This window comes from Thermomonospora cellulosilytica, from assembly GCF_014138835.1.
Classification (GTDB): Bacteria; Actinomycetota; Actinomycetes; order Streptosporangiales; family Streptosporangiaceae; genus Thermomonospora; species Thermomonospora amylolytica.
Genome location: NZ_JACJII010000001.1, coordinates 3791475 through 3849145, shown reverse-complemented (window position 1 = coordinate 3849145; position 57671 = coordinate 3791475). Strand labels below are relative to the sequence as shown.

General features: G+C 75.3%; 45 protein-coding genes (2 of these 45 cut by a window edge). 28 read left to right on the top strand and 17 right to left on the bottom strand.

Annotated features, from left to right (window positions below; translation table 11 throughout):
- Positions 1-87, top strand: the end of a protein-coding gene (locus HNR21_RS18100; RefSeq protein ID WP_182706112.1) for a GAP1-N2 domain-containing protein. 2256 nt of this gene lie to the left of the window's left edge; the window shows 87 of its 2343 coding nt (coding positions 2257-2343); its start codon lies off the left edge, out of view; its stop codon occupies positions 85-87.
- 4 nt (positions 88-91) lie between these two features.
- Positions 92-1843, top strand: a complete 1752-nt coding sequence (locus HNR21_RS18095; RefSeq protein WP_182706111.1) for a TRAFAC clade GTPase domain-containing protein — start codon at positions 92-94, stop codon at positions 1841-1843.
- A 10-nt stretch (positions 1844-1853) separates the two neighbouring features.
- Here the strand turns inward: HNR21_RS18095 and HNR21_RS18090 are convergent, their stop codons facing one another.
- Positions 1854-2444 (bottom strand): TetR/AcrR family transcriptional regulator, encoded by a 591-nt coding sequence (locus HNR21_RS18090; protein WP_119731064.1) that lies wholly within the window; start codon positions 2442-2444, stop codon positions 1854-1856.
- A 94-nt stretch (positions 2445-2538) separates the two neighbouring features.
- On the opposite strand from HNR21_RS18090, the gene HNR21_RS18085 reads away from it, so the two are divergent.
- Entirely contained in the window at positions 2539-3519 is a 981-nt protein-coding gene (locus HNR21_RS18085; RefSeq protein ID WP_182706110.1) for a phosphotriesterase family protein, read from the top strand.
- On the opposite strand, the gene HNR21_RS18080 is transcribed toward HNR21_RS18085, so the two are convergent.
- Positions 3509-4594, bottom strand: a complete 1086-nt coding sequence (locus HNR21_RS18080) for a DNA glycosylase AlkZ-like family protein (RefSeq protein ID WP_182706109.1) — start codon at positions 4592-4594, stop codon at positions 3509-3511. The genes HNR21_RS18085 and HNR21_RS18080 overlap by 11 nt on opposite strands.
- Positions 4595-4659: 65 nt before the next feature.
- A complete protein-coding gene (locus HNR21_RS18075; protein WP_182706108.1) occupies positions 4660-5139 on the bottom strand; it encodes an Lrp/AsnC family transcriptional regulator in 480 nt (159 codons plus the stop codon).
- Positions 5140-5260: 121 nt separating this feature from the next.
- On the opposite strand from HNR21_RS18075, the gene HNR21_RS18070 reads away from it, so the two are divergent.
- The 3 genes from HNR21_RS18070 to HNR21_RS18060 all read left to right on the top strand — a co-directional run bounded on the left by HNR21_RS18070 (position 5261) and on the right by HNR21_RS18060 (position 8747).
- Complete coding sequence (locus HNR21_RS18070; protein ID WP_119731067.1) at positions 5261-5734, top strand: DUF2000 domain-containing protein; 474 nt, start codon at positions 5261-5263, stop codon at positions 5732-5734.
- Between the two features lie 94 nt (positions 5735-5828).
- Positions 5829-8096, top strand: a complete 2268-nt coding sequence (locus HNR21_RS18065; RefSeq protein WP_182706107.1) for an FdhF/YdeP family oxidoreductase — start codon at positions 5829-5831, stop codon at positions 8094-8096.
- Positions 8097-8114: 18 nt separating this feature from the next.
- Positions 8115-8747, top strand: coding sequence for a DUF1707 SHOCT-like domain-containing protein (locus HNR21_RS18060; protein ID WP_182706106.1), 633 nt, complete (start codon positions 8115-8117; stop codon positions 8745-8747).
- 4 nt (positions 8748-8751) lie between these two features.
- Here HNR21_RS18060 and HNR21_RS18055 read toward each other — a convergent pair whose 3' ends face one another.
- The 6 genes from HNR21_RS18055 to HNR21_RS18030 form a co-directional block, all read right to left on the bottom strand.
- Positions 8752-9576, bottom strand: coding sequence for a DivIVA domain-containing protein (locus tag HNR21_RS18055; RefSeq protein ID WP_182706105.1), 825 nt, complete (start codon positions 9574-9576; stop codon positions 8752-8754).
- A 57-nt stretch (positions 9577-9633) separates the two neighbouring features.
- Complete coding sequence (locus HNR21_RS18050) at positions 9634-14172, bottom strand: cation-translocating P-type ATPase (RefSeq protein ID WP_182706104.1); 4539 nt, start codon at positions 14170-14172, stop codon at positions 9634-9636.
- An 82-nt stretch (positions 14173-14254) separates the two neighbouring features.
- Positions 14255-16060 carry a carboxyl transferase domain-containing protein gene (locus tag HNR21_RS18045; protein WP_182706103.1) on the bottom strand — a complete coding sequence of 602 codons (1806 nt, stop codon included), beginning with the start codon at positions 16058-16060 and terminating at the stop codon, positions 14255-14257.
- Between the two features lie 120 nt (positions 16061-16180).
- Entirely contained in the window at positions 16181-17389 is a 1209-nt protein-coding gene (locus tag HNR21_RS18040; protein WP_182706102.1) for an acetyl-CoA C-acetyltransferase, read from the bottom strand.
- Between the two features lie 117 nt (positions 17390-17506).
- A complete protein-coding gene (locus tag HNR21_RS18035) occupies positions 17507-18667 on the bottom strand; it encodes a CaiB/BaiF CoA transferase family protein (protein ID WP_182706101.1) in 1161 nt (386 codons plus the stop codon).
- Between the two features lie 149 nt (positions 18668-18816).
- Positions 18817-20427: a hypothetical protein gene (locus HNR21_RS18030; protein ID WP_119731076.1), complete on the bottom strand. Its 1611-nt coding sequence runs from the start codon at positions 20425-20427 to the stop codon at positions 18817-18819.
- Between the two features lie 276 nt (positions 20428-20703).
- On the opposite strand from HNR21_RS18030, the gene HNR21_RS18025 reads away from it, so the two are divergent.
- The 6 genes from HNR21_RS18025 to HNR21_RS18000 all read left to right on the top strand — a co-directional run bounded on the left by HNR21_RS18025 (position 20704) and on the right by HNR21_RS18000 (position 29698).
- Entirely contained in the window at positions 20704-21456 is a 753-nt protein-coding gene (locus HNR21_RS18025) for a M50 family metallopeptidase (protein WP_312881085.1), read from the top strand.
- 259 nt (positions 21457-21715) lie between these two features.
- Positions 21716-22867 carry an SWIM zinc finger family protein gene (locus HNR21_RS18020; RefSeq protein WP_312881084.1) on the top strand — a complete coding sequence of 384 codons (1152 nt, stop codon included), beginning with the start codon at positions 21716-21718 and terminating at the stop codon, positions 22865-22867.
- 55 nt (positions 22868-22922) lie between these two features.
- On the top strand, positions 22923-24518 hold the full coding sequence (locus HNR21_RS18015) for a DUF5691 domain-containing protein (RefSeq protein WP_182706098.1): 1596 nt from the start codon (positions 22923-22925) through the stop codon (positions 24516-24518).
- Positions 24519-24583: 65 nt separating this feature from the next.
- Positions 24584-25723 carry an ATP-binding protein gene (locus tag HNR21_RS18010; protein ID WP_182706097.1) on the top strand — a complete coding sequence of 380 codons (1140 nt, stop codon included), beginning with the start codon at positions 24584-24586 and terminating at the stop codon, positions 25721-25723.
- Positions 25723-28419: a DUF5682 family protein gene (locus HNR21_RS18005; RefSeq protein ID WP_182706096.1), complete on the top strand. Its 2697-nt coding sequence runs from the start codon at positions 25723-25725 to the stop codon at positions 28417-28419. Before HNR21_RS18010 ends, HNR21_RS18005 begins: the two co-directional genes overlap by 1 nt.
- Before the next feature lie 109 nt (positions 28420-28528).
- Positions 28529-29698 carry a VWA domain-containing protein gene (locus tag HNR21_RS18000; RefSeq protein ID WP_182706095.1) on the top strand — a complete coding sequence of 390 codons (1170 nt, stop codon included), beginning with the start codon at positions 28529-28531 and terminating at the stop codon, positions 29696-29698.
- 263 nt (positions 29699-29961) lie between these two features.
- Here the strand turns inward: HNR21_RS18000 and HNR21_RS17995 are convergent, their stop codons facing one another.
- Complete coding sequence (locus HNR21_RS17995) at positions 29962-30801, bottom strand: alpha/beta fold hydrolase (protein ID WP_182706094.1); 840 nt, start codon at positions 30799-30801, stop codon at positions 29962-29964.
- Between the two features lie 60 nt (positions 30802-30861).
- Between HNR21_RS17995 and HNR21_RS17990 the strand changes: the two genes are divergently transcribed.
- Positions 30862-31551, top strand: coding sequence for a TetR/AcrR family transcriptional regulator (locus HNR21_RS17990; protein WP_312881083.1), 690 nt, complete (start codon positions 30862-30864; stop codon positions 31549-31551).
- Positions 31552-31568: 17 nt separating this feature from the next.
- Here the strand turns inward: HNR21_RS17990 and HNR21_RS34735 are convergent, their stop codons facing one another.
- On the bottom strand, positions 31569-33599 hold the full coding sequence (locus HNR21_RS34735; RefSeq protein ID WP_312881082.1) for a serine/threonine protein kinase: 2031 nt from the start codon (positions 33597-33599) through the stop codon (positions 31569-31571).
- A 119-nt stretch (positions 33600-33718) separates the two neighbouring features.
- Between HNR21_RS34735 and HNR21_RS17980 the strand changes: the two genes are divergently transcribed.
- From HNR21_RS17980 to HNR21_RS17970, 3 genes are all read left to right on the top strand, one after another.
- A complete protein-coding gene (locus tag HNR21_RS17980) occupies positions 33719-34807 on the top strand; it encodes a DUF6777 domain-containing protein (protein WP_182706093.1) in 1089 nt (362 codons plus the stop codon).
- 182 nt (positions 34808-34989) lie between these two features.
- Entirely contained in the window at positions 34990-35412 is a 423-nt protein-coding gene (locus HNR21_RS17975; protein ID WP_246442224.1) for an ArsR/SmtB family transcription factor, read from the top strand.
- Positions 35413-35537: 125 nt separating this feature from the next.
- Complete coding sequence (locus HNR21_RS17970) at positions 35538-36542, top strand: cation diffusion facilitator family transporter (protein WP_182706092.1); 1005 nt, start codon at positions 35538-35540, stop codon at positions 36540-36542.
- 15 nt (positions 36543-36557) lie between these two features.
- Here HNR21_RS17970 and HNR21_RS17965 read toward each other — a convergent pair whose 3' ends face one another.
- Positions 36558-37574, bottom strand: a complete 1017-nt coding sequence (locus tag HNR21_RS17965; protein ID WP_182706091.1) for an alpha/beta hydrolase — start codon at positions 37572-37574, stop codon at positions 36558-36560.
- A 178-nt stretch (positions 37575-37752) separates the two neighbouring features.
- On the opposite strand from HNR21_RS17965, the gene HNR21_RS17960 reads away from it, so the two are divergent.
- The 5 genes from HNR21_RS17960 to HNR21_RS17940 all read left to right on the top strand — a co-directional run bounded on the left by HNR21_RS17960 (position 37753) and on the right by HNR21_RS17940 (position 41741).
- Positions 37753-38688: a diacylglycerol/lipid kinase family protein gene (locus tag HNR21_RS17960; protein WP_119731087.1), complete on the top strand. Its 936-nt coding sequence runs from the start codon at positions 37753-37755 to the stop codon at positions 38686-38688.
- 60 nt (positions 38689-38748) lie between these two features.
- Positions 38749-38916 carry a hypothetical protein gene (locus HNR21_RS17955; RefSeq protein ID WP_157996079.1) on the top strand — a complete coding sequence of 56 codons (168 nt, stop codon included), beginning with the start codon at positions 38749-38751 and terminating at the stop codon, positions 38914-38916.
- Positions 38917-39037: 121 nt separating this feature from the next.
- Complete coding sequence (locus tag HNR21_RS17950; RefSeq protein ID WP_182706090.1) at positions 39038-40501, top strand: flavin-containing monooxygenase; 1464 nt, start codon at positions 39038-39040, stop codon at positions 40499-40501.
- Between the two features lie 10 nt (positions 40502-40511).
- On the top strand, positions 40512-41270 hold the full coding sequence (locus HNR21_RS17945) for an SDR family NAD(P)-dependent oxidoreductase (protein WP_182706089.1): 759 nt from the start codon (positions 40512-40514) through the stop codon (positions 41268-41270).
- A gap of 150 nt (positions 41271-41420) precedes the next feature.
- The gene (locus tag HNR21_RS17940) at positions 41421-41741 is read left to right on the top strand and encodes a GroES family chaperonin (protein WP_119731090.1); all 321 of its coding nucleotides are present in this window, start codon (positions 41421-41423) and stop codon (positions 41739-41741) included.
- 21 nt (positions 41742-41762) lie between these two features.
- On the opposite strand, the gene HNR21_RS17935 is transcribed toward HNR21_RS17940, so the two are convergent.
- Positions 41763-42977 carry an endonuclease/exonuclease/phosphatase family protein gene (locus tag HNR21_RS17935; RefSeq protein ID WP_182706088.1) on the bottom strand — a complete coding sequence of 405 codons (1215 nt, stop codon included), beginning with the start codon at positions 42975-42977 and terminating at the stop codon, positions 41763-41765.
- Positions 42978-43257: 280 nt separating this feature from the next.
- Here HNR21_RS17935 and HNR21_RS17930 point away from each other — a divergent pair, with 280 nt between their 5' ends.
- Positions 43258-44562, top strand: coding sequence for an ABC transporter substrate-binding protein (locus HNR21_RS17930; RefSeq protein WP_182706087.1), 1305 nt, complete (start codon positions 43258-43260; stop codon positions 44560-44562).
- 4 nt (positions 44563-44566) lie between these two features.
- Here HNR21_RS17930 and HNR21_RS17925 read toward each other — a convergent pair whose 3' ends face one another.
- Together HNR21_RS17925 and HNR21_RS17920 are read right to left on the bottom strand one after the other, a co-directional pair.
- Positions 44567-47587, bottom strand: coding sequence for an AAA family ATPase (locus HNR21_RS17925; RefSeq protein ID WP_182706086.1), 3021 nt, complete (start codon positions 47585-47587; stop codon positions 44567-44569).
- Positions 47584-48708, bottom strand: coding sequence for an exonuclease SbcCD subunit D (locus HNR21_RS17920; RefSeq protein WP_182706085.1), 1125 nt, complete (start codon positions 48706-48708; stop codon positions 47584-47586). The genes HNR21_RS17925 and HNR21_RS17920 overlap by 4 nt, the downstream gene beginning before the upstream one ends.
- A 115-nt stretch (positions 48709-48823) precedes the next feature.
- Here HNR21_RS17920 and HNR21_RS17915 point away from each other — a divergent pair, with 115 nt between their 5' ends.
- The 3 genes from HNR21_RS17915 (at position 48824) to HNR21_RS17900 (ending at position 51773) form a co-directional block, all read left to right on the top strand.
- Positions 48824-49507, top strand: coding sequence for a RibD family protein (locus tag HNR21_RS17915; RefSeq protein WP_182706084.1), 684 nt, complete (start codon positions 48824-48826; stop codon positions 49505-49507).
- 18 nt (positions 49508-49525) lie between these two features.
- Positions 49526-50224: a cytidine/deoxycytidylate deaminase family protein gene (locus HNR21_RS36645; RefSeq protein WP_376766593.1), complete on the top strand. Its 699-nt coding sequence runs from the start codon at positions 49526-49528 to the stop codon at positions 50222-50224.
- Positions 50225-50339: 115 nt separating this feature from the next.
- Complete coding sequence (locus HNR21_RS17900) at positions 50340-51773, top strand: aldehyde dehydrogenase (protein ID WP_119731095.1); 1434 nt, start codon at positions 50340-50342, stop codon at positions 51771-51773.
- Between the two features lie 9 nt (positions 51774-51782).
- Here HNR21_RS17900 and HNR21_RS17895 read toward each other — a convergent pair whose 3' ends face one another.
- Together HNR21_RS17895 and HNR21_RS17890 are read right to left on the bottom strand one after the other, a co-directional pair.
- A complete protein-coding gene (locus tag HNR21_RS17895) occupies positions 51783-52733 on the bottom strand; it encodes an AMP-binding protein (protein ID WP_119731096.1) in 951 nt (316 codons plus the stop codon).
- Positions 52734-53174: 441 nt separating this feature from the next.
- Complete coding sequence (locus tag HNR21_RS17890) at positions 53175-55670, bottom strand: ATP-binding protein (protein WP_182706083.1); 2496 nt, start codon at positions 55668-55670, stop codon at positions 53175-53177.
- A 179-nt stretch (positions 55671-55849) separates the two neighbouring features.
- On the opposite strand from HNR21_RS17890, the gene HNR21_RS17885 reads away from it, so the two are divergent.
- The 3 genes in view from HNR21_RS17885 to HNR21_RS17875 are tightly spaced (each overlapping or abutting the next) and all read left to right on the top strand, a layout consistent with a single transcriptional unit that may run on beyond the window.
- Positions 55850-57067, top strand: a complete 1218-nt coding sequence (locus HNR21_RS17885; protein WP_182706082.1) for a hypothetical protein — start codon at positions 55850-55852, stop codon at positions 57065-57067.
- Complete coding sequence (locus tag HNR21_RS17880; RefSeq protein WP_312881081.1) at positions 57064-57648, top strand: hypothetical protein; 585 nt, start codon at positions 57064-57066, stop codon at positions 57646-57648. Before HNR21_RS17885 ends, HNR21_RS17880 begins: the two co-directional genes overlap by 4 nt.
- Positions 57645-57671, top strand: partial view of a hypothetical protein gene (locus HNR21_RS17875; RefSeq protein WP_119731100.1) — the beginning only. It continues 624 nt past the right edge of the window; only the first 27 of its 651 coding nucleotides appear in the window; it begins with the start codon at positions 57645-57647; the stop codon falls past the right edge of the window. The genes HNR21_RS17880 and HNR21_RS17875 overlap by 4 nt, the downstream gene beginning before the upstream one ends.

The following is a 57671-nucleotide window of genomic DNA, read 5'->3' as shown; positions in this document are numbered from 1 at the left end:
CGGCTGGACGGATACCTGGCCGACCCGGCGCTGCGGACCGAGCTGCGCCGGCTGATCGGCGACGACCCGGCCGGGCGGGAGGGCTGAGCCGATGCCCGCGATCTGGGTGCTGCTGCTCCTCGTGGCCTGGGCGGCGCTCGCGATCGTCTTCCCGGTGGTGTTCGCGGTGACGCTGACGGCGGCCACCGGTGCGGCGCTGGGGTTCGCGTACCTGCAGGCGTGGCGGACCCTGACCCCGACGACCGCGAAGGGCCCCTCGCCGGTCCCGGTGCCCCCGGTCGCCTACCGGCACTACCTGCTGGAGCAGGTGTGGCGGGACTGGTGGGCGGTGGCCCAGACGGCGGTCCCGTGGGCGTGGCGGACGGGCCGCACGGCGATGACGCGGGTGACGCGGACGCTGCTGGGCGGGCTGTGGGGGTTCTTCCTGCTGCCGCTGTGGCTGGCGCTGTACCTGGGCGTGGCGGTGGCGGTGCTGCCCGCCACGGTCATCGGGATGCTGCTGACGGCCTGCTACGGGCTGGTGGTGGCGCTGGGGCTGGCCGGGTGGCTGGTCTGCGTCGGGGTGCTGTGGCTGGTCGAGCGGGCGTTCATGGCCTACGGGCGGATCCTGCAGACCTGCCCGCACCCGTTCTGCTACGAGAAGATCGCGCTGCCGGTGTACGAGTGCCCCGGCTGCGGCACCCGGCACCGGCGGCTGACGCCGGGCACGGCGGGGGCGTTCCGGCACGTGTGCCGGTGCGGGGCGCGGCTGCCGACCACGATCCCGCTGGGCCGCTACCGGCTGACCGCGTACTGCCCGCACTGCCACGGGCGGCTGCCGGAGCGGATCGGGCGGGTGCGGGTGGAGCCGCTGCCGTTCGTGGGCGGCCCGGCGGCGGGCAAGACCACGTTCATGTTCCTGGCGATCCGGGCGCTGCACGCGCGGGCGCTGGCGGCGCACGGCAGGCTGGCGTTCGTGGACCGGCTGCACGCGCAGGCGTACGCGAGCGCGGTGCGGGAGTTCGAGCGCGGGGGGCGGCTGGCCAAGACGGGGCCGGAGCTGCCGCTGGCGACGATGGTGGACGTGGAGCTGCCGGGCCGCAGGCACCGCATCCTGTACCTGTTCGACCCGGCCGGGGAGCACTTCACCGGGGCCACCGAGGTCGAGTCGCTGCGCTACCTGGACCACGGGGAGGCGCTGCTGTTCGTGGTGGACCCGTTCGCGCTCCCGGCGGTGCGGCGGGCGCTCACCGAGGAGGAGCTGGCCGCGGCGGAACGGGCGGCGCCGTCCTCGGAGGAGGACCCGGCCGACACGCTGCAGCGGGTGCTGAACGAGCTGCGCACCCGGCCGGACCGGGGCCGCCAGCGGCGGGTCGCGGTGGTGGTGACCAAGACCGACCTGCTGCGCGGCACGATGGTCGGCCGGTCGATCGGCCGGTCGCCGGCCGCCGGGGACGCCCCCGAGGAGGCCCCCGGCGCGGCGGTGCGCCGCTGGCTGGAGGAGGTGGGCCTGGGCAACGTGATCCGGGCCCTGGACCAGCTCGCGGGCGAGGTGCGCTACTTCGGCTCGGGCCTGGACACCGCCCCGTCCGAGGTGGCGGATCTGCTCGGCTGGGTGACCGGGCTGCCGGTGGACGGGCGGCGGCCCGAGCCCGCCGGGCCCGTCCCCGCCGGGGAGCTGCCCGGCGCCGCGCCGCTGCGGGACCCCTGGCCGGTCCGGGGCCGCGAGAACGCCCGGATCCCCGCCGCCTACCAGGCGGGCCGGTGGTCGGCGCTGGCCGGGCTGGCGGTGCTCGGGGCGGCCGGGCTCACCGCGCTGGCCATCGGCGCCGTGCAGGGCGTCCGGGCACTGCCCTGGACGTGACCCGCGGGCCTCAGGAGGGCCGCAGGCCGGCCAGGATCAGGTCGGCGACCTCCTCGGCGAACGCGGCGGCGGGCTTGCGGCCGTCCGCGCGGTACCACCGGGGCATCTCGTTGACCATCCCGAAGACCACCAGGGTCACCGTCTCGGCCGGGGCGACCTTCGCGAACACCCCCTCGCGCTGGCCGCGTTCGACGACCTCGCGGAAGGCGACGTGGTAGCGGCGGCGGTCGGCGCGGACGGCGGCCAGCCGGTCGGGGTCCAGCCGGTGCATCTCGCGGGCGAACACCTGGGCCTCGTCGATGTGCTCGGCGGTGGAGGTCACCAGCTCCCGGATCACCGCCCGCACGGTGGCGGCCGGGTCCAGTCCCGCGGCCAGGATCCGTTCCAGGTCGGCCAGCTGCCGCCCGATCAGCGAGCGGTAGATCTCGTGCAGCAGGTCCTGCTTGGAGTCGAAGTAGTGGTACAGGCCGCCCTTGGTGACCTGGGCGGCCTCGACGATCTGCTGCACCGAGACGCCGTCGAAGCCGTGCTCGGCGAACAGCCGCACCGCGGCGGCCAGCAGCCGGCGTTCCACCGGGGAGGTACGCGCCCCACCGGTCATCGCGCCTCTTTCCGCCTCGGTGTTCCCGTTCCGCCCCGACTCCCCTAAGTTTGCCAGATACCGACCGGTCGGTATCCGAGGAGGGGAGAACGCCGTGGCCGTCGTGGAGACCGTGCGGGGCGCCGTCGACGTGGCCGAGCTGGGCCGCACCTACATGCACGAGCACGTGTTCGTGCTGTCCACCGAGCACGTCCAGAACCACGGGCACGGGGCCTGGTGGGACGAGGAGGAGCGGATCGCCGACGCGGTGGCCAAGCTGCGGGGGCTGGTCGAGGACGGCGTCACCACGATCGCCGACCCCACGGTGTGGGGGCTGGGCCGCTACATCCCCCGGATCCGGCGGATCGCCGAGCAGGTGCCGGAGCTGAACATCATCGTGGCGACCGGCCTGTACACCTATGACAAGCTGCCGTTCCAGCTCGACTTCCTCGGGCCGGGCACGCTGTTCGGCGGGCCGGACCCGATGGTGGAGATGTTCGTCCGGGACATCACCGAGGGCATCGCCGACACCGGGGTCAAGGCCGCGTTCCTGAAGTGCTGCGTGGAGGAGCCGGGGCTCACCCCGGGCGTCTCGCGGGTGCTGCACGCGGTGGCCGCCGCGCACCGCGAGACCGGCGCCCCGATCACGGTGCACACCTCGGCGTCCGCGCAGACCGGGCGGATCGCGGTCGAGGTGCTCGGCAAGGAGGGCGTGGACCTGTCCAAGGTGGTCATCGGGCACGCCGGGGACAGCAACGACCTGGACTACCTGATGGAGCTGGCCGACACCGGCGCGATCCTGGGGATGGACCGGTTCGGGCTGGACGCCTACAACCCGACCGCCCGGCGGGTGGCGACGGTGGCGGCGCTGTGCGAGCGCGGGTACGCCGACCGGATGGTGCTCAGCCACGACGCGAACTGCTTCACGGACTGGTTCGGTCCCGACCCCGAGCAGTTGCGCGGCGTCGCCGCCCCGAACTGGCACTACCGGCACATCGGCGCCGACGTGCTGCCCGCGCTGCGCGAGGCGGGCGTCACCGACGCCCACCTCGACCAGATGCTGGTGACCAACCCGCGCCGCTACTTCACCCGTTAGCCCACATCACGCGGACGTCGGCCGCCCCGCGCGCCTCGGCGAGCCGGGCGGCCTCGGCGTCGGCGTCGCCGCGGATCCGTTCCCCGGGTTCGGTGTACGGAGTGATCGTCACCTCCAGGCGGCGTCCGGCCGTCCGGGCGCGCCAGGTCCCGGCGATCTCCCCGTCGGCGAGCAGGACCCCGGGGCGGCCCAGCGTGCGCCACACCTCCTTCTGCCGGGCCTTGTCGGGCACCAGCAGGTCCCGGTCGCCGGTCTGCAGGTACGGGTCGTAGGCGGACAGCAGCCGGACGCCGCGCGGCGGAGCGGCGGCCGTCAGCGCGTCCACCCGGTCGGCGGGCAGCAGCCGCGTCCGGCCCTCGACCCGTACCTCGGCGAGGCCGTCCGGCCAGGCCGGGCCGAGCGCCGTGGCCGTCGTGCCGAAGAACCTGGCGACGTCGGCCTTGGTCGCCGGTCCCAGCAGCCGCAGGTAGGCGCGGATCAGGCCGTCGGTGCCGTGCGCCTTGTCCGGGACGGCGGGGACCTCCTCGACCGGCCCGAGCATCGTGGTCCGCCCGCCCGGCAGCAGCCGCACCCCGGCGAAGATCCCCACCTGCTGGAACAACTGCCCCGACACGTGCTCGGCCGCGCAGGTCGGGCAGTAGTAGCTGAACTCCGGCGGCAGCGCGTCGCTGACCGCCCGGCTGATCTGCCCCTTGGTCATCGGCCCGGTCACGACGTCCCGCATCGCCTGAGCCGCCATCGCGAACGCCTCGATCCCCCGCGGCGCGACCTCCTTGAGCTGGGCGCTGCGCATGCGGGCGGTGGCGTCGGCGTCGCTCAGCGGCCACAGCGCCCCCGCCAGCGCGGCCAGATCCGACCGGCGGTGCAGGTGCGGCGCGCCCCGCACGCTCCAGATCACCGCCGTGGAGTCCGCGGGCGGCGACCAGCGCCGCGCGACCGTCCCGACCACCGCGGTCCCCGGCGGCGTGTCCTGGAACCCCAGGTCGAGGGCGTTGCGCCCGTCCGCCGTCTCGTCGGTCAGCCCGTGTTCGGCCAGCCGGTACGCCAGGACCCGGCTCCGGTCCACCTCGATCATGGTCACCTCCGTTCCCGATCCTGGCCGGTGTACCTGTCATCCGCTGTCAGTCATCGCCGGGTCAGTCATCGCCGGCCGCGCCCGGCGGGCGGCGCCAGCGCCTCGACGGCGTTCTTGCGCAGGTGCTCGTACACGATCGAGGTCCGCACGTCGGCGATGTTGGGGAAGCGGGAGACGTGGTCGACGACGAAGTCCCGCAGATGCCCGGTGTCGCGCACGGCGACCTGGACGATGAAGTCGTCGCCGCCGGAGACCACGAACACCGCGACCGTCTCCGGCAGCCGGCCGATGTAGGTGCGGAAGCCCTCCACCGCCTCCCGGGTCTTGGGCTGCAGCCGCACGTTGACCAGCGCCTGCAGCGGGCGGCCCAGCTCGGCCAGGTCGACGGCGGCGTGGAAGCCGGTGATCACCCCGCGGTTGCGCAGCGAGCGGACCCGTTCCAGGCAGGTGGAGGGGGCGATGCCCAGCCGCTCGGCCAGTTCCCGGTTGGTCTGCCTGCCGTCGGCCTGCAACGCCTGCACGATCGCCGCATCAAGTTCGTCCACGAGCCCCTCCGGTCATGCCGCACCGAATTATCTTCGGAATCAGCCTATTCGAGTTGAGTTTAGTGCGCGGTTTGGTCGACTCTCATGTCGTTGATTCGGACTTCGCCTTCGGGAGGTTCCTGTGACCGTCTCCGCGCCCGCCTGGCTGGGCACCCTCGAACGCCGTCCCGACCTGCCGACCGGGCGGCTGCCCGTCAAGTGGGTGATCGTGGCCGACCGCGAGCTGCCCCGCGGGCTGCAGGCCAACGCCGCCGCCTGCCTGGCCGCCGCGATGGGCCGGGCCGCCCCGGAGCTGGTCGGCGACGGCGGCCCGGACGCCTCCGGCGGCGTCCACACCGGGCTGCCGTGGACCGGCTGCACCGTGCTGGCCGCGACCGCGCCGATCCTGCGGGTGGTGCGGGCCGCCGCGCTGGAGGAGCCCGACCTGCTGGTCGCCGACATGTGCTCGATCGCCCAGCGGGCCCGGGTGTACTCCGACTACCTGGCCGAGCTGGCCCGCACCGCGGACGAGGACCTGACCTACTACGCGATCAGCGTCGCCGGCCCCCGCGCCCTCGTCGACCGGCTCACCGGACGGTTCCCACTGCTGCGCTGAACCGTGCCGGCTCTCGTTGAACGGAACCGATCTTGGCCGCCGGGCGGGCCGGGAGCACAATGAGGGCGGACCACGGAACGCGGGGATGTGAGCGATGAGCCGGCGTGCGCCGATCGACGACCCGGGCGATGCCGCGCCGAAGGTGTCGCCGCCCAAGGAGTACGCGGCGGGGATGCCCGGCGTGACCACCGCGCTGCGCCACTCGTGGGAGCAGATGGGGGCGCGCCGGACCGCGCTGACGCTGCTGCGGGTCAACCAGAAGCAGGGGTTCGACTGCCCCGGCTGCGCCTGGCCGGAGGGCGACCACCGGCATGCGGCCGAGTTCTGCGAGAACGGGGCCAAGGCGGTGGCCGAGGAGGCCACCGTCCGCCGGGTCACCCGGGAGTTCTTCGCCCGCCATCCGATCAGCGAGCTGGCCGGGCGTTCGGACCACTGGCTCGGGCAGCAGGGCCGGCTCACCGAGCCGATGCTCAAGCGGGAGGGCGCCGACCACTACGAGCCGGTGGGCTGGGACGAGGCGCTGGCGATCCTGGCCGAGGAGCTGACCGCGCTGGACTCCCCGGACGAGGCCGCGTTCTACACCTCGGGGCGGACCAGCAACGAGGCGGCGTTCGTCTACCAGCTCCTGGCCCGCGCGTTCGGCACCAACAACCTGCCGGACTGCTCCAACATGTGCCACGAGTCGTCCGGCTCGGCGCTCAGCGAGACCCTCGGCGTCGGCAAGGGGTCGGTGCTGCTGGAGGACCTGCACAAGGCCGACCTGATCTTCGTCGTCGGGCAGAACCCCGGCACCAACCACCCCCGGATGCTGTCGGCGCTGGAGCGGGCCAAGAAGGGCGGCGCCCGGATCGTCGCGGTCAACCCGCTGCCGGAGGCGGGCCTGCTGCGGTTCAGGAACCCGCAGCGCCCCTCGGGGCTGGCCGGGCGCGGCACCCCGCTGGCCGACCGGTTCCTGCAGATCAGGCTGAACGGCGACCTGGCGCTGTTCCAGGCGCTCAACCGGCTGCTGCTGGACCGCGGCGCGATCGACCGGCGGTTCCTCGACGCGCACACCGTGGGCCTGGAGGAGCTGGTCAAGCATCTGGAACGGCTCGACTGGGACGCCGTGCTGGAGGCCACCGGGCTGACCCGCGAGCAGATCGAGGCCACCGCCGACGACGTGACGCGGGCCGAGCGGATCATCGTGTGCTGGGCGATGGGCCTGACCCAGCACCGCAACTCGGTCCCCACCATCCGCGAGGTCGTCAACTTCCTGCTGCTGCGCGGCAACATCGGCAGGCCGGGCGCGGGCGTGTGCCCGGTCCGCGGCCACTCCAACGTGCAGGGCGACCGGACGATGGGGATCGTGGAGCGGCCCTCGGCCGCGTTCCTGGACGCGCTGGCCGCCGAGTTCGGCTTCGAGCCGCCGCGCGAGCACGGCCTGGACACCGTCCGCGCCATCGAGGCGATGCGGGACGGAAAGGTCAAGGTGTTCCTCGGGATGGGCGGCAACTTCGTGCGCGCCACCCCCGACTCGGCGGTCACCGAGGCGGCGATGCGGTCGTGCCGGCTGACCGCGCACGTGTCCACCAAGCTCAACCGCTCGCACACGGTCACCGGGCGGCGCGCGCTGATCCTGCCGACGCTCGGCCGCACCGAACGGGACGTGCAGGAGTCCGGGCCGCAGTTCGTGTCGGTCGAGGACTCGATGGGCATGGTGCACGCCTCGCGCGGCCGGCTCGCCCCGGCGTCGGAGCACCTGCTGTCGGAGGTCGCGATCGTGTGCCGGCTGGGCCGGGCGCTCGGGCTGACCGGCTTCGACTGGGCGGGCATGGAACGCGACTACGACGTGATCCGCAACCACATCTCCCGGGTCGTCCCCGGCTTCGAGGACTTCAACCGGCGGATCCGCGAGCCCGGCGGGTTCGTCCTGCCGCACGCGCCGCGCGACCGCCGCGAGTTCCCCACCCTGGTCGGCAGGGCCCGCCTGACGGTGAACGAACTGGAGGTGCTGCGGGTCCCGCCGGGGCGGCTGCTGCTGCAGACGGTCCGCAGCCACGACCAGTTCAACACCACCGTCTACGGGCTGGACGACCGGTACCGGGGGGTGCGCGGCGGACGGCGGGTGGTGTTCGTGCACCCCGACGACCTGGCCGCGCTGGGGATCGCCGACGGGACCGTGGTCGACCTGGTGGGCGAGTGGCGCGACGGGGTGGAACGGCGCGCCCCGGGCTTCCGCACCGTGGCCTATCCGACGGCGCGCGGCTGCGCGGCGGCGTACTTCCCGGAGACGAACGTCCTGGTGCCGCTGGACAGCACCGCGGAGATCAGCAACACGCCGACGTCCAAGTCGATCGTGATACGGCTCGAACCGGCGGGCTGACGGCTTTACGGTGGTTCCATGACCAACCTCCCGGACCGCCGGACCACTCCGGATCCGCGCGATCTGCGGGCCTCCGACGCCGACCGCGAGCGGGTGGCCCAGACGCTGCGCGAGGCGGCCGGCGACGGCCGGATCAACCTCGAGGAACTCGAGGAACGGCTGACCGCCGCCTACTCCGCGCGCACCTACGGGGAACTGGAGCCGCTGACCCGCGACCTGCCGCTGTCCGGCACGGACGCCGCGCCTCCCGGCACCGCCCCCGACCTGCGCATCACCGGCGGCGAGCCCACCTCGACGGTGGGCGTCGCGGTGATGAGCGAGTTCAAGCGGCGCGGGCCGTGGACCGCTCCGCGCCGGTTCACCGCGTTCGCCTACTGGGGCGGCGGGACGATCGACCTGACCGAGGCCCGGTTCAGCGGGCCCGAGCTGCGGATCAGGGCGTTCGCGATCATGGGCGGGATCGACGTCGTCGTGCCCGAGGACCTGGACGTCACCGTGACCGGCGTGGGGATCATGGGGGCTTTCGACGACAAGGCCACCGGACCCGGCACGCCGGGCGCGCCGAAGGTCGTGGTGAGCGGGTTCTCGTTCTGGGGCGGGGTGACGGTCAAGCGCCGCAGGCGCAAGAACCGCGGCAGGGAGCTCGACTAGCGGCTCATCGCCCGAGCCGCTGCCGGTAGCCGGCGATGGCCTCGTCCACCTGCCGCCGGTCGTAGCCGCGCAGCACCACGTCGAAGTACGGCGGGAACTCGTGGTCGGCGACCGGCGGGAGCTGCACGTCGTGGCCGCGCAGCGCCGGGTGCCCGGTCCTGGCCCACAGCCGGACCAGGAACTCCTCGACCTGGTGCCGGTCGTAGCCGCGCCACCGCACCGTCAGGCCGTGCTCGCGGGCGGCCTGCGCCAGCAGCGGGGCCGGCGCCCGCCCCTTCCCGCCGAGCACGAAGTCCAGCCCGCCGTCGGGCTCGTCGTCGTCCAGCTCGATGCCCTCAAGCCTGGCCAGCTCCCGGCGGTAGCGGCGCATCGCCCCCTCCACCTCGAACCGGTCGTAGCCGCGCAGCACCACGTCGAACGACGTCCAGCCCAGGTGCCCGGCCGAGATCGGCGCGCCGTTGAGCGAAGCACCGGCCAGCGTGGCCTCGATCCGCGCCACCATCTCGTCCACCTGGTGCCGGTCGTAGCCGCGCAGCACCACCGTGAACTCCCGGCCGGACGAGGCGAGCCCGTCCGGCGGCGGCGCCGTCCCGGCGGGCGCGCCGCCTTCCAGGGCGGACAGCTCCTGCTGGTAGCGGCTCAGCACCATGTCCACCTGCCGGCGGTCATAGCCGCGCAGCACCACATCGAAAACCGTGTTCTGCAGCTCGGCGACACCGACCCGCGCCCCGCGCAGCGGGGCGCGGCCGAGAGTCCCCTCCAGCCGCGCGATCAGCTCATCCACCTGGCGGCGGTCGTAGCCGCGCAGGACGACCGGGAACTCCGGCATCACGGTCACCTCCGCCAGGGAGGGTATTGGAGGCCGGGGTCCCGGGACCAGAGCCGATCAGGAAGCGGGGGCGGGCAGCTCGCGGACCAGGCCGAGGGAGCGCAGCAGACGCGGGCCCGCCAGCGAGGCGGCGAACGCGGCCGCCGCCGCGCCGAACACCATCGTCCAGGCGGCCGGGCCGAGCGGGGTGCAGCCGAAGAACTGGCTGAGCACCGGGATCTCGATCACCGCCAGCATCACCAGCAGCGACGCCGCGCAGGTGGCCAGCACCGCCGGGCTGCGCCGCCCGGCCTGCAGGGTCTGCACGAGCTGGGTGAGCACCAGCGCGGCCAGCGCCATCGTCGAGGCCCGCCGCCCCCGGCCGGTCAGCCGCCCGGCGTGCCAGGCCAGGATCGAGCCGAACGCGGTGACCGCGCCGCGCAGCGCGATCGCCTCGTGCAGCGGGTCGGCCAGCGGCCCGCCGCGCGCCGGCGGGGCGGTGGCCTCGGCGTCCTCCTCCCCGTTCACCGCGGGCGGCGCCAGCGCCACCGCCAGCGCGGGCATCATGTCGGTCAGCGTGTTGACCAGCAGCAGCTGACGGGTCGACAGCGGGGCCCGGCCGCCCAGCGCGGTCCCGTACAGGGTGAAGGCGACCTCGCCGGCGTTCCCGCCGACCAGGATGGACACCGCGTTGCGGACGCTCTCCCACAGCGCGCGGCCCTCCAGCAGGGCCTCCACGATGGCGGGCAGGTCCCCGCCGCGCAGGATCAGGTCGGCGGCCGACTGGGCGGCCCGCGAGTCGCCCTGGGACAGGCCGATGCCGACGTCGGCGAGCCGGATCGCGGCGGCGTCGTTGGCGCCGTCCCCGGTCATCGCCACCGTCCGCCCGGCCCGCTGCAGCGCCTGCACGATCCGCACCTTGTGCTCGGGGCTGACCCGGGCGAACACCGAGGTGCGGGCGATCCGGGCGACGCGCTCCTTCTCCCCCAGCCGGTCCAGCTCGGCGCCGGTGAGCACCCGGTCGGCGCCGGGGATGCCCAGCCCGGCGGCGATGGCCTGGGCGGTGGCCGGATGGTCGCCGGTGATCATGACGACCTTGATGCCGGCCCGGGTGAGCCGCCGCACCGCGTCGGGGGCGTCCGGGCGGGGCGCGTCGGCGATGCCGACGAACCCGAGCAGGGCCAGCTCGGCGCTCTCGGCGAGCGTGTCGGCCCGCTCCAGGTCCTGTTCGGAGGGGCGGGCCTCGGCGACCGCCAGGACCCGCAGCCCGTCCTCGGCCAGCCGGGCGACGGCCCGGCGGGCCTGCTCGCGGCGCTCGTCGGTCATCGGGCGGGTCGTCGTTCCGGCCACCACCCGGGCGCAGCGCGGCAGCACCACCTCGGGCGCGCCCTTGACGGCGACGAGCGGGGTCTTCCGCCCGCCCCTGGCGGCCACGCCGGTGGCGGCCGAGTAGCCGCGGCTGGGCTCGAACGGGGTCTCGTACAGCAGCCGCCAGCCGGAGTCGTCGCCGAGGCGGTCGCGGGCGGCCTCCAGCACCGCCCGGTCGGTGGCGTGCTTGACCTCCGCGGGGTCCTCGACGGGCGGGCAGGCGCGGGCCCCGGCGGTCAGCAGCCGGCGGCCGAGCGCCGAGCCGGGGTCCACGTCGTCCCCGAGCCCGGCCAGCCGCACCACCCGCAGCCGCCCCTCGGTGAGGGTGCCGGTCTTGTCGAAGCACAGCGTGTCGACCCGGCCCATGGTGCCGAGCGTGCGGGAGGTGCGGGCCAGCACGTTGCGGCGCGACAGCCGGCGGGCGGCGGCCAGCTGGGCGACCGTCGCCACCAGCGGCAGGCCCTCGGGCACGGCGGCGACCGCCACCGACACCCCGGAGGAGACCGCCTGCCGGATCGACACGCCGCGGGCGAACGCCAGCAGCCCCACCAGCGCCCCGCTCAGCCCGGTGATCGGCAGCGCCAGCCGGGTCAGCTCGTTCAGCTGGGCCTGCACGCCGGCCGGAGCGGGGGCCCGGCCCGCCAGCGCGGCGGCCCGCCCGGCCTGGGTGGCCGAGCCGGTGGCGACCACGACCGCGTGCGCCCGGCCGGTCAGCACCGTGGTGCCCTCGTAGAGCATGCAGGACCGTTCGGCCAGGTCCGCGCCCGGGGCCGGGTCGACCGACTTGGGCACCGGCATCGACTCGCCGGTCAGGCTGGCCTCGTCGACCTCCAGGTCCTCGGCGGCCAGCAGCCGCGCGTCGGCGGGCACCACGTCGGACGGGCCGATGGCGACGATGTCGCCGACGTACAGGTCCTCGGCGGGGATGCGCTCCCAGCCGTTCTCCTCGGCGAACTCGCCGAGCGGCGGCGGCTCCTCGCCGGGGTGCAGCCGGCGGGCGGGGGGCCGCTGGCCGAGCAGCAGCTCGCCGAGGGCGTGTTCGGCGCGCATCCGCTGCACGCCGCTGATCACCGCGTTCCCGGCCATCACCCCGCCGACCAGGGCGGCGTCGACGCCCGATCCGACGACCGCGGAGGCCGCCGCGCCCAGCACCAGCACCGGGGTGAGCGGGTCGCGCAGCTCGTGGCCGATGGCGGTGGCCAGGTCCGCCAGCACCCGCAGCGGGCCGTGCTCGGGGAGCCTGCGGTGCCCGTTCCGCGCGGCGCGCAGGGCGACGTGCTGCTCGCGCAGCGCCTTCGCCCGTTCCAGCGCGGTGTCGGCGTCGAGGGCGTGCCAGGGCAGCCGGGGCAGCGGGCTCGGGACGCGGCGCAGGGCGAGCCTGCGGGCCGCCACCGCGCCGCCGACCAGCGCGCCCAGCGCCGCGGTGTGCACGGGGGCCAGCGAGAACGCCGAGGTGCGGCGCTGCCCGGTGACGACCAGCAGGGTGCCCAGCGAGGTGCCGCCCAGCGCCAGCCGGACCGCCCGCTCGCTGGCCTCCCGGGCCGTGCCGATCGCGGTGAACAGCCGCCACAGCTGCTCCAGGCCGGGCCCGCAGATCAGGTCGGCGCCCCAGCACTGGTCGCGGCCCTCGGCGGACGCGCCGAGCACCGCCACCCCCACGTCGGCGGCCAGCGCGGCCTCGGCGTCCCCGGCGGTGGCGACCAGCACCCCGTCGCCGGTGGACTGCAGCACCCGGACGTGCTCGGCCAGCGAGGTGCCCGCCGCCAGCGCGTCGTCGGCCAGCGGCAGCAGCTCGGCGGCGGAGGCGTGCTCGGTCAGCAGCACCCGCACGCCGCTGTCGCGGGCGGCGGCCAGCACGGCGTCGGCCAGCGGGTCGAGCCGGCTGCCCACCCGGACCCGGCCGAGCACGCCGTCGGCGTCGTCCACCACCTCCATCGCCAGGCCCTGCGGGTCGGTGGGCGAGCCGGGGTCCAGGCGGCGCAGCCTGCGCCCCTGGGCGTCGGGCCGTTCGCGCAGCTCGGGGTCGGCGGCCAGCAGCCGGGCGGCGACCCGCCAGACGTCCGGGTCGTCGGCGTCCAGGATCTGCAGGCCGTCCCCGCACAGCACCTTGGAGTCCACGACGACCGTCGAGACGCGGTCGAGCTTGCGGTAGGCCGAGCCCTGCAGCGGGATGACGCCGTGCCGGGCCAGTTCGCGGCCGAGCATGGCGGCGAACCCCTCACGGCCGAGCCGGGCGGCGCGCGGCACCGCCGCCAGGATCAGGTCTCCGGCCATCCCGGGAGAGCGGGCCAGGCCCAGCACTCCCCCGGCGGCGCCCAGCGCGGCCAGCGCCGACCGGTCGGCGTAGCGCTCGACGGGTCCGGGGGCCAGCGGAACGGGCCGGGGGGTGCGCGGCACGCCCTTGGTGGGCAGGCCGCCCTCGCACAGCTCCTCCTCGCGGCGGCACCACACGGCGCGGCGTTCGGCCAGCTCGGCGAGCAGCAGCCCGCGGTACAGCGCGTCCACGCCCAGCGAGGCGGGCTCCTGGGTGAGGCCGTGCACGACGGCGCTGGTGAAGGCCAGCGTCAGGTCGGTGCCGTGGCGGCCGAGCCGGGACTCCAGCAGCCGCCGGACCCGGGGCTGGGCGTCCACCAGCGCGACGGCGGCGCGGAACCCGCGCGGCAGCCGGGGCCAGCGCACGAACCGCCCGGTGACGGCCAGACCGAACGCGGTGCAGTCGGCGGCCAGCGCGATCGCCTCGGCGGTGACGGGGGCCTTCTCGGCGGGGTGGCCGCGGCCGGGGAAGTCCTCGTCGGTGCCCCCGGCGATCTGCTGGGCCTCCTCCACGGCCTCGACGGCGTCGACGATGGTGTCCAGCGAGACCTTGCCCTCGTCGAACGACGCGAGCACCTCGCCGGTGATCGCGTTGACCTCGGCCCAGCTCACGCCGTCGAGGGCGCGCACCGCCCGCCGCACCGCGTCCTGGACCCGACGGTCGGCGCGGGCCCGCAGCCCGCGGACCTCGACGTAGGCGCGGCCGTCGCGGCTCCACACCCGGCGCTGCGTGCGGCGCCCGATCAGGTTGCCCAGCTCGGTGCGTTCGGGCAGGCGGGACAGGTCCAGCGACGGCGGCCGGGGCAGCGGCGGTCTCGGCAACGGCGGCCGGGGCACGGGCGGGGCGGGCAGCGCCCGCGCGGCGCGCACCGGCAGGGCCGCCGCGGTGACGGCGGCCCTGGGGACCAGCTCGGCGGCCGATCGCAGCAGACCCATCAAGGCATCTCCGTGGTGTCCTGGAGCGAGTGCAGAGGGCCACTACCCCGCACAACGCCGCTGACACCCGCGGTGACCGGGCTCACCAGGTGTCGACGAAACCCCGGCGGTGTTCGGGGATCGGCACGTCGCGCAGCGCGGTGGTGATCCAGCGGCGGGTGTCGGCCGGATCGATCACGTCGTCGACCTCGAAGACGGTCGCCGCGCTGAGGGCCTTGCCGCGTTCGTAGGCGGCGGCGACGAGCTGCTCGAACGCGGCCTCCCGTTCGGCGGGGTCGGCGATGGCCTCCAGCTCGCGCCGGAAGCCGAGCCGGACCGCGCCCTCCAGGCCCATCCCGCCCAGCTCCCCGGTCGGCCAGGCCACCGTGGCGACCGGGACCCGCAGGCTGCCGCCGCCCATGGCCTGCGCGCCCAGCCCGTACGCCTTGCGCAGGATCACCATGCAGATCGGCACGCGCAGGTGCGCGCCGGTGACGAACAGGCGGCTGAAGTGCCGTACGGTCGCGGTCTCCTCGGCGTCGGGGCCGACCATGAACCCCGGGGTGTCGCACAGGGACACCACCGGCAGCCCGTGCGCGTCGCACAGTTGCAGGAAGCGGGCGGCCTTGTCGGCGGCGTCGCGGTCGATGGCACCGCCGAGGTGGGCGGGGTTGTTGGCGATCAGCCCGTAGGGGCGGCCCTCGATGCGGACCAGCGCGGTGATGATCCCGGCGCCGAAGCCGCGCCGCAGCTCCAGCACCGAATCGGTGTCGGCCAGCCCGTCGATGACGGCGCGGACGTCGTAGACGCGGCGGCGGTCCTCGGGGATGAGGGAGCGCAGCCGCCGCTGGTCGGGCGCGGTCCACTCCCGCGCCGGCCCCTGGAAGTACGACAGGTAGCGGCGGGCGGTGGCGACGGCCTCGGCCTCGTCGGCGACCGGGAGGTCCACGACCCCGTTGCGGGTCTGCACGTCGATCGGGCCGATCTGCTCGGGGGTGAAGGTGCCGAGCCCGCCGCCCTCGATCATCGCCGGGCCGCCCATGCCGATGTTGGCGTCCCGCGTGGCGATCACCACGTCGCAGCAGCCCAGCAGCGCGGCGTTGCCGGCGAAGCAGCGCCCGGCGGCGATCCCCACCAGCGGCACCCGCCCGCTGAGCCGGGCGAACAGGTGGAACGCCATGGTGTCCAGCCCGGAGACGGTGGGGGTGTCGGTGTCGCCGGGCCGCCCGCCGCCGCCCTCGGCGAACAGCACCACCGGCAGGCGCCGCCGTTCGGCCAGCTCGAACATGCGGTCCTTCTTGATGTGGTTCATCGCGCCCTGGGTGCCGGCCAGCACCATGTAGTCGTAGGACAGCACCATGGTGGGCCTGCCGCCCACGTCGCCGACCCCGGCCACCAGCCCGTCGGCGGGGGTGCGCTCGATCAGCTCCTGGAGCGGGCGGCGGGCGCGCTGCGCGGCGATGACCAGCGGGCCGTACTCGGTGAACGTGCCGGGGTCGCACAGGTCGGCGATGTTCTCCCGGGCGGTGCGCCGTCCGGTGGCGTGCCGCCGGGCCACCGCCTCGGGCCGGGCGGCGTCCTGCCCGATCTCGTGCCGGCGGAGCACCTCGGCCAGGTCCGCGCGGACCGCGTCGGCGTCCTCGGCCGTGCCGGGGCGTTCGGCGGCGGGCGCGGCGCCCTCGACGACGGTGGGCTCGAGGTAGGCGAGGGGATCGCCCTCGGCGACCGTGTCCCCGGCGGTCACGGTCAGCCGCCGCACGACGCCGGGCGCGGGGGCCTCCACGACGTGCTGCATCTTCATCGCCTCGAGCACCACCAGCGGGTCCCCGGCCGCCACCTGCTGCCCGTCGCCGACCTCGACGCTCTCGACCGTGCCGTGCATCGGCGCGGTGACCTGGACTTCCGTCACGCTCGCATCCCTTCGCCGTCACCTGGACGGGCATAGCGTGACATCCCGCCCGTTCCGCCGCTCACGCGGCCCGCACGGAACGGCCGGCCCCGCAGGAGCGCGGGGCCTACCGGCAGAGCGTCAGGCCGGGACGCGCTCGAAGACGGCGGCGAGGCCCTGGCCGCCGCCGATGCACATCGTCTCCAGGCCGTAGCGGGCCTGGCGGCGCTCCATCTCGTACATCAGGGTGGCCAGGATCCGGCAGCCGGTCGCGCCGACCGGGTGGCCCAGCGAGATCCCCGAGCCGTTGACGTTCATCCGCTCGAAGTCGCCGGAGCCGAAGCCCCACTCCCGGGTCACCCCGAGGACCTGGGCGGCGAACGCCTCGTTCAGCTCGATGAGGTCCATGTCGGACAGCTTCAGCCCGGCCCGCTCCAGCGCCCGCGCCGTGGCCGGGACGGGACCCAGCCCCATCAGCTCCGGCGGTACCCCGGCCACCGCCCACGACACCAGCCGGGCCCGCACGGTCAGGCCGAGCCGGTCGGCCTCCTCGCGGGTGGTCACCAGGCAGACCGCGGCGCCGTCGTTCTGGCCACTGGCGTTGCCGGCGGTGACGGTGGACTCGGGGTCGATCTTGGCGCGCACCGGCCGCAGCGACGCCAGCTTCTCCAGGGTGGTGTCGGCGCGGGGGTGCTCGTCGCGGTCCACCACGACGGTCTCCTTGCGGCCGACCACCTCGACCGGCACCAGCTCGTCGGCGAACCGCCCCTCCCGCTGGGCGGCCACCGCCCGCTGGTGCGAGCGCAGCGCCAGCTCGTCCTGCTCCTCGCGGGGGATGCCGTACTTGGCGCGGACGTTCTCGGCGGTCTCCAGCATCCCGCCGGGGACCGGGTGGTTCTCGCCGCCGGGGGTGACGCGGGCCCGGTCGAGCCGGTCCATCAGCTTGATCTCGGCGCCGGGACGGCTCCAGCGCAGCCCGGTCGCGTAGTACTCGACCTGGCTCATGCTCTCCACCCCGCCGGCGATCACGGTGTCGGCGGCGCCGTCGCGCACCATCGCCACCGCGTTGATCACCGCCTGCAGACCCGAGCCGCAGCGGCGGTCGATCTGGCTGCCGGGGGTCTCCACCGGCAGCCCGGCGTCCAGCGCGGCGACCCGGCCGATCGCGGGGGCCTCCCCGTTGGGGTTGCACTGGCCGAGGATCACCTCGTCGATGCGCTCGGCGCCGGTCCGCCGCAGCAGCTCGGTGATGACGGTCGCGGCCAGCCGCTGCGGCGTGACGTCCTTGAGCGCGCCGCCGTACCGGCCGACGGGCGTGCGGACGGGCGAACAGACGACGACCTCGCGCATGCGGTGACCTCCTGACGAGCGGCGATTCATCCCGAGTCTGCCGCATTCGCCGGGACGTTCCCGAACCGGGTCGCGCGGTTGTCCGCCCGCCCAACGCCGGGGCGCCGCGCCTGGGAGTCAGCCCTGGGCGACCACCCCGTCGGCCAGCAGACCGTCCACGTCGTCGACGCCGAACTCCGTCAGCACCTCGCGGGTGTGCCTGCCGGGCAGGGCGGGCGGCGAGGCGATCTCCCCGGGAGTACGGGAGAAGCGCGGCGCGGGCGCGGGCTGCAGGTGCCCCTCGTACTCGACGAACACGTCGCGTTCGGTGTTGTAGGGGTGTTCGGGGGCCTCGGTCAGCGACAGCACCGGCGCCACGCAGGCGTCACTGGGCAGGAAGATCTCCGCCCACTCGTCGCGGGTCCTGGTCTTGAACGCCTCGGCGAACCGCTCGCGCAGCCTCGGCCAGCCCGCCCGGTCGTGCTGGCCGGGCAGGTCGTCGGCGTCCTTGAGGCCCAGCCGGCGCAGGAACTCGGCGTAGAACTGCGGCTCGATCGCGCCGACCGCCACGTGCTTGCCGTCGGCGGTCTCGTACACGTCGTACCAGGGGGCGCCGGTGTCCAGCATGTTCACGCCGCGCTCGTCCCGCCACAGGCCCCCGGCCAGGAAGCCGTGGATGAACGTGGTCAGGTGCGCGGTGCCGTCGACGATCGCGGCGTCCACCACCTGGCCCCGTCCGCTCTTGTGCGCCTCCAGCAGGGCGGCGAGCATCCCGACGATCAGGTACATGCTGCCGCCGGCGAAGTCGCCGAGCAGGTTGAGCGGCACCTGCGGCGGGCCTCCCGCCCGGCCGATGGCGTGCAGCGCGCCGGTGGTGGCGATGTAGCCGATGTCGTGCCCGGCGCTCTGCGACAGCATCCCCTGCTGGCCCCAGCCGGTCATCCGGCCGTACACCAGCCTCGGGTTGACCGCCATGCAGTCGTCGGGGCCGAGGCCGAGCCGTTCGGTCACGCCCGGCCGGAAGCCCTCGATCAGCGCGTCGGCCCTCTCGACCAGCCTCAGCACCACCTGCCTGCCCCGGTCGGACTTCAGGTCGACCGCGATGGACCGCTTGCCCCGGTTGGTGAAGTCGGTGGCCACCGCCTCCGGCACGTCCGGGACCACCGCCGAGGGCCGGTCCACCCGGATCACCTCGGCGCCCAGGTCGGCCAGCAGCATGGCGGCGAACGGGCCGGGCCCGATCCCGGCCAGCTCGATCACCCTGACGCCCGACAGCGGTCCGCGCTTCGACCCGCTCATCCACGACCCCTTTCACATCCTGTTCCCAGGCACCGATGGGACACCGGGCGCGTGTCGTGCGCCCGGCCGTCCCAGTGTGCCGCATCACAGTAAGCGATCCCTGACCCGCCCCCTCGCGCGGATCCGGGGCCGCTCCGGACGCACCGGGGTCAGGCGCGCCGCGCGGTCACGGTGACCTGGCCGTCCGGCCGCTGGGTGAGGCGGGGGCCGGTGGCGACCAGCAGCCGCCCGGACAGCCCGGCGACCCTGACGGGACCCTTCACCCGGGGAACGGCCCCGGGCGCGGCGGCGGCCAGGTAGTACCAGGACTTGCGCGGCGACCGCCACCACAGGCCGCTCACCGGCCGCTGCCCGTCGCAGGCGCCGGCCCGGTGGTGCCGCCCGTTCGGCTCGATCAGGGTGGCCTGCGTGGAGGTCTCGCCGCCGGGGTGGGTGTAGCGGGTGCACACCCAGCGGGCGGGCCTGGCCTGCTCGGGCAGCCTGCCGGACCAGAACTCCCAGGCGACGGCCTCGTTGACCGGCCGGTCCGGGGCGGGCAGGGCGCATCCCAGCCGTTCCCACAGCCTGAGCCCCGCCGAGTCCGGGGCGACCGCCTTGGGGTCCGCCCCGGCGGAGGCCCGGTGGCGGACGGCGGCGGGCGCCGGGCCGCCCAGCTCGGCGAGCATCACCGAGCCCTCCGGATCCGTGAGCCGCAGCACGGGGCCGCGCCGGCAGGTGGTGTCGGCGGCCACCGGTCCCGCCACGCCCTCCCGGAGGGTCATGTCCTTGCCGTCGGGAGTCTCCACCTTGGTCGCCCACGGCGCCACCAGGTAGTGCCCTCCGCCCAGGGGCAGCACCTCCGCCCCCTTGCGGGACGGGACCTCCTCCAGGGTCCGGCCGGGCTCGGTATAGCGGGCGACGCGATCACCATGCCGCAGCAACGCCGTCGAGGTCGCGCCGATCCTTCCGGCGTACAGCAGTTGCGGGGCGGCGTCCCGCCCCGCCTTGCGCACCCAGGCGGCGTGCGCGCGTGCGGTGAACTCGTCGTCGGTGACCAGCGTGCCGCGGGCAGGCCACACGTCGAGGGTGCGGGGGGCGCCGGCCCAGTCCCGGGGCGGGGCCTTGACCAGCTTGCCCTGGAGGGCCTCGGCGGGGTTGGAGGAGGGGCTGGTCTCCAGGACGAACACCGTCCCGACCAGCGCCACGGTGAGGGCGGTGGCCACCGCGATGGGCAGCCGGGTGCGCCGTCGCAGGGCGCGCCGGTGCGCCTGCCGCACCGACAGGTCCGACAGCACCCCGGCGGACCGGCCGCCCAGGTCGGGGACCCCGCTGACCGCCTCGACCGCCTCCAGCACGGCCGCCGGCTCCGGCACCCCCAGCTCGACGAGCTGGTCGCGGACGGCGTACCGGGGCATCTTCTCCACCTCGCGCAGCACGTAGGCCACCCGGACCGCCGGGTCCAGCTCGGCCAGCGCCAGGGTCAGCGCGGGGTCGGGCAGCCGCGGCGGCAGCCCGCGCAGCCAGGGGCCCAGCCCGACGCGCAGCCACCAGGCCGGCCGCATCGCCCGCCGCAGCACCCGGGTGCGCATCCGGGCGTAGCCGAACCGGCCCGGCCGGGCCGCCCGGCCCCCCAGCAACGGGAACTCCCCGTCGACGATCCGCTGCGCGACCGCCAGCCGGTGGATGCGCTTGCCCTTGCCGGGCAGGACGAGATACGCCAGCCGTACCAGGTCGCGATAGCGCCGCTCGAGCACGGCGCCGGGCGGGGCTTTCTGCGGCATGAAAGGGCTCCTTCGAGAAGCGGCTGAGAAAGGTGCACCGGTGCGCCGGTGCGCAGATGCACCGGGACACCGCAGGTTAGGGAGCACCGCAGAACGCCGTCCGGGAATTGAACCAAGAATTAAAGTGGCGGGTGCATATATCGCCTTTTGTCCCCCGCTCTCCGGCCCCGGTGTGACCGTCCTCACCGGCCGCCGCCCGGCCCGGCCGTCCCGTTCCGAACGCGCGGGCCGCCCGCAACGTCCTAATCTGGGGCGACGGCGACGAGATCACCCGAGGTGGACGTGGACGCAGCAGGCATCGGGGAACTGTGGCACAACCTGACCAGCGCGCAGCCCGATCCGCCGTGGTGGCTGGTCGTCCTGGCCGGGATCGTCGCGCTCGGCGCGGTCGTGCACGGCCCCACCTGGCGGGTGGCCCGCAACGTGGTCACCATCGCGCACGAGGGCGGCCACGCGCTGGCGGCGCTGCTGACCGGCCGCCGGCTGGACGGGATCAAGCTGCACTCCGACACCTCCGGGGTGACGGTGTCGCGGGGCAGGCCGGACGGCCCCGGGATGGTGTTCACCGCGCTGGCCGGCTACCTCGCTCCCCCGCTGCTGGGGCTGGCGTTCGCGGCGCTGCTGAGCTGGGGGCGGATCACGCTGATGCTGTGGGCGTCGCTGGCGCTGCTGGCCGGGATGCTGGTGATGATCCGCAACGCCTACGGGGTGCTGTCGGTGGCGGCCACCGGCCTGCTGATCTTCCTGGTGTCCTGGCTGGGCACCGCGCAGGTGCAGGCCGCGTTCGCCTACCTGGCGGCGCTGTTCCTGCTGCTGGCCGGGACACGGCCGGTGGTCGAGCTGCAGCGGATGCGGTCCCGGCAGATGGCCCCGTCCTCCGACGCCGACCAGCTCGCCCACCTGACCGGGGTGCCGGGCCTGGTGTGGGTGGGGCTGTTCGCGTTCGTGTCGCTGGCGGCGCTGCTGGCCGGGGGCAAGCTGCTGGCCCCCGACAGCGCGGCGGTCCTGTCCGGGTTCCTGAACGACTGAGGCGTGCTCCGTCCGGGGGGACGCGCCCTCAGGCCGCCGGGCGGCGGACCGGCCGGAAATGTCAGAGGGGCCCGATAGCGTCGGGAACGTGAGCGATCGTTGGGGCCGCGAACAGGTTCTCGGGCTGGCGCCGGACGCGGCGGGGGCCAAGGCGGCGGGAAGTGTCACCAAACCCGCCAAATGGCGCGGCGCGGGCTGCGACGACGGCAGTGTGTGGGGCGAATGCCAGGGCAGCGGCAAAAGCCTTTATCAGACGTGTGTGGATCTGTCGGAACCGGCGTTCCGCTGTTCGTGCCCGAGCCGCAAGTTCCCGTGCAAGCACGCGCTGGCCCTGCTGTTGCTGTGGAGCGACGGCGCGGTGCGGCCCGGCGACCGGCCGCAGTGGGCGGCCGAGTGGCTGGACCAGCGGCGCGAGCGGGCCGCCCGGGCGCGGCGCAAGGAGCCGGCCGCCCGCGCCCCCGACCCCAGGACCGCCCAGCGCCGCGAGCAGCGCGTCGACGACGGGGTGGCCGAGCTGTCGGTGTGGCTGCGCGACCGGATCGGGCAGGGCCTGGCCCGGCACGACGACGCCGACCACGGGGCGTGGGCCGACGTGGCCCGCCGGATGGTCGACCAGCAGGCCCCCGGGCTGGCGAACACGGTCAGGGGCCTGTACTCGCTGCGGTACGGCGACGACTGGCCCGGCCGGATGCTGGCGGAGCTGGGGCTGCTGGCCCTGCTGCTGCGGGCGTACCGCCGCCGCGCCGAGCTGCCCGAGCCGCTGCGCGCCACGGTCCGCTCCCGGGTCGGCTTCACCGTCCCGCAGGAGGAGGTGCTGCGCGGCGAACGGGTCCGCGACGAGTGGTACGTGACCGGCTCCCGCGACGCCGAGCAGGACCAGATCACCACCCGCCGGGTCTGGCTGCGCGGGCGGCGCACCGGGCGGTCCGCCCTGGTGCTGTCGTTCGCCGCGCCCGGCCGTCCGCTGGACGCCTCGCTGGTCGTGGGCACGGCGTTCGACGGTGAGCTGGCGTTCTACCCGGGCGCCCAGCCGCTGCGCGCGATCGTGGCCGAACGCCACGGCCCGGTCCCCGCCGTCCCGCAGGGCACCACCGTCGGCGGTCTCCTCCAGGAGTACGCCGACGCGCTGACCCGCGACCCGTGGCTGGAGTCCTGGCCCGCCCTCCTGCGGGACGTCCGCCTGGCCACCCCCAGGGACGTCCCCGTCCGCCCCGACACCCTCCACGTCATGGACCCCCACGGCGACACCCTGCCGCTGCACTTCCCGTCCGTCGAGGAGTCCCGCCGCGACCCCTGGCGTCTCCTGGCCGTCTCCGGCGGCGCCCCGTTCACCCTGGCCGGCGAGTGGTCCCCCGGCGGTCTGCGTCCGCTGTCCGCCTGGCACTCCCAGGAGGGGCTGGTGGTCCTGTGAACGGCCGGTGGACGGAGAGCCGGGATCCCGGTGCGGCCGAACGGGAGGCGGCGCGGTGAGCACGTGGGACGAGCATGTCAGCACGGCCCTGCTGGGGACCCGGCGGCGTTCGGTTCCGGCGCCGCCCGCCGACGTGCCGGGCGGTGCCGTCGCCGGCGAGGGCGAGGACGCGGCATGGCGGCTGCTGGAGCAGGCCGCGGTGCTGGCGGTGGCGCGCCGGGCCGGGTGGCGGCCGGGGACGGCGGAGGAGTTCTCGCCGGTGGCGGCCTGCCCGGCGGAGAGCGCCCCGGTGGTGCCCCCGGCGGCGGCGCGGCGGCTGGAGCGGATCCTGACCGAGGGCGACCTGGGACTGCTGCCGGAGTGGCTGGAGACGGCGGCCGCGCGCGGCTACCGGGTGCCCGCCGGGCTGCTGCCCCGGCTGCTGGAGCTGGGACGGGGCTCGACGGCGCTGCGGCCGGCGATCGCCGGGGCGGCCGGACGGCGCGGGGTGTGGCTGGCCCTGCGCAACACCGACTGGGCCTACCTGGTCGGGATGAGCGCCGACGCCGTGGGCGACGACCCGCAGGTGTGGCAGACCGGCACCCGCAACGAGCGCGTCGCCTACCTGACGCGGCTGCGGCGGCGGGACCCGGCGGCGGCGGTGCGGACGCTGCGGGAGACGTGGACGCGGGAGCCCGCACCGGACCGCGCCGCGTTCCTGGCCACCTTCGAGCACGGGCTGTCGGACGCCGACGAGGAGTTCCTGGAGGCGGCCCTGGACGACCGGGGCAAGGACGTGCGGCGGCTGGCCGCCGACCTGCTGGCCCGGCTGCCGGGCTCGGCGTACGGGCGGCGGATGGCCGGGCGCGCCCGCGCCTGCGTGCGCCCCGAGGTCCGCACGGTCCGCAGGCGGCGGCAGACCTGGCTCGTCGTGGAGCCGCCCCAGGGGCACGACGAGGACATGGCCCGGGACGGGATCCCGTTCCATCCGCCGGGCTCGTTCATGGCCGACTCCCTGGCCGACCGCCCGGTCGGGGCGCGGGCCGGGTGGCTGCGCGAGATCCTGGCGCGCACCCCGCTGTCCACCTGGACGGACCTGCTGGACCGGCCGCCGATGCAGGTGGTGTGCCTGCCGGTCGCCGACGCCCGCGAGGGCGCCCGCCAGGACAAGGACGGCGACGAGCGCAGCACCCGCGACCTGCACACCGGCTGGGTGCGCGCCACCGTGTGGCAGCGCGACGTCGAGTGGGCGCGGGCCCTGCTGAAGAGCGGGGTGCTGTTCGCCGACGAGTCCCAGGCGATGGCCGACCTGCTGGGCGTGCTCCCCGAGGGGGAGCGCGCCGCGGTGGCCGGCGACCTGCTGCGCTGGATCGAGCGGCCGGACCAGGCGGTCACCCTGCTGGAGTGCATCCCCGGCCCGTGGACCGGTGAGCTGGCCGAGGCCGTGCTGGTGCTGCTGACCTCCCTGGCGACCGAGGAGGCCGAGGCCCGTTCCGCCCGCCGCCGGCACCGCGGCCTGGCGTCGCTCTGCGAGCTGGCCGCCCACCGGCTGTCCCCGGACGCCGCCCCGCGCGTCCAGCGCCTGGCCCGCGCCTGGCCCGACCACCGGCCGCTGGACGAGCTGGCGCACACCCTCGGCTTCCGCGACGAGATGTTGCGGGAACTGGCATGACATGCCTCCCCGGCCCGCCGGGGAGCCCATCGATCGACCCGACGCACCTGGAAGGACCGCCTCGCATGGCCGAAGCCGCAGGCCCGCCCGCCCACGACCGCACCGGCAGCGCCGACCGGCAGACCGAGCGCACGGTGCTGCGGCCGCACGCCGAGCAGCAGTTCGCCGACGAGCTGGCGCTGCTGGCCGCCCGCGACGACCGTCCCCGGCCGCCCGGCTGGCGGCTGTCCCCGTGGGCGGTCGTCACGTACCTGCTCGGCGGCGAGCTGCCCGGCGGCGGCGTGGTCACCCCCAAGTACGTGGGGCCGCGCCGGCTGATGGAGGTCGCGGTCGCCACGCTGGCCACCGACCGGGCGCTGCTGCTGCTCGGGGTCCCCGGCACCGCCAAGACCTGGGTGTCGGAGCACCTGGCGGCGGCGGTGTGCGGCGACTCGACGCTGCTGGTCCAGGGCACCGCCGGGACCTCCGAGGAGGCCGTCCGCTACGGCTGGAACTACGCCCGGCTGCTCGCCGAGGGCCCCTCCGAGCGGGCGCTGGTGCCCAGCCCGCTGATGCGGGCGATGCGGGAGGGCATGGTCGCCCGCATCGAGGAGCTGACCCGGATGCCCAGCGACGTGCAGGACACCCTGATCACCATCCTGTCGGAGAAGACGCTGCCCGTTCCGGAGCTGAACACCGAGGTGCAGGCGCGCCGCGGGTTCACCGTGATCGCCACCGCCAACGACCGGGACCGCGGGGTGAACGAGCTGTCGTCGGCGCTGCGCCGCCGGTTCAACACCGTCGTGCTGCCGCTGCCCGCCAGCACCGACGAGGAGGTCGACATCGTCTCCCGCCGGGTGGAGCAGATCGGCCGGTCGCTGGAGCTGCCGGAGGTCCCGGCCGGGCTGGCGGAGATCCGCCGGGTGGTCACCGTGTTCCGGGAGCTGCGGTCGGGGATGACCGCCGACGGCCGGACCAGGCTGAAGTCCCCGTCCGGCACGCTGAGCACCGCGGAGGCCATCTCGGTGATCACCAACGGGCTGGCGCTGGCCGCCCACTTCGGCGACGGCGTGCTGCGCGCCGCGGACGTGGCCGGCGGCATCGTCGGCGCGGTCGTCCAGGACCCGGTGTCCGACCGCGTGGTCTGGCAGGAGTACCTGGAGACCGTCGTCCGCGAACGCGACGAGTGGCGCGACTTCTACCGGGCCTGCCGAGAGGTCTCCTAGTGCCCCGTACCGAGTTCTACGGAATCCGCCACCACGGCCCGGGCTCGGCCCGTTCCCTGCGCCGCGCGCTGGAGGAGTTCAAGCCCGACATCGTCCTGATCGAGGGCCCGCCCGAGGCCGACGCGATCGTCCGCCTGGCCGCCGACCCCGGCATGGTCCCCCCGGTGGCCCTGCTCGCCTACACCACCGACCCCAAACCCCCGGCCGAGGACGCCGCCGCCCCCTCCGACCAGGGCCGCCGCGCCGCCTTCTGGCCGTTCGCCGAGTTCAGCCCCGAGTGGCAGGCCATCCGTTACGCCCTCGAGGCGGGCATCGAGATCCGCTTCTGCGACCTGCCCGCCGCCCACCAGCTCGCCTTCCCCTCCCCCGCCGACCCGGCCGACCGCCCGGCCGACGACACCGCCGAGACGGCGCAGGCCGTCATCAGCGGCCGGGGACAGGCCGGTGCGGTCGGTCCGGACCGTCGGCCGTCCGACGGCACGAGGCCGCAGACCGCCGACAGCGGTGCAGACGCCGTGTCGGCAGGCCGTCCGGCCGGTATCACGCAGGTGGCCGCCGACCGCCAAAGGTCCGGCGGCACAGGCGCCCCGGGCGATCACCCGGCCGACGACGCGGCCGCGACGCCGGATGCGGCCGGCAGCGGCCGAGGGCCCGGTGACGCCGCCGCTGTGAGCGGGTGGGCGTTCGGTGGGGCCGGGGCCGTTCCCGGGGTCTCGGTCGACGAGCGCGGGCAGGACGAGAGCGAGGGCGGGCCGGGGGACGTCGCCTCGGAGGAGGAACGGATCCGGCTGGATCCGCTGGGGTGGCTGGCCCGGGTGGCGGGCTATGACGACGCCGAACGGTGGTGGGAGGACGTCGTCGAGCATCGCGGCGAGGGGCCGTCGCCGTTCCCGGCGATCGCGGAGGCCATGGCGGCGCTGCGGGAGGACCTGGAGGAGCGGCCGCCGAGCGGGGAGCATGCGATCCCCGAGGCGTACGCCCGGCGGGAGCGGCAGCGCGAGGCCCACATGCGGCGGACGCTGCGGCGCGCCCTCAAGGAGGGATACGCGCGGGTCGCGGTGGTGTGCGGAGCCTGGCACGTGCCGGCGTTGCAGGCGCAGGTGCCCGCGAGCGAGGACGACCGGACGCTGCGCGGGCTGCCCAAGCGGAAGGTGGCGCTGACCTGGGTGCCGTGGACGCACGGCCGGCTGGCGCAGTGGTCGGGCTACGGGGCGGGGGTGCGGTCCCCCGGCTGGTATCGGCATCTGTTCGTCTCACCTGACCGGCCCATCGAACGCTGGCTGACCGAGGCCGCCCGGCTGCTGCGCGAGGAGGACCTGCATGTCTCGTCCGCCCATGTCATCGAGGCGGTGCGGCTGGCCGAGACGCTGGCCGCGCTGCGCGGCCGGCCGCTGGCGGGACTGGACGAGGTCACCGAGGCCGCCCGCGCGGTGCTGTGCGAGGGCGCCGAGGCGCCGCTGGCGCTGATCCGGGACCGGATGGTGGTGGGCGAGCGGCTGGGCGCGGTGCCCGGCAGCACGCCCATGGTGCCGCTGCAGCGCGACCTGGAGGCCGAACGCCGCCGCCTCAAGCTCAAGCCGTCCGCCCTGGTCAAGGAGCAGGACCTGGACCTGCGCAGGCCGCTGGACCTGGAGCGCAGCCGGCTGCTGCACCGGCTGCGGCTGCTGGACGTGCCGTGGGGCGAGCCCGCCGCCCCGCTCGTCCGGGGCAAGGGCACGTTCCGGGAGACCTGGACGCTGCGGTGGCAGCCGGAGTTCGACGTCGCGCTGATCGAGGCCGGGGTGTGGGGCACCACGGTGCGCGGCGCGGCGAGCGCGCGGGCGCAGGCGCTGGCCGCCGAGGCGGAGACGCTCGCCGACCTGACCGCGGTGGCCGAGCGCTGCCTGCTCGCCGACCTGGGCGACGCGCTGCCGTCCGTGGTGCGCGCGCTGTCCGACCTGGCCGCCACCGACGTGGACGTCGGCCATCTGATGGCGGCGCTGCCCGCGCTGGTGCGGACGCTGCGGTACGGCGACGTCCGCGGCACCTCCGTCGGCGGGCTGCAGACGGTGGTGGACGGCATGGTGGTGCGGATCTGCGTGGGCCTGCCGCCCGCCGCCCACGGCCTCGACGACGACGCCGCCCGGCAGTTGCTCGGCGACATCAACGCGGTGCACGAGTCCATCACCCTGCTGGACTCCGGATCCGGCGACGGGCCCGGGCACACGGCGCGCTGGCGGGCCACCCTCGCCGGCCTGCTCGACCGGCCCGGCCTGCACGGGCTGGTGGAGGGGCGGCTGACCCGGCTGCTGCACGACGCCGGGGCGCTGGACGACGTGCCCGACCGGATGGCCCGCGCCGTGTCGGTCGGCGAGGAGCCGGCCCGCGCCGCCGCGTGGATCGAGGGGTTCCTGTCCGGCGACGGGCTCGTGCTGGTCCACGACGAGACGCTGCTGCGCCTGGTGGACGGCTGGATCGCCGGGCTGGCGGCGGACTCGTTCACCGACGTGCTGCCGCTGCTGCGCCGCACGTTCGGCCGGTTCGACGCCCCGGAACGGCGCGCCATCGGCGAACGCGCCCGCGCCCTGACCGCCCCCGCCGCCGCGTCGGCCGCGCGCGTCCCCGACGACGTCGACCCGGCACGCGCGCTCCCGGCGGCCCGGGCGGTCGCGCGGATCCTCGGCTGGTCCTCCCCCGGCAGGGAGGAGAAGCCATGACCCCACGGCTGGGGCCGAGGGGCCGCGGCTCCTCATCGCCCACCGGTCATGAGGGCGCAGTCCGCGTCCGCCCGCATGACGACGGCCCGGCCCGGCGAAGGGAAGACTGATGCAGACCGACGAACGGCTCAGGCGCTGGCGGATGGTCCTCGGCGGCGAGGACGCCGACGGCACCGGGGTGGGCCTGAGCGGCGACGACGCCAGGATGGACGCCGCCCTCGAGGCGCTGTACGGGCAGCGCGGCCGGTCCCGTTCCGGCGGCCGGGGCGGCAGGCGCGGCGGCGGGCTGGGCGAGTCGGCGCCGAACGTGGCGCGCTGGCTCGGCGACATCCGCACGTACTTCCCGTCCTCGGTCGTCCAGGTGATGCAGAAGGACGCCATCGAACGCCTCGACCTGACCCGCCTCCTGCTGGAGCCGGAGATGCTCGACGCCGTCGAACCCGACGTCCACCTGGTCGGCACCCTGCTGTCGCTCAACCGCGTCATGCCCGACAGGGCCAGGGAGTCCGCCCGCGCCGTGGTCCGCAAGGTGGTCGCCGAACTGGAGGCCCGCCTGGCCCAACGCACCCGTTCGGCGGTGACGGGGGCGCTGGACCGGTCGGCGCGCACGCACCGCCCGCGCCGCCCCGCCGACATCGACTGGCACCGCACCATCCGCGCCAACCTGCGCCACTACATCCCCGAACGCGGCACCGTGATCCCCGAACGGCTCGTCGGCTTCGGCCACAGGCGGCAGGCGGTCGAACGCGATGTGGTGCTGTGCGTCGACCAGAGCGGCTCGATGGCGTCCTCGGTGGTCTACGCCGGCGTCTTCGGCGCCGTGCTGGCCTCGATGCGCACCCTGCGCACCTCCCTGGTCGTCTTCGACACCGCCGTCGTCGACCTCACCGACCAGTTGCACGACCCCGTCGAGGTCCTGTTCGGCACCCGGCTCGGCGGCGGCACCGACATCAACCGCGCCATCGCCTACTGCCAGGGCCTGATCACCCGCCCCGCCGACACCGTCTTCATCCTGATCAGCGACCTGTACGAGGGCGGGGTCCGCGAGGAGATGCTCAAACGCGTCGCCGCCATGACCACCGCCGGCGTGCAGGTGATCGCCCTCCTGGCCCTCTCCGACGAGGGCGCCCCCGCCTACGACCACACCAACGCCGCCGCCCTGGCCGAGCTGGGCGTCCCCGCCTTCGCCTGCACCCCCGACGCCTTCCCCGACCTGATGGCCGCCGCCATAGAACGCCGCAACCTCACCGAATGGGCCGAACGCCACCTGTCCTCCTGACCTCCGAACACGCCCGGCCTCCGGCCCCGAAACCGTTGGATGGCGGCTCCTCCGCCCATGCCTGAGCACGCGGATCCCCCCCACAGCTGGAGGGAGGGTCTCCATGACGGAACACCGCGAGCAGGCGCGGGCAGAGCCGTCAGGGTCCGTTCGGCGGGCCTTGTGAGGCGGGCCTTGTGAGGCGGGCCTTGTGATGACGGTGGGCCGCGTCGGATGCCCTGCCGGCCAGGCGTTCCCGACGGGCCTCGCCCTGGTGTGCTCGTCTACTCGGTGGCCGGCCTGGCCTCCTCGACCCCCGCGCCCGCGAAGAACGCGGCGAGCGGCTCGACGAGTCTCCGGCGCGCCCTGTTGACGGCGTCGTGGCCGCTGCGGGGGATCTGCAGGGTCCGGGCTCTCGGCAGGACGCGGGCCAGCGCCTCGTTGATGCCGGCGTAGTAGGGCGGGCCGTCGACGCCGCAGGCCAGCAGCACCTCGGCGGTGATCCCCGCCCACTGCTCGGCGGGGCCGTCGTACGCCCGCGCCTGGTCGGCCTCCTCCAGGGTCGTCGGCAGCAGGTCGCCCATGGTCCGCCCGATCCGGGTGCGCAGGAACGCCCGGCAGATCGCGGTCTGGACGGCCGGTGGCAGCCTCGAGGCCGGCATCTGCGGGTTGATGCCGGCGCCGGTGATCGCGAGGGCGCGGGCGGTGTCACCGGCCCGCAGCGCCTCCCGCGCGGCGTCGAGCCAGGCGGTGGGGAAACCGCCGTCGATGCAGATCGCCGCGTCGTAGAGCGCGAGGCGGTCCATCGGCAGCCGGAGCGCGGCCCGCAGCGCGACGAAGCCGCCGTAGCTGTGCCCGATGACGTTCCGGGCGCCGGTGTGCTCCAGGACGGCGGCGAGGTCGTCGACGTCCTGATCGACCGTGTAGGGCCGTGACCTGGGCGGGGCGTCCGCCCGTCCCCGCCGGTTGTAGAGGTGCACCGTGAACCGGCCGGCCAGCGCCGCGGCCAGCCGGCGGTAGACGTCGATCGTGACCCCGCCCCCGTGCACCACCACGATGCCGGGCCCGGTCCCCGTGGAGTGCAGCGCGATGCGCGCGCCGTCCCGTGCCGTGATCCGCTCCATGCCCGACCCGCCCTTCCTCCAGAAAAACTGCGAACGACGTTCGCAGTTTACAGTGGGCCGGTGAGCGACGCACCCACGGATTCCGGCTCCGGCCGGCGGTCGATCTGGAACAGGCCCGAACGCCGCGGCCGCGGCCCCGCCCCCGCGCACAGCCGGGACGCCATCGTCACGGCCGCCATCGCCCTGGCGGACGCCGAAGGACTCGCCGCGGTGTCGATGCGCGCGGTCGCCGCCGCGCTGGGCACCGGCGCCGGATCGCTCTACCGGTACCTGTCGTCCCGCGACGACCTGCTGGATCTGATGACCGACCGGGTCGTGGGCGAGCTGCGCCCGTACCCCGAGGCGGGCGGCGACTGGCTGGACACGATGCTGCTGATGGCCCGCCGGCAACTGGCCCTGTACCGGCGCCACCCGTGGCTGCTCGACGTGATCCACCGGCCGTCCGGCATCGGCCCGGAGAGCCTGGCCTGGTTCGACGGCTGCCTGCGGGTCCTGGAGCCCGTCCGGTGCCCCGTCACCGCCAAGTTCGAGGCGATCGCGATGATGACCGGCGTGGTCGGCCTCTTCGCCCGCAGCGAGACCACGGCCGGAGCGTTCGCCTTCCCCGACGTCGACCTGACGGCGTATCCGCATCTGGCCGCGGCGTTCAGCGGGCCGCCCGAGCCCGCCCCCCGCCGGGACCTCTTCGAGAGGACCCTGCGGAGCGTCCTGACCGGCCTGCTCGTCACCGAGCCCCTGGACCCGGCCTGAAAAGGGACGGAGGGCGTTCAGGGGCCGGCGGGGTGGCGGAGGGCGCGGAGCAGGAGGGCGGCCACCGCGACGGTGCAGGCGATGTGGAAGACGTAGGACTGGAGCTGGACGTCCCGGGTCAGTTCGGACTGGAGCTGGACGGCGGCCCAGACGGCCCACAGGGCCTCGCGGGAGACGCGGACGATGATCACGGCGAGGGTGGCGGTGCGGCTGCCGCGCCAGGCGACGGCGGCGGCCACGATCGTGATCATGGACAGCAGGGTGAAGACCCCGGCGGCGGCGACGAACTCGGCGCGGCCTCCGCTGAGCGCGGGGCTGGCCACCAGCAGGCCGAGCGCGGCGATGTCCAGGGCGGCCAGCAGCACCGCCAGGGTCAGCCCGGTGACCAGCGAGGGGGTGCGCCGCAACAGCACCCGCCTGCGGTGCCCGCCCGTGTGCGCGGAGCGGGATCGCCGGTGGCCGCCCGAAGACCGGACCGCGCCGGAAGAACGCACGCCGACCGCCGGCGTGGCCTCCGATCGGGCTCCGGACGAGCGTTCGTCCACCGGACCGCCGGCATCGGCCTCGGGCGGGCGACCAAGGGGGGATGTCAGGCGCCGGGTTCCGGAAGGCCCCTCGCCGCGCGGCACCGGTGGCCGTCGCCCGAGCGCGGACGAACGGTCGGTGACCGGTGCCGGGGCATCCTGCCGGGACCCGGGAGGGCGCTCGGCGGAGGCCGGGGCCTCCCGGAAGCGGGCGGGGGCGCCGGAGTCTTCACCCAGGCCGGCGTTCCGGAGATCGGGCGAACGGCCGCGGTCGGGCGCCGGGGCCTCCTCCCGGAGACGCGCGGAAGTGTCGGAGTCTTCGCCCAGGCCGGCGTCCCGGAGTCCCGGCGAACGGTCGGCGGCGGACGCCGGGGGCTCCTGCCGGAGACGGGCGGAGGCGTCGGAGTCCCCGGCCGGGAGTCCGGGTGAACGGTCGGCGGGGGACGCCGGAGGGCGGGCGGGGGTGTCGGCGTTCGGTGCGCGGTCGGCGGGGACCGTCTTCCAGGAGCCGGTGTCCGGTTCGCGCGGCATCGTCGGCTCGCGGTGGGCTCCGGGGAATGCGGGGAGATCGCCTTCGACTCGGTCCATGGGCGGCTCGGCGGGTGATGCGGGATAGGGCCCCTCGGGCGTTTCGAGACGGGTCGAGGAGTCGGGGGACGCCCGGCGGAGCTCCGGTTCCGGGGCGGCGTCGGGGCGGGTGCTGACCGGGGACGGGGGCGGGGCGGTGCCCAGCAGGGTGAGCAGGATCTGCTCGGCGGTGGGACGGGCGCCGGGGTCCTTGTTCAGGCAGGCGGCGACCAGCCGGCGGAGACGCGGCGGGAGGCCGGACAGGTCGGGGTCCTCGTGCAGGACGCGGTACATCACGGCGGGCATCGGGCCGCCGGCGAACACCTCGCGGCCGGTGGCGGCGAAGACCATGGTGGCGCCCCAGGCGAACAGGTCCAGGGCCGGTCCCAGCTCCTCGCCGGCGAACTGCTCGGGGGCCATGTAGGCGGGGGTGCCGATGATCTGGCTGGTCAGCGTGGCCGAGGTGTCCAGCGCGCGGGCCACGCCGAAGTCGATCACCCGGGGCCCGTCCGGGCCGATGAGCACGTTGTGCGGCTTGAAGTCGCGGTGCACCACGCCCGCGCGGTGGATGGCGGCCAGCGCGGTGACCGTGCCGATGGCCAGCCGGTCCAGGTCGGCGCCGGTGCGCGGGCCCTGCCGGGTGACCAGTTCCTGCAGGGACGGGCCGGGTACGTACTCGCTGACGATGTAGGGCTGGTCGCCGGCCACGTCGGCGCCCAGCATCTGCGCCGTGCAGAACCCGGCCACCCGCTGCAGCACCGCCAGTTCCCGGACGAACCGCGCCCGGGCGTGCTCGTCGGCCAGCAGCCGGGCGTGCAGCAGCTTGATCGCCACCTGCGGGCCGGAGCCGCGGCGGCCCAGGTACACCACGCCCTGCCCGCCCGCGCCGAGCCGGCCCACGAGTTCGTAACCGCCCAGGGCGGGCGGGTCCCCGGGTTCGAGGGGAAGGGGGATCACCAGCGGTCCTCCACCGACTGAAAACCGACGGGAAAGTCGGCGTCCGTTCTGCAGCACAAATCACTGTGCCCAGGCATCAAAGACTATAGGAAGGGCGCTATCCAGGTTGGAGGAGGCCGATGTCGAAGATCAATTCCGGACCATCCGGGAGCGGTCGGAACAATTTCCGCGATCCGTCGCCCGGGCGGCGGGCGGCGGTCGTCTGGACGGCGCTGGCGATGGCCGCCGGCGGCCTGGCCGGCTGCACCGCCGACCCCGGCCAGGTGATCACCCGGCTGGCCGTCGGATCCCCCGGAGAGGGCGCGTACACGCTGGTCGCGGGCACCGACCGGCGGGACACGGTGCCACGCCCGCAGGCCGGCGGGCAGACCGAGGGCGACACTCCGGGGCTGTACGGCGGGACCCGCCGCCGGGCGTCCTGCGACCCGGCCGCCCTGCTGCGCTTCCTGCAGCGCGATCCGGCCAGGGGAAAGGCGTGGGCCGCGGTCCATCGGCTCGATTTCTCCCGCTTGGCCGAATATTTCCAAAAACTCACCCCGGTGATCCTGCGGGTGGACACGCTGGTCACCAACCACGGGTACAAAAGCGGTAAACCGATCGCCTTCACGGCCGTTCTGCAGGCCGGGGTCGGGGTGCTGGTGGACGAATACGGCAGACCGGTGGTCAAGTGCAATTGCGGCAATCCGCTGACCGCTCCGCCGGCCGGGCTCGACCCGCGGGACGCCCGGTACGAGGGGACCTCGTGGAAGCGGTTCGACGAGCGCACGGTGACGGTGATCAGGCCGCGCGACCGGGACGAGGGCCCGATGAAGACGATCACGCTGGTGACCCCGGGCGCGACCATGTCGTTCAACCGCCCGGCGGGCACCACCGGCGAGAAGGACGGTCCGCCCGTGCCGCTGCCGCCCGGTGAGAGCGCCGGCCCCACGGACGGGCCGAGCGGGGAGCCCTCGCCCACTCGGTCCCCGACCGAGCCCGCCCCGACCGCGCCGCCGGGACCGGGGACCCCGCCCGGCGCTCCCCCGCCGCCCGCCCCCTCCGAACCCGGCGGCGGGCCGGACGACGGACCGGGCGACGCCCCCGGCGGGCCGGACGAGCCGGGACCGGGCGACGCCCCGCCGCAGCCGCCGGTGGACCCGACCCCGAACGGGTCCACGTTCGAGCCCGCCCCCGCGGATCCGGGCGGGGCCGGAGGCGCCACTCCCTGACCGCTCCCGATCGACCGTCCGCTCGGGGCGCCCGCCCGCCTCGTGGTTCGGCCTGCGGAAACGCTTCGAAGGGTGCGTCCTCCCGGGGGCGCCCGGCCCGCCTCCGGTCCGGCGGGGTGGCGCACCGTCCCCGCCACCGCGCCCTTCCGCGAGACCCGGCTTCGGGACTACAGTGTGAACGTATGAGCGTTTCTTCAGATGAGCAGATGCCGCCCGTTCCGGCGACCCGCCCGGACGCGCCCCTGGGCTGTGCCGTCCGGGTGATCGACCGGGAGAAGGTGGCCGTCGTCACCGCGGCGCTGCCGGACGAGGACTCCATCGCCGAACTGGCCCAGATGTTCGGCCTGCTGGCGGACCCGGGCCGGCTGAAGGTCATCACCGCGCTGCTGGAGGGCGGGGAGATGTGCGTGTGCGACATCGCGGCCGCCTGCGGCAGCAGCGAGTCGGCCGTCTCCCACGCCCTGCGCCTGCTGCGCGCCCACCGCGTCGTCCGCGTCCGCCGCGGCGGCCGGATGGCCTACTACCGCCTCGACGACTCGCACGTCCGCATGCTGCTCGACCTGGCCCTGGCCCATGTGGGCCATCCCGCGCAGACCCCGGCGTGAGGCATGCCCCGGCACCTCGCCCACGCGCGGTGTCCGGTGAGGGGGACCGCAACGGCCGGGTGATCGGGTCGTCGCGGGCGGGAACGAGGCGGTGCGGGAACGGTGCGGACGAGGGGAAGGGACGGATGAGCGCAGGGCACGGGCATGGGCACGGACACGGGCACCACGTGTCGGTGTCCGCGGACCGGCGGTACCTGACGGGAGCGCTGGCGCTGATCGTGGCGTACATGACGGTCGAGGTGGCCGTCGGGTTGATCGCCCGGTCGCTGGCGCTGCTGTCGGACGCCGCGCACATGCTCACGGACGCGTTCGCCATCGTGTTCGCGCTCATCGCGATGCGGATCGCGGCGCACCCGCCGCGCGGCGGGTTCACCTACGGGCTGCGGCGGGCGGAGATCCTGTCGGCGCAGCTGAACGGGCTGACGCTGATCCTGCTGGCGGGCTACTTCTGTTACGAGAGCGTGCACCGGCTGCTGGATCCGCCGGCGGTGGACGGGGCGCTGGTGCTGTGGACCTCGCTCAGCGGGATCGCCGTCAACGTCGTCGCGACCTGGCTGCTGAGCAGGGCCGACCGCAGCAGCCTGAACGTCGAGGGGGCGTTCCAGCACATCCTCAACGACCTGTACGCGTTCATCGCCACGGCGGTGAGCGGGCTGGTGGTGTGGACGACCGGGTTCGCCCGGGCGGACGTGCTGGCCTCGCTGCTGGTGGCCGGGCTGATGGTCAAGGCCGGGTACGGGCTGCTGCGCGACGCCGGCCGGGTGCTGATGGAGGCCGCCCCCGCGGGCATCGACCCCGCCGAGGTCGGCTCCCGGATGGCCGGGCGCACCTGCGTCAAGGAGGTCCACGACCTGCACGTGTGGGAGGTGACGTCGGGGTATCCGGCGCTGTCGGCGCACGTGCTGGTGGAGGCCGGCGGGGACTGCCACGCCGTGCGGCGCGACCTGCAGCGGATGCTGGCCGACGCGTACGGCATCACGCACACCACGCTGGAGGTCGACCACGTCGGCGAGGACGGGACGCCGTGGGACGAGGCCGGCCACTGCGCGGACGCGCACGGCCCCCGGCACGTGCCCCGGGACGAGCACCCGCCCCACGCCCATCCCGACGACGCCGCCTGCGGGCACTGAGCCCCCGGACGGCCCTCAGGACCCGACCAGGAGGGGCAGCGCGGCGCGCAGCTCGCGTTCCCAGGTCTCCCAGCGGCCCCCGCCGGAGTGCAGGTGCAGGGTGACGGGGATGCCCAGCTTCCGCAGCTTGCCGGCGAGCGCGCTCGTGCCCGCCCGGGCCACGGCCTCGACCGGCGAGCCGTCGCCCGCGCTGAGGTAGAGCCGTACGCCCGCCAGCCGTCCCGCCAGGTCGTACGGGTTGTGCTGCCGCCACACCAGCCGCTGCTCGACCGGGTCGCCCCAGATCCGCGTCCAGTCCGCTCCCGGCCAGGCGATCTCGGCGGCCAGCCGCACCAGGTCCGGCCCGTCCAGGCGGCCGGGGTCGGTGTGCAGCAGGTGCAGCGGCCCGCTGAACGACGCGGCGGCGCGGAACAGCCCCGGATGCCGCGCCGCGTAGGCCAGTGCCGCCCGCCCGCCGGTCGACACCCCGGCGACCGCCCCCTCCGGGCCGGCGCGGTATCCCCGCTCGAGGATCTGCCGCAGCTCGGCCAGATGGAACGTCTCCCACCGCGGGGGCCCGCCGAGACCGTGGTTCCACCAGTCGGTGTGGTCGCCGCACCGCCCGCCGTCCGGCATCACCACCAGGACGTCCAGGTCGGCGGTGAGGCGTTCCACGGCCGTGTGCGAGGTCCAGGCCGCGTGACCGGACGGGCCGCCGGCATGCGGCGGGCCGCCGTGCAGCAGCCACAGCGTCGGCCAGGTCCGGGCCGCCGACGGGGACCAGCCGGGCGGCAGCAGCAGCCGCACGCGGCCGACCTCGTTCAGCACCGGGGAGCGGATCGCCAGGTCCAGGGTGCGGGCGCCGCGGAACCACTCCCCCACCACCACGGCCCCGTCGTCGGCACGGGCCGGGGGCTGCGGCTCGCTGGCCGGTCCGGGCGCCGCCGGGGCGATCGACCCGGCGGTGGCACGGCTCCAGGCGACGGCCGCCAGCATCCCGGTGAGGGCCGTCCCCAGCACCACGGCCGCCACGCCGCCCCGGTCCCGCCGCATACCGTCCCACCTTCGTGCACGCTCACCTGGGATGTCCCCGGCGCCGGGAGTCCGGCAACGGCCGGTTCGCCACTTATAAAATGCAAATGCCTGATCGCGGCCGGAGCCGCGCCGCCGCCATGTCCGGGCGCCCGCCCTGGGACGGCCGGGCACCACCGAAGACGGGAGCGGATCCGGGATGCGCAGCAAAGAGGACCTCGAGGCCGCGATCCGCGGCGAGGGCTGCCGGGCGGTGCTGGTGGTGAACACCCGCTCGCGCCGCGGCCGGCGGCTGTTCGCCAAGTCCCGCAGGCTGCTGGTGGAGGCGGGGCTGTCGTTCGGCGAGGTGCATCCGGTGAGCGATCCGGCGCGGCTGCCGGACGTGCTCCGCGACGTGCTGAGCCGCGACCCCGACCTGGTCGTGGTGGGCGGCGGGGACGGCACGATCGCCGAGGCGGTCAGCCATCTGGCGCAGCGGGACGTGGTGCTGGGCGTGCTGCCGCTGGGCACCACCAACAACTTCGCCCGCAGCCTGGAGCTGCCGGTGGCGCTGCCCGGGGCGGTGCAGGTGCTGCGCGAGGGCAAGGTCGCCGACGTGGACGTCGGGTTCGTGGCGGGCCGGGTGTTCGCCAACATGGTCAGCGTGGGCCTGTCGGTGGACATCGCCGAACGGGTTCCGCACGGGCTCAAGCGCGTGGTCGGCCGCGCCGCCTACGGGCTGACCGGGGTGTACCAGATGCTGCGGCACCGGCCGTTCCGGGTGACCGTGGAGGTGGACGGCAAGACCTACGAGACGGTCACCCACCAGCTCAACGTCGCCAACGGCAGCCACCACAGCGGCCGGCGGTTCGCCGGGGACGCCAGCCCCGACGACCGGCTGCTGAACGTCTACCGGCTCGGCGACCGGTCGCGGCTGCGGCTGGCGGCCGACATGCTGGCGCACATGCTGGCCGGGCCGCGGCGGAGGCTGGCCGACGACATGTTCCTCAACACCAGCCGCGAGGTGCGGGTGACCACCGACCCGCCGCTGAAGATCGACGTGGACGGCGAGATCGACGGCCCCACCCCGGTCACGATCGGCCTGCTGCCCAACGCGCTGCGGGTGATGGTCCCGCAGTCCTTCACCGACCATTGACGCAACATTCACCGAACCCGGTTCGCCCGGGTATCGCCGCACGTCGCTAGGCTGCCGGTCATGGATCGGCAGACGGACAAGGCGATCGTGGACGCGGTGCTGCAGATCCGCGATCGCTTCGGGGTGTACGGGCTGCGTGACATGATCGCGTTGGCCGAGCGGGAACTGGCCGCGGCGGAGGCCGCGCTGCGGGAGTTCGGGTCGCCGGAGCAGGCCCCGCCGGGCTGAGCCGCGCCGCCCTCCCGACGGGACCGGCCGTTGACAGCCGTTCCCCGGAATGTCCTACTTGTCGCTTGAACACGGCAGGGCGCGCGGCGGATCCCCCGCCCGGACGACCGGGGAGGGCCGGATGGGGCCTGACTACAAGGACTACGAGGTCGCGATCATCGGGAGCGGGTTCGGCGGGATCGGGGCGGCCATCCGCCTCAGACAGGCCGGCGTGCACGACCTCGTGATCCTGGAGAAGGCCGACGACGTGGGCGGCACCTGGCGGGACAACACCTATCCGGGCGCCGCCTGCGACGTCCCGTCCACGCTGTACTCGTTCTCGTTCGAGCCCAGGACCGAGTGGAGCCGCAAGTTCCCGCCGCAGCCGGAGATCCTGGAGTACCTGCGGCACTGCGCCCGCAAGTACGGGGTGCGGCGGCACATCCGGTTCGGCGCCGAGGTCACCGAGGCCAGGTTCGACGAGGCGGCCGGGCGGTGGCGGATCTCCACGACCGGCGGCCCGCTGACCGCCCGGGTGCTGATCTCGGCGTGCGGGCAGCTCAACCGCCCGGCCTGGCCGGACATCCCGGGCCGTGAGTCGTTCCGCGGGACCAGTTTCCACTCGGCCCGCTGGGACCACGCGGCGCCGCTGGACGGCAGGCGGGTCGCGGTGATCGGCACGGGCGCCAGCGCGATCCAGTTCGTCCCCGAGCTGGCGCGGCGGGCGCAACGGCTGCACGTGTTCCAGCGGTCGGCCCCGTACGTCATCGACAAGCCCGACCGCCCGTACACCGCGCTGGACCATGCGCTGATGCGGCACGTCCCCGGCTGGCTGGCGCTCCAGCGGGCGATCACCTACACGCTCTTCGAGGCGCGGGCGCTGGGGTTCTTCAAGAACCCCGCGATCCTGACCCCGGCGGTGCGGCGGTGGCGCAGGCAGTTGGAGTCCCAGGTCGCCGACCCGGAGCTGCGGCGCGCGCTGACCCCCGACTACCCGATGGGCTGCAAGCGGATCCTCCTCTCCGACGACTACTACCCGGCGCTGACCCGGCCGCATGTGGAGCTGGTGACCGACCCCGTCGAGCGCATCACCCCGGACGGCGTCGTCACCCGCGACGGCACGACGCGTCAGGTCGACGCGATCGTCTACGGCACCGGGTTCCGGGCCAATGACTTCCTGGCCCCCATGAAGATCGTCGGGCTGGACGGCCTGGAGCTGAACGAGGCGTGGCGCGAGGGCGCGCACGCCCATCTGGGCATCACGGTCAGCGGGTTCCCCAACCTGTTCCTGCTGTACGGGCCCTACACCAACCTGGGGCACAACTCGATCATCTACATGCTGGAGTCGCAGATCCGGTACGTGGTGGGCTGTGTGCGGGCGATGCGGCGGGCCGGGCTGACCTGGATCGACGTGCGCCCGGAGGTGGCCGAGGAGTTCCGCCGCCGGATGCGCCGGCGGATGCGCGAGACCGTGTGGGAACGCGGCTGCCACAGCTGGTACCAGGACGCCGAGGGCCGGGTGGTCAACAACTGGCCGGGCTTCACGTTCGCGTACCGGAACGCGACACGCCGCCCCGACCCGCGACATTTCCGGGCACGCCGCTAGGTTGGTGCGCATGCCGACCGCTCTCGTCACCGGCGCCACCGCGGGCATCGGCGCCGGCTTCGCCCGCCGCCTGGCCTCCGACGGCTTCGACCTGGTCCTGGTCGCCCGGGACACCGCCCGCCTGGAGCGCACCGCGGCCGAGCTGCACGACCGGTACGGGGTGACGGCCGAGCCGCTGACCGCCGACCTGTCCACCGACGAGGGCATCGCGGCGGCCGAGGAGCGCGCGGCCGAGAACGTCGACCTGCTGGTCAACAACGCCGGGTTCGGGCAGCGCGGCGTCTACCTGGACGTGCCGGTGGCCGACGAGGTGAAGATGCTGCGGGTGCACTGCGAGGCGGTGCTGCGGCTCACCTCGGCCGCGCTGCCGGGGATGCTGGAACGCGGCCGGGGCGGCGTGATCAACGTGGCGTCGGTGGCGGCGTTCTTCTCCCGCGGCACCTACGGCGCGTCCAAGGCGTGGGTGGTGTCGTTCAGCCGGGCGGTGATGCGCGACCACGGCCGCCGGGGCGTGCACGTGATGGCGCTGTGCCCGGGGTTCGTGCACACCGAGTTCCACGAGCGGGCCGGGATGAACATGTCCGGGATCCCCGGGTTCATGTGGCTCGACCAGGACCTGGTGATCGACACCGCGCTGCGCGACCTGCGGCGCGGGGCGACGGTCAGCGTGCCGGGCCCGCAGTACAAGGCCATCGTGACGCTGGGCCGGCTGGTGCCGGGCGGGCTGCTGGACCGGATCGCCTCCCGGGCCGGCCGCCGCTTCGACTGAGACCCGCCCGCTCCGGGGGACGGTCGGCCCCGGAAAGGCGGGGTCGACGGTCCTCGCTCCGCGGAGCTCCGCCGCGGTCGTCCGGCCCCGGCGGGCGGCGGGCGAAACTCTTTTCGCGAGTCATGGTCCCGGCTCGACTAAGCTCTGAACGTGTCCGAGCCGAAGTTCGAAGTCCAGATGCTGCACGACCGGGTCATGATCAAGGTCGAGCAGGAGTCCGGTGAGCGCCGCAGCAGCGGGGGCATCGTCATCCCGGCCACGGTGCGGCAGTCCAATCGCCTGGCCTGGGGCGAGGTGTGCGGCGTCGGGCATCACGTGCGGACCGTCAAGGTCGGCGACCGGGTCCTGTTCCACCCCGAGGACCAGTTCGAGGTGGAGATCCAGGGCCAGGAGTACCTGGTCCTGCGGGAGCGGGACCTGCACGCGATTGCCAGCGAGCGCCCCGAGCACGGCACCGGCCTGTACCTGTGACCGGCCCGGGGCGCCCCCGGCTCAGGGACGCACGTCCAGCCACACCAGCCGGTGGTCGCTGCCCGGGAACGGGAACACGCCGGTGAGCCGGGACAGCGGGTCGGCCGCCACCGGCCAGAACACCTCGCCCCGCACCGGCCGCAGCCCCCGCGACGGCAGCACGTAGTCCACCCGCAGGTTGCCCGGCGCCCCGTCGGCGAAGTCGGCGGTGTCGTGGGCCGGGTCGGCCCGGTGCGCGGTGTTCGCGCCGCCCTGCAGCCGGGCGGCCTCGGGCGCGCCGGCGCTCGTGGGGATCACCGAGGCGTCCACCCGCGGGTGCCTCAGCAGCAGGTTCGCCGCGCCGGCCACGCTGTCGCCGTCCAGCGGGTCGGCGTTCTGGTCGCCGGCGATGACGAACCGCGCGCCCCGCGCCAGCCCGCCGCGCCGCCCGCGGTCGTCGTAGATGTAGCGGGCCTGGGCGCCGCCGGTCACGTAGTCGGCCCAGAACCGGATCTCGTCGTGGTTGCGGCGGCCGTTGCGGTCCTCGGGGCCGTCGAAGGTCGGCGGGGTCGGGTGGCTGGTCAGGAAGTGCACGGTGCGGTGGCCGACGCGGATCGGCAGGTCCCAGTGGCTCTTGGAGGACAGCCGCACCGCCGCCAGTTCCTCGGGCGTGAACCAGCCCTCCGGCAGCAGCGCGCCCGGCATGTCCTTCCACCGGAACGTCTGGAACGTGCGGATCCGGCGCTCGTCGATCGGGTACCGCGAGTACACCGCCATGCCGTACTGGCCGGGGAACGCCCCGAACCCGTAGGAGTCGTCGCCGTAGCCGGGCTGGCCGGGCCGGGTCGCGGTGACGCCGTCGTTGTTGAGGTCGAACCCGGAGGGGACGCCGGTGTTGCTGGGCGCGACGTACCGGTAGCGGTACCGGATCGGCTCGGCCCCGTTCTGCCCCACCGACAGGTAGTTGTCCTGGAACAGCCGGGCCGCCCGCCCCTCGGCGTCGTGGTCGAACTCGTTGATCAGCAGCACGTCCGGCCGGGTCCGCTGGATCGTCTCGGCGATCACCCGGGCCTGCGCGTTGCCCGGCGTGGACAGGTCCGCGACGAGGGCGCCCTCGGCGGCCCGGTTGAGGGAGGCGTTGAACGTCGCGAACCGCACCGTGCGGGGGACGTCGGCGCGGGCCGGGACGGCGGTGACGGCGGCGAGCGCCAGCCCGGCGCCGGCGACGGACAGGGCGCGGAGACCGGTGGATGCCATGGCGACTCCTGGGCAGGGGGAACGACCCGATGATCGTCGCACGTCCCGGGTGTCGGCCCGGGGCCTCGCAGGCAACGGTGCGGCAACGGGTCGGTGAGCGCCGGGGGCGCGCGGACAGGCAATTGTCAGCACTCCCAATAAGGCCCGGACGGACCCGCCGCCGACCGGCCGTTATCAAACGGTGCGCAAGCACGGCTTGTGAGTCCGATCAGCGGAGCAGCAAACTTTCCCATCGGTCACACTGACCACGATCGACCTCACCCCGGAGTTGGAGACCGTCATGCCCCGCGCCTTCCGCCCAGGCCGCCTCGGTACCGCCGTCGCCGCTCTCGTGCTGGCCCTGTCGGCCTGCGGGGGCTCCGCCGAGGACCCGGCCGGGGCGGGCGCCCCCGGCGTCACCGACGAGCCCTGCCCGAACGCCGTCGACAAGAGCAAGGGCTGCATCTACCTGGGCGTGATCTCCGACCTGACCTCCGGACCGTTCCATCTGCTGGGCGCCCCGACCACCAAGGCGCAGCAGGCGTTCTGGCGCCGGGTCAACCAGCAGGGCGGCATCGCCGGCTACGAGATCGACGTGACCCGGTACGTGGTGGACAGCAAGTACGACGTCGACACCCACCAGCGGCTGTACCGGCAGATCCGCGGCAGGGTGCTGGCGATGGCACAGACCCTCGGCTCCTCGCACACCGCGCGGATCCTGCCGGAACTGCGGGCCGACAAGATGATCGCGGTGCCGGCCTCGTGGAGCTCGGCGTGGGAGTTCGAGGACGTGATCCTGGAGTCCGGCGTCAACTACTGCTTCGAGTCGATGAACGCGGTCGACTACGCCGTCGACTCCTGGCGGGCCGACAGCGTCATGGTGGTCCACTTCGACAACGACTACGGCAAGGACGCCGTCGCCGGGGCGCGGGCCGCCGCGCAGCGCCGCAAGCTGTCGTTCAAGACGGTCGCGACCCCGCCGGGGGCCGACAAGCAGGCCGCCGCGGTGGCGGAGATCCTGGCCGAACGCCCCGACGCGGTGCTGCTGGCGGTCGGTCCCGCCGAGGTCGGCGGCATCGTCTCCCAGGCGGTCAAGCAGGGCTACCGGGGCCGGTTCATCGGCAGCACCCCCTCCTGGAGCAGGACGCTGCTGGAGCTGAAGGACCCGCAGGCGGTCACGGCGATCAAGCAGTCGTTCTGGAAGGTCTCGCCGTGGAAGCCGTACGCCGCCGACACCCCCGGCCACAGCGCGATGCGCGCGGTCCTCGGCCTGACCGGGTCGGAGCCGAACGACAACTACACCTCCGGCTGGGTGTGGTCGTACCCGCTCAAGGCGGTGATCCAGCGGGCCGCCGCCAACGGCGAGCTGACCCGTGAGGGGCTGCTCAAGGCGATGCGGCAGGTGACCCGGATCGACTACGAGGGGATGCTGCCGGCCGAGGCGGGCGACTTCTCCGGGGACCCGGACAGCGCCGCCTTCCGCGGCTCGCTGATGAGCGTGCCGGACGCCAAGGAGCTCACCGGCATCCGGATCACCAGGGACTTCTTCGTCGGCCCCACGGCCAAGGGCCACCGGCTCACCGCGCCGTGCGCGCCGCTGCAGTGAGCGGTCAGGCGGTGACGGCGACGGTGGAGCCGGCGCGTTCCTTGCGCACCCGGAGCTGAGCCGGGATCCGGCCGCGCAGTTCGGCGACGTGGCTGACGATGCCGACCGCGCGGCCGCCGTCCCGCAGCCCGTCCAGCACCTCCATCACCTCGTCGAGGGTGTCGGCGTCCAGCGTGCCGAAGCCCTCGTCGACGAACAGGGTGCCGATCTCGGTCCCGGCGGCGCTCTCGGCGGTGACCACGTCGGCCAGCCCGAGCGCGAGCGCCAGCGAGGTGATGAACGACTCGCCGCCCGACAGCGTGGCCGGGTCGCGGGACCGCCCGGTCCAGGCGTCGGCGACGCGCAGGCCCAGGCCGCCGGTGCCGCCCCGGCGGCCGTCGGCGGCGGCCTTGTCGGTGGTGTGCTCCAGTTCGTACCGGCCGGCGGACATGCGGGCCAGCCGCGCGTTGGCGGCGGCGACGACCTGTTCGAGGCGGGCGGCCAGCACGTAGGCCGACAGCCGCATCCGCTCGCGGTTGTCGGCGTGCTGGCCGGTGGCCAGCCGGGAGACCCGCGCGGCCACGGCGTGCCGCCGGGCGGCCGGCCGCCACTCCGCGACGGCGGCGGTCAGCTCGGCGCGCAGCTCGGCGAGCCGCCCGGCGCGGGTGCGGGCGCGGTCCAGGGCGCTGTAGGCCGCGTTGTGCTCCCGCCGCGCCGTCTCGAACGCCGCCTGGAGGGCGTCCAGGTCGGGGGCGGGCCGTGCGGCGGCGTCCAGCAGGGCGGGGTCCTCCAGTTCGGCGCGGACCCCGGCCTCCTCGGCGTCGAAGCGGCGGACCCGCTCCTGCAGGTCGGTGCGCGCCCGGTCGTCGAGCGCGGCCCGCAGCGCCCGGTCGAGGCCGTCGAACCCGGCGTCGGCGGCGGCCCGCTCGGCGGCGGCGCGGGCCTCGGCCAGCGCGTCGGCGGCGGTGGCGGCGTCCCGGGCGGCCTCGACGGCGGCGGCGAGCCGGTCGGCGTCCCGGGTGAGCCGGTCGATGCGGGCCTCCAGGGTGGGGTCCTGGCCGCGGGCCTCGTCCAGGCCCGCCCGCAGCCGCGCCAGCTCCGTCGTGATCTCCTGGTGGCGGGTCCGGGCGCGGGTGAGCTCGGCCCGGACGGCGTCGTGCTGGTCCCGGGCCCGCGCGAGGTCCTCCTCGGCGCGCGCCAGCCGGTGCTCCAGCGCGTCCAGCCGGGCGGCTTCGGCGGTGAGCGCCTCCAGCTCCGCCAGGGCCTCGGCGTGCGCGGCGGCCAGGGCCTCCACCGGCTCCTCGGTGACCTCCAGCAGGGCGTCCAGCTCGGCCCTCAGCTCGGCCACCCGGTTGCCGGCCCGCTGGCGTTCGGCCAGCGCCCGGTCGTAGTCGGCCTGGGCCTGCCGTTCCTGCTCGAGGGTGGGGGCGTCGGCGCGGGCGGCGGCCGGGGCGGGGTGCTCGCGGGAGCCGCAGACCGCGCACGGCTCGCCGGGGGCCAGTTCGGACGCCAGCTCGGCCGCCATGCCGTCGAGCCGGGCCTGCCGGATCTCCTGGACCCGGTCGCGCAGCTCCTGGGCGCGGTCGGTCGCCATGCGGTCGCGTTCCTCCGCGCGGGCGAGCTCGGCGGTGACGGCGTCGCGGCGTTCGGCCGTCTCCACGCGGTGCAGGGCGGCGTCCACGGCGGCCTTGGCGGCGGGCCGTCCGGCGACGCGGACGCGGACCTCGTCCAGCTCGGCGCGGTACCGCTCGACCTGTGCGGGCAGGTCCCGCACACGGTCCGACAGCGCGGTCTCCTCGGCCTGGAGGCGGTCGATGTCCGCGGCCAGGGCCGCCGCCTGCTCGGTGAGCCCGCGTTCGCGGGCGGCCTCGCCGCGGAGCCCGTCCAGCCTGGCGGCGTCGCGGCGGAGATCCTGCTCGGCCTTGTGCAGGACGTCGTCGGGGGCGATGGCGGGCACCAGCGCGCCGACCGCGGCCCTGGCCTCGGCGGCGCGGCGGCGGGCCTGTTCGGCGCGGCGCTCGCGGTCGGCCGCCGCGCGGATCAGCGGCACGACCCGGTCGGCGCGGGCCGCGTCCTCCAGCCGGGCGGCCCATCCGGCCCGTTCCGCGGCGTGCTCGGCGAGGGCGGCGCGGCGGCGCAGCGCCTCGGCGTGGCGGTGCCGCCGCTCGGCCAGCATCCGGCCCTGCTCCAGCGCCTCCCGGGCCCGTTCCAGCCGCCGTTCGCAGTGCGCGGACAGCTCCTCGGCCACCGCGCGCATGTCGGCGAGGTGCCCGGACAGCTCGGCCGCCCACGGCACCAGGGACTCCAGCGGCCCGGCGGGCTCGTCGCCGGGCTCGCCCCGGCGGGGACGCGGCAGGAGCGCGGCGTCCGGCCGGTGCGCGCCGGTGACCTCGGCGATCCGGTCGGCGACGTTCTCGACCCGCCGCCGCAGCCCGTCGGCCTCCTGGCCGGTCTGCACCCGGGTGTCGACCAGCCACTTCTCGACCCGGGCGTAGATCTCGGCGGCGAACAGCCGTTCCAGCACCGCGCGGCGCTCCTCCGCGCCGGCCCGCAGGAACGCCGCGAACTCCCCCTGCGGCAGCAGCACGACCTGGCAGAACTGGTCGGCGTTCATGCCGAGCAGATGCTGCACCAGGTCCGCGGCCTCGTCGATGCGGTTGGTCAGCCCGTTCCAGGCGCCGCGGGAGAACTCCTCGACCAGCACCCGGGACTGCTCGCGCACGGTGCCGGCGCCGCGCAGCTTGGGCCGCTCCCAGGCGGGCGACCGGGTGAACCGGAACCGGCGGCCCCGCAGCGTCGTCTCCAGCACCACCTGCGGGGCGGCGCCCGGGGCGGCGTGGTCGCTGCGCAGCCCGTCGGCCTTGCCGCGCACCCCGGGGACCCGGCCGTACAGGGCGAAGCAGACGGCGTCGAGCACGCTGGTCTTGCCCGCCCCGGTCTGCCCGTGGACGAGGAACAGCCCGGCGTCGGACAACGCGTCGAAGTCGACGGTCTCGGTGCCGGAGAACGGCCCGAACGCGGTGATCTCCAGCCGGTGCAGCCTCATCGCGCGGCTTCCCGGTGCCGGCAGGCCGTGAAGGCCTCCGCCAGCAGGTCCAGCTCGGCGGGGTCGGGGTCGGCGCCGGTGACCTCGGCGAGGAAGTCCCGGGCGATGTCCTGCTCGCGGCGGCCCCGGACGCGTTCCGACCAGGTGCGGTGGGAGGGGCCGGCGCCGTCGGGTTCGAACGACAGCACCAGGGTGTGCGGGAAGCGGGCGCGCAGGCGTTCCATGGCGTTCTGCGGGCGCTGGGGGTCGGTCAGGGTGATCTGCAGCCAGCGGTCCTCGTGGTCGGCCAGGGCCGGGTCGGCCAGCAGGTCCTCCAGCCGCCCCCGCAGCCGGCCCAGGCGGCGCGGGACGGGCGCGTCGACGAACTCGGCGGTCAGCCGGTCGCCGTCCAGGTCCACCAGCCAGCAGCCCTTGCGGTGGCGTTCCTCGGAGAACGAGTAGGCCAGCGGCGATCCCGAGTAGCGGATCCGGTCGGTGATGCGCTGACGGCCGTGCAGGTGCCCCAGGGCCGCGTAGTCCACGCCCTCGAAGACGGAGGCGGGCACGTGGGAGGTGCCGCCGACCGAGATGTCGCGTTCGCTGTCGCTGGGCTCGCCGCCGGTGACGAACGCGTGCGCCAGCACCACGCAGGGCGCGCCGCGTTCGGCCCGGTCGGCGTCGATGCGGCGCATCGCCTCGGTCAGCGCCGCGGTGTGGCTGCGCTCGGTCAGGCCCCAGGGCTCGCGGACCAGTTCGGGCTCCAGGTACGGGATCGGGTAGACGGCCACGTCCCCGACCATCACGGGGGTGCCCACGGTGCGGAAGTCGGTGCGGACGTGGACCCCGGCGGCGTCCATCAGGCCGACCCCGAAGCCCAGGCGGTGGACCGAGTCGTGGTTGCCGGAGATCAGCACCACGCGGGTCCGCTCGGCCAGCCGCCGCAGCGCCTCCCCGCAGAGCCTGACCGCGTCCACCGGCGGCAGCGCCCGGTCGTAGACGTCCCCGGACACCAGCACGCAGTCGACCCGTTCCGCGCGCACCGTCTCGACCAGGTGGTCGACGAACCGCGCCTGGGCGTCGAGCATGTCCGTGCGGTGGAACGAACGCCCCAGGTGCCAGTCGGAGGTGTGCAGAAATCGCATGTCCCCGCAAACCCTAGAGGCCCGGCCGTCCCGCGGACCCCAGAAACGCCGACGAACCCCCGACGTTCACCCATGCCGGACCGACCATGATCGGCCCGGCGCTATCGTCGGGAACGTGAACGACCGCCCCTATGTCCTGCTGAGCTGCGCGATGTCGGTGGACGGCTACATCGACGACGCGAGCCCCGAACGGCTGCGGCTGTCCAGTCCCGCGGACTTCGACCGCGTGGACGGCGTCCGCGCCGCCTGCGACGCCATCCTGGTCGGCGCGGGCACCGTCCGGGCGGACGATCCCAAGCTGCTGATCAAGTCCCCCGCCCGGCAGGACCGCCGGGCCGCCCGGGGGCTGCCCCGCCAGCTCACCAAGGTCACCGTCACCTCCACCGGCGACCTGGACCCGGGTTCGAGGTTCTTCACCGCCGGCGACTCCCCCAAGCTCGTCTACGCCGCCTCCCGCGCGGTGCCCGCCCTCAAGGAACGCCTCGCCGGCGCGGGCGAGGTCATCGACGCCGGCGACCCCCTGGACCTGCGCCGCATGCTGGCCGACCTGGCGGGCCGGGGGGTCCGCCGCCTGATGGTCGAGGGCGGCGGCGGCGTTCACACCCACTTCCTGACCGAGGGCCTGGCCGACGAGCTCCACCTCGTGGTGGCCCCGTTCTTCGTCGGCGACCCCGCCGCCCCCCGCTTCGTCCACCCCGGCGTCTTCCCCCAGAGCCCCGCCCATCCCATGCGCCTGGCCGAGGTCACCCGCATCGGCGACCTGGTGCTCATGCGCTACCTCATCAAGCCCCGCCACTGACCGCCCGAGGGGGCCGTCATGACCGCCATCGTGAGCAGCGACCAGGACGAACGCGACCGTCACTGGCTGGCGCTCGCCTGTGACCTGGCCCGGCTGTGCCCGCCGTCGGACACCGCGTTCTCGGTCGGCGCGGTGATCGTCGGACCGGACGGCACCGAACTCGCCCGCGGGTACTCGCGCGAGACCGACCCCAAGGTGCACGCCGAGGAGTCCGCACTCGCCAAGCTTCTTGGCGTTCCGCTGACCGGCGTTCCGGAAATCGGCGGGCCGGGTCCGGCGACCAGGGGCGGCTCGGAGCCGGTGACCGGGAGCACGCAGGACCCGAGGACCGGGCACGGGCCGGTGACCGGGACCGCGCAGGACTCAAGGACTGGGCATGGGCCGGTGGCCGAGGGCGCGCAGGGCTCGGGGGTCGGGCACGGGTCGGAGCCGGGGCGCGCGGAGGCGGTGTTGCGGGCGTTGGGGGCGCTGGGGCTGGGCGGGGCCACGATCTACAGCTCGCTGGAGCCGTGCGGGCGGCGGTTGTCGCGGCCGTGGCCGTGTGCGCGGCTGATCGCGGCGGCGGGGATCCGGCGGGTGGTGTACGCCTGGCAGGAGCCGTCGCTGTTCGTGGAGGGCGACGGCGAGGAGATCCTGCGGGCGGCCGGGGCCGAGGTGGCGCGGATCGGGGCGCTGGCGGACCGGGCACGGGAGCCGAACGCCCATCTGCTGGGCTGAGACTCCGGTCTCGACCTCCGTCCGACCAATAGTGGGACCGCTATGGACAGCGGCGCGGGGGTCCGTGAATCCTGTGACCAAGCAAGCATTCGGTCAGGGTTCAGGAGGGCGCGGCATGCACGAGCACGACCGGCTGTTCATCGGCGGCGAGTGGACGGCCCCCGCCGGCACCGGTGTCATCGAGGTGATCTCGCCGCACACCGAGGAGGTCATCGGCCGGGTCCCCGAGGGCACCGAGGCCGACATCGACCGCGCGGTGGCCGCCGCCCGGCGGGCGTTCGACCACGGGCCCTGGCCGCGGATGACGCCGGCCGAGCGGGCGGAGATCCTGGGGCGGCTGTCGGCGATCTACGCCGAGCGGCAGCAGCAGATCGCCGACCTGGTCACCGCCGAGATGGGGTCGCCGATCCTGTTCTCGGTGTTCGGGCAGGCCGCCATCCCCCAGCAGGTCCTGCAGTACTACGTGGACCTGGCCTCCTCCTACACCTGGGAGGAGGAGCGGCCGGGGATGCTCGGGCCGGTCACCGTCACCCGGGAACCGGTCGGCGTGGTGGCGGCGATCGTGCCGTGGAACGTCCCGCAGTTCACCCTGATGCTCAAGCTGGCCCCCGCGCTGATCGCCGGGTGCACGGTGGTGGCCAAGCCCTCCCCCGAGACCCCCCTGGACACCTATCTGCTGGCCGAGTGGATGATCGAGGCCGGGATCCCCGAGGGCGTGGTCAGCTTCGTGCCCGCCGGGCGCGAGGTCGGCGCGTACCTGGTGGCGCACCCGGACGTGGACAAGGTCTCGTTCACCGGGTCCACCGCCGCCGGGCGCCGGATCGGGGCGGTGTGCGGCGAGCGGCTCAAGCGCTGCACCCTGGAGCTGGGCGGCAAGTCGGCGGCGATCCTGCTGGAGGACGCCGACCTGGCGGCCACCATGGAGGGCCTGAAGATGGCCTCGCTGATGAACAACGGCGAGGCGTGCGCCGCGCAGACCCGCATCCTGGCCCCGCGCAGCCGCTACGACGAGGTCGCCGACGCGCTGGCCTCGATGGTCGGCTCGCTGACGGTCGGCGACCCGGCCGACTACTCCACCGAGATCGGCCCGCTGGTGGCGCGCCGCCAGCAGGAACGGGTCGAGGGCTACATCCGGATCGGCCAAGAGGAGGGCGCCAAGCTGGTCACCGGCGGGCTGTCGCGGCCCCGCGACAAGGGCTGGTACGTGGCGCCGACCGTGTTCGCCGACGTGGACAACTCGATGCGGATCGCCCGGGAGGAGATCTTCGGGCCGGTGCTGGCGCTGATCCCCTACGAGGACGAGGCCGACGCGATCCGGATCGCCAACGACAGCGACTACGGCCTCGGCGGGTCGGTGTGGACCGCCGACGTCGAGCACGGCGTGCAGGTGGCCCGGCGGATCCGCACCGGAAGCTGCGGCGTCAACATGTACGTGCTGGACCCCAACACCCCGTTCGGCGGGTTCAAGAACAGCGGGATCGGCCGTGAGCTCGGTCCCGAGGGGCTGGCCCCGTACCTGGAGCACAAGTCCATCCCGCGCCCGGCCTGAGCGGGGCGCTCAGCCCGCGGCGACGACGGTCCAGCCGTGCCGCCGGTAGGTGGCGGCGATGTCCGGCGGGGGCTCGTCGGTGACCGCCAGGCGCAGGCCCGGGAGCGGTGCCGGGCCCGCGTCCAGGGCGCGCAGTGCGGCCGGGGTGGTCACCGCGATGGTGGCGCGGTGCCGTTCGGCGGCGGCCAGCAGCGCCGGTCCGCCGGCGCCGCACGCCGCCACGAACGTCGCGCCGTGCGCCAGCGCCAGGTCGATCAGCCCGGCCCAGGTCTCGGCGGTGCGTCCCAGCTCCGCGGCGGCCACCAGCACGTCGGTCCCGGCGACGCCCAGCGTCCCGGACCGGCGCGTCAGGCGGGCCAGCCGGTCGGCGTGGGTGAAGCACCCGTCCGGGGTGCACAGCGACCACTCGGACGCGACGCGCACCGGCGGGCCCTCCACGCCGCACGGACCCGGCGGGGCGGCCAGGTCGGCGCACGACGTCGCCCCCGCCACCTCGCCGAACGCGAAGACCTGCCGGACGTAGGAGCGTTCGGTGGCGGCCAGCGCCGGACCGGCCAGGGCGGCGCAGGTGAACAGGAACCACACCTGGTGCTCGACCAGCCGGACGGCCAGCTCGTCCTCGCCGGCCTCGGGCGGCAGCAGCACCGGCACCGCTCCGGCGGCGGCGACCGCGTGCACCGCGACCGCCAGATCGCAGGCGTCGTCCAAGTGGAGCGCGCCGAAGTCGCCGGGCCGTACGCCGCGCCGGACCAGCCCCCTGGCCAGGGCGGGGACCTGCGCGGCCAGTTCGCCGTAGGTCAGGGTGCGGGCGCCGTCGACGACCGCGGGCTTGGCCGGGGCCTGACGGGCCTGCCGCCGCGCCTCCTCGAACACCGCCGTGGCGGGCGTCGTCCAGGGCGCCGCGTCCCGGGCGTCCGCCGGGCGCCACTGGAACGATCCACATGCCCCGCCGAGAACCATGGGCCGACCCTACGGAGGCGACGGCCGCTCACGCATCCACAGAAATGTGTAGCTCCATGTGCAGATCCGGCGGGCCGGGCGGCGTCGCGCGCTCCGGGTGCGGCTGCCTCCTCCCCTCCTAGGCGGCAGACGCTCACGGCCGGAGCGCGCGACGCTTGGCCCGGTCCCTCCGCGGCGCGAACGCGCCCGGGGTGGTGCGCCGCATGCGGCTCCGGCCCGTCGTGGCGGGCTGGAGCGGCGGCGCGCCGATCCGGACAGCGTGGACCGGCCGCCGTCCCGTCACCGCGGTGGCGGTGGCCGGGATCCGCACGGCCGGCACGCCGAGGATCGTGCCGTCACACGGTACGTCCCCTTCCCCTTCCGCACATGCACCGAGCTATGCATGTCGGGTGTGTAGAAACGCCGTGCGCCGCGTGACGGGATGCGTACACATCCCGGGGCTCAGCGGCCAGCGGCGAGGTTGTCCACTGCCCAGGCGGCGATCTGCGCCCGCGAGCCGAATCCCAGCTTGGTGAGGATGTTGGTGACGTGCCGGGCGACCGTGGCGGGGCTGATCACCAGCTCGGCGGCGATCCCGCGGTTGCTCAGGCCGCGTGCGACCATCCGGGCGATCTCCAGTTCCCGGGGCGTCAGCATGCCCGGCGGGGTCACCGGGGCGGCGGGGGCGGGCGGCGGGCCCGCCGGGGCGGCGTCCGGCGCGGCCAGCGCGCAGGCCACCGCCTCCTCGGCGGACATGGCCAGGCCCTCGCCCCACAGCTGCGCGACCGCCTGCCGTCCCAGCCGCCGGCGGGCCTGCTCCACGACCCCCTCCAGCCGCGCCGCCGCGCCGCCGTCCGACCGCGGCGGAACGCCGATCACCTCGCGCAGCGCGGTGGCGGCCGCGGCCACCAGCACCGCCGTGCGCTCGTCGCCCTCCCGCATCCGCAGTTCGGCGCACGACTCCAGGCCGCGGGCGACGGTGATGCGCAGCCCGACCGCCATGCCCAGCCGCAGGCTCTCGGCCAGCATCCGGCGGGCGGCCTCCAGGTCGCCCTGTCCCAGCGCGCACCGCGCCAGGCCGAGCAGGCAGCGGATGATCGCCGGCCGGGCGTCGATCTCCCGCAGCGGGCGCAGCGCCTCCTCGAAGCGGCGGCGCGCCCCGCCCAGGTCGCCGCGCGACCAGGCCAGCCTGCCCAGCATCGTCTGGCCGAGCGCGACCCCCCACAGATGGTCCAGCTCGCGCATGATCCGCACGCCCGCCCGCGCCGGGCCCTCGGCCTCCCGCAGCAGGCCCCGGCGGCGCAGCGCGGCGGACCTGGCGTACAGCACCAGCGCCTCGTTCCACCGGTCGCCGGCGGCCCGCGCCACCGCCAGCGCCTCGTCCAGCAGGTCCAGCGCCCGCCGTTCGTCGCCCCGCCGCAGCGCGACCTGCCCCAGCACGCTGAGCCCGGCCGACAGCATCGGGCCGCCGCCGAAGGCGCGGCAGCGCTCCACCCCGTCCCGTGCCCATTCCTCGGCGCGGTCGTACTCGCGCAGGTCGAACGCCACCAGGGAGCGCATCACCAGAGCGCCCCCCACCAGGCCGGGCGAGGCCTCGTCGGCGCGCTCCAGGAACCGCTCGATCCACCGGACGGCCTCGGCGTAGTGGCCGCACGACCCCCAGTACAGCCGGGCCGCCAGGCACAGCCGCAGGCCCTCGTCGATGTCGCCGCGCTCGCGGCACCAGGCCAGCGCGGCGCCCAGGTTGTGCTGCTCGGCGTCGTACCGCTGGAACACCGCGACCCGCTGCCGCCAGGAGGCCGGGCGCGCCCCCACCCCGATCTCGGCGTCGTGCTCCAGCGCCGCCAGCACCGCGGCCCGGTGCCGGTCCCGCAGCTCGCCCTCCTCACCGGCCTCGGCCAGCCGCTGCGCGGCGTACTCGCGGATGCTGTCCAGCAGCCGGAACCGGCTCTCCCCGGCCACCTCCCGGTCCATCACCACCAGCGACTTGTCGACCAGCGCGGTCAGCAGGTCCAAGATGCCCTCCGGCGGCAGCAGCCCGTCGGCGCACACCCGTTCGGCCTGGTCCAGCGTCCAGCCGCGGAACACCGACAGCCGGCGCAGCAGGATCCGCTCCGGGTCCGACAGCAGCTCGTGGCTCCAGTCGATCGCGCCGCGCAGCGTGCGCTGCCGCGGCGGGGCGGTCCGGTCGCCCGCGGTCAGCAGCCGGAACCGGTCGGCCAGCCGGTCGGCGATCTGCTCCAGCGACAGCACCCGCACCCGGGCGGCGGCCAGTTCCAGCGCCAGCGGCACCCCGTCCAGGGCCCGGCACACCCGCACCAGCGCGGCGGTGTTGCCCTCGGTCAGCGCGAAGTCGGGGCGGGCCGCGGTGGCGCGGGCCAGGAACAGCCGGACCGCCTCGTGCCGGCCCGGATCGGGCTCGCCGGCGGACGGCACCGACAACGGCGGCACCCGCCACACGTTCTCCCCCGGCACCCGCAGCGGCTCGCGGCTGGTGGCCAGGATCCGCAGCCGCTCGCACCGGGTCAGCAGCGTCCGGCACAGTTCGGCGCACTCCTCCACCAGGTGCTCGCAGTTGTCCAGCACCACCAGCGCCCGGCGCGGGCGCAGCGCGGCGGCCAGCGTGTCCAGCGGCGCCCGGCCGTGCTCGCCGGCGATCCCGCAGGCGGCGGCGACCCGGCGGGCCACCGTGTCCGGGTCGGATCCGTCGGCGGTCACGTCGGCCAGCTCCACCAGCCACACCCCGTCCGGGTGCTCGTCGGCCAGCGCCCGCGCCACCTGGAGCGCGAGCCGGGTCTTGCCGATGCCGCCGGGGCCGCACAGCGTCACCGCGCGGGTCTGCGACAGCAGCCGGGACACGTCGGCGCGGTCGCGTTCGCGGCCGATGAACGGGGTGGGCTCGGCGGGCAGGCGGTGCCGCCCGGAGACGGCGTCGGTGGTGACGGTCTGCGGTGTCATGTGCCCTGGTCCGGGGTGGTGATCTTGGTGGCTGGCCCGACATCCGAAGTTGTTTTCGGGAGTCTTGCACCCCCGGCCGCACCCCGTCCTGTTTTCCAGACGGAAAGTATCTGTTCCTGGCAGGCGGGGTGCCGCGCGGCGGTCCGGCGTCCCCGGAAGCGGCGGTACGGTAGTGCGCCGTGCCCTCCCTGTCGCAGACCCCCGAGTCGCTGGACGACGTGCTCGTCGGCGAGGCCGTGCTGGGCGTCTACCGGCAGATGTTCGCCGCCCTGGCGCGCGACGCCGGGGCCGTGGTGGACGACCCGGAGCTGGTGGACATCGCCGAGACGCTGCTGTCGGCGTTCGCCGAGGCGGGCGAGGACGGGCTGAGCCGCGAGCAGATGCGGTACGTGTGCCGCCGCTACCCGGCCGAGGCGTTCGAGAACCGGCTGCGGGTGCTCAAGGGGCTCGGCGCGATCCGCGAGGTGTTCCCCAAGCCCAACCAGCTCCGCTACCGGGCCTCGTTCACCAGCGTGGTCGGGCTGATGTTCGTGCGGCGGATGATGCTGGACGGCGGCCAGTCGGAGATGCACCGGCTGCTGGCGCTGGAGCAGTTGAACGTCGCCGACCCGCGGATGACCGCCGGGCAGGCGCGGGCGGGCGCCGAGGGGCTGGCGCGGGCGTTCCGGCTGTGGAGCGTGGAGCTGCTGACGCTGGCCAGCGGCACCATCGAGGAGCTGCGCGAGCAGGCGCCCAAGCTGTGGGGCACCGCCGAGACCATCGAACGGGCCGAACGGCTGCACGGCGCGATCCTGCGCCGCTGGCCCGAACTGGACCGCGCCTGCACCGAGCTGCGCGCCGCCATCCACGCCTACGGCGACGCGTCCCGGCGGGCCGCCGCGCGGCTGACCGACTCGGCGGGCACCACCCGCAACCTGACGCTGCTGCCGCCGGAGACGTGGCGGACGTTCGCCCGGACGGCGTCGCGGGAGGAGCTGGCGGCGGTGCTGGACGGGTTCGTGTTCGACGCGCCCGCGCCCTGGCACGACCCGGCGGCGATCGTGACGGCGGTGGAGGAGGGGCCGCGCAGCACCCCGCCGCGTCCCGCGCCGCCCCGTCCGTCGATCCCGGATCCGGGGCTGGCCGGTCGCCCGCCCGCCGCCCGTTCCGACGACGACCGGCTGGTCATGGTCGCCGAGCAGGTGCTGCGCGGCCGGGACCGGGTGGAGCTGCGGGAGGTGCTGGACCGGGACTGGCCCGCGGCGCGGCGGCTGCTGGCGGACCTGTCGTCGGCGCATCTGCGGCCGGACCTGCCGTACCGGCTGGTGTGGTCGGACGGCCTGCGGCCCCGGCCTGGCGCGTCCCCGTCGTGGCTGTCGGACGGCGTGTTCGAGCGCACCGGGGAGGCCGGCCGGTGACGGACCTGGATCCGCAGGTGCTGGCGCGGGCCCGGGCCAGGATCACGGGTCCGGTGGCGGCGCCGGCGAGCGAGCCGGTGCCCGCCGGGCTGACCCGTGTCGGTGACCGCGAACGGGTGTGGGCGCTGCCGTCCTGGCCGGACGGGGCGACCCCGGCGGTGCTGGAGGAGTACCAGACCGCCGCGATGCCGCTGGACCGGCCCGGCCAGGCCCGCCGGGTGCTGGCGGCGGCGCTGCGCTGCTGCTGGCGGCGGCTGGACGACTCCCCGTGGCCGGGCGACGCCGCCCCTCTGGCCGACGTGCTGGAGGTGTACGTGGCCACCACCCGCGGCGACGCCGAGCTCAAGCGCCGCTGGGCGGTCGGCGACCTGCGCCGGCTGGCCGACACCGGCTGGCTGCTGCTGGACGAGGAGGCCGGCACCGTCCGCCCCGGCCCGCGCACCGCGCTGTGGGCGGAGGAGTCGCTGGCCCCGCTGCGGGCCCTGCTCCGCCGGATGCCCCCGCCACCCGTCGAGGAGGTGCGTTCCGCCGGGGAGGGCGGTTCCTCCGAAGCCTCCGCGTCCTCGGCGGAGGCGGGGTGAGCGAGCTGTTCGAGCCGCTGTTG

Excerpts from the sequence above, each read along its gene's own strand:
- HNR21_RS18095 (WP_182706111.1), top strand. The coding sequence starts at position 92 with ATGCCCGCGATCTGGGTGCTGCTGCTCCTCGTGGCCTGGGCGGCGCTC.
- HNR21_RS18090 (WP_119731064.1), bottom strand. The coding sequence starts at position 2,444 with ATGACCGGTGGGGCGCGTACCTCCCCGGTGGAACGCCGGCTGCTGGCC.
- HNR21_RS18080 (WP_182706109.1), bottom strand. The coding sequence starts at position 4,594 with ATGATCGAGGTGGACCGGAGCCGGGTCCTGGCGTACCGGCTGGCCGAA.
- HNR21_RS18065 (WP_182706107.1), top strand. The coding sequence starts at position 5,829 with ATGAGCCGGCGTGCGCCGATCGACGACCCGGGCGATGCCGCGCCGAAG.
- HNR21_RS18060 (WP_182706106.1), top strand. The coding sequence starts at position 8,115 with ATGACCAACCTCCCGGACCGCCGGACCACTCCGGATCCGCGCGATCTG.
- HNR21_RS18055 (WP_182706105.1), bottom strand. The coding sequence starts at position 9,576 with ATGCCGGAGTTCCCGGTCGTCCTGCGCGGCTACGACCGCCGCCAGGTG.
- HNR21_RS18050 (WP_182706104.1), bottom strand. The coding sequence starts at position 14,172 with ATGGGTCTGCTGCGATCGGCCGCCGAGCTGGTCCCCAGGGCCGCCGTC.
- HNR21_RS18040 (WP_182706102.1), bottom strand. The coding sequence starts at position 17,389 with ATGCGCGAGGTCGTCGTCTGTTCGCCCGTCCGCACGCCCGTCGGCCGG.
- HNR21_RS18035 (WP_182706101.1), bottom strand. The coding sequence starts at position 18,667 with ATGAGCGGGTCGAAGCGCGGACCGCTGTCGGGCGTCAGGGTGATCGAG.
- HNR21_RS18030 (WP_119731076.1), bottom strand. The coding sequence starts at position 20,427 with ATGCCGCAGAAAGCCCCGCCCGGCGCCGTGCTCGAGCGGCGCTATCGC.
- HNR21_RS18010 (WP_182706097.1), top strand. The coding sequence starts at position 24,584 with ATGGCCGAAGCCGCAGGCCCGCCCGCCCACGACCGCACCGGCAGCGCC.
- HNR21_RS18000 (WP_182706095.1), top strand. The coding sequence starts at position 28,529 with ATGCAGACCGACGAACGGCTCAGGCGCTGGCGGATGGTCCTCGGCGGC.
- HNR21_RS17995 (WP_182706094.1), bottom strand. The coding sequence starts at position 30,801 with ATGGAGCGGATCACGGCACGGGACGGCGCGCGCATCGCGCTGCACTCC.
- HNR21_RS17980 (WP_182706093.1), top strand. The coding sequence starts at position 33,719 with ATGTCGAAGATCAATTCCGGACCATCCGGGAGCGGTCGGAACAATTTC.
- HNR21_RS17975 (WP_246442224.1), top strand. The coding sequence starts at position 34,990 with ATGAGCGTTTCTTCAGATGAGCAGATGCCGCCCGTTCCGGCGACCCGC.
- HNR21_RS17970 (WP_182706092.1), top strand. The coding sequence starts at position 35,538 with ATGAGCGCAGGGCACGGGCATGGGCACGGACACGGGCACCACGTGTCG.
- HNR21_RS17965 (WP_182706091.1), bottom strand. The coding sequence starts at position 37,574 with ATGCGGCGGGACCGGGGCGGCGTGGCGGCCGTGGTGCTGGGGACGGCC.
- HNR21_RS17960 (WP_119731087.1), top strand. The coding sequence starts at position 37,753 with ATGCGCAGCAAAGAGGACCTCGAGGCCGCGATCCGCGGCGAGGGCTGC.
- HNR21_RS17955 (WP_157996079.1), top strand. The coding sequence starts at position 38,749 with ATGGATCGGCAGACGGACAAGGCGATCGTGGACGCGGTGCTGCAGATC.
- HNR21_RS17950 (WP_182706090.1), top strand. The coding sequence starts at position 39,038 with ATGGGGCCTGACTACAAGGACTACGAGGTCGCGATCATCGGGAGCGGG.
- HNR21_RS17945 (WP_182706089.1), top strand. The coding sequence starts at position 40,512 with ATGCCGACCGCTCTCGTCACCGGCGCCACCGCGGGCATCGGCGCCGGC.
- HNR21_RS17935 (WP_182706088.1), bottom strand. The coding sequence starts at position 42,977 with ATGGCATCCACCGGTCTCCGCGCCCTGTCCGTCGCCGGCGCCGGGCTG.
- HNR21_RS17930 (WP_182706087.1), top strand. The coding sequence starts at position 43,258 with ATGCCCCGCGCCTTCCGCCCAGGCCGCCTCGGTACCGCCGTCGCCGCT.
- HNR21_RS17925 (WP_182706086.1), bottom strand. The coding sequence starts at position 47,587 with ATGAGGCTGCACCGGCTGGAGATCACCGCGTTCGGGCCGTTCTCCGGC.
- HNR21_RS17920 (WP_182706085.1), bottom strand. The coding sequence starts at position 48,708 with ATGCGATTTCTGCACACCTCCGACTGGCACCTGGGGCGTTCGTTCCAC.
- HNR21_RS36645 (WP_376766593.1), top strand. The coding sequence starts at position 49,526 with ATGACCGCCATCGTGAGCAGCGACCAGGACGAACGCGACCGTCACTGG.
- HNR21_RS17900 (WP_119731095.1), top strand. The coding sequence starts at position 50,340 with ATGCACGAGCACGACCGGCTGTTCATCGGCGGCGAGTGGACGGCCCCC.
- HNR21_RS17895 (WP_119731096.1), bottom strand. The coding sequence starts at position 52,733 with ATGGTTCTCGGCGGGGCATGTGGATCGTTCCAGTGGCGCCCGGCGGAC.
- HNR21_RS17890 (WP_182706083.1), bottom strand. The coding sequence starts at position 55,670 with ATGACACCGCAGACCGTCACCACCGACGCCGTCTCCGGGCGGCACCGC.